We start from the raw sequence: 56,380 nt of genomic DNA, 5'->3' as shown, positions 1-56,380 counted from the left end.
AGTTTTGAAGCTGGATTTGGCACACAAAATTTCGCTTCTTTAGTGACTTTGCCACTTGGAGCGATAGTGCAAATTTTAGTAGAAAACAGTCCTGTTTTGATAAATTTTTCCATACATAAAGCAAGGCAAGATCAGACCAAAAAGTCTATGTCGATCTTTATGTCTAATCCAAACAATAGGGATTTATTCGGGTCAAAATAAATTTTTACAACAAATAAAACAGTAAACTTTATCCATGAGCCGATGCTAATTTTAATTTATGTCGGTTTAGCCCTTAAGTAAAAGTATAAATTTTATTAAAAATTTTCAAGTTCAAAATCTACAAAAACAACTACTTTTATCTATAATCAAGCTTTCAACAATTTTTAGATAAAATCTATGTTTAAATTTAATTTATAAAGTAAAATATGCAAAATTTATTAAACCAATTAAACGATTCACAACAAGAGGCTGCAAGACATATTGATGGAGCCATGCTTATCCTTGCTGGTGCTGGTAGCGGTAAAACAAAAACCATCACAACTCGCCTAGCCTATCTAATAGGCGAAGTTGGCATAGATCCGGCCAACACACTAACACTTACTTTTACAAACAAAGCTGCAAACGAAATGCGAAGTCGCGCACTTGCTATGCTTAGCGATGTAAATACAAATTTCACTCCCCTACTTTGCACATTTCACAAATTCGGTCTTTTGTTTTTAAAATTCTACATCTCAAAACTTGGACGCAAAAACAACTTTATCATCATCGACACCGATGACAAAAAGCGTATCATAAAAAGTTTTGAAAGCCAGATCGCAACCTCTATCCTCGCAAATGAAATTTCAAACTACAAAAACTCTCTTTTCAGTGTAGAAGATGTTTATAAAAACGCAAATTTTTTAAACAATGAAAACGGGAAAGACGGCTTTTATCAAAAGGTGGCCGTTATCTACGAACGCTACGAAGAGTATTTAAAAACAAATAACTTGGTTGACTTTGACGATCTACTCATGCTGACATATAAAATTTTAGACGAAAACGAGGACTTAGCTCGTGAAATTTCAAACAGATATAAATACATAATGGTCGATGAGTATCAAGATACAAACGACTTGCAATACAAACTTCTAAGAAAGCTTTGCGCAACACATGAAAATATCTGCGTCGTCGGCGATGATGATCAAAGCATATACGGCTGGCGCGGTGCAAAGGTCGAAAATATCCTAAATTTCAAAGACCAGTTTAAAGATGTAAAGATCATAAGACTAGAGCAAAACTATCGCTCAACTACGCCGATATTAAAAGCCGCAAACGAGCTTATCGACCACAACCGCAACAGGCTTGGTAAAAATTTAATCAGCGTCAGCGGGGACGGTGAAGAGATAAAACTCATGGAAAGCTTTGATGAAAACATAGAGTCAAACAAGATAGCAAAACAGATAAAAGAGCTACTTCTAAGCGGAGTTGCGGCAAAAGACATAGCCATACTTTACCGTATAAACGCCCTTTCTCGCTCACTTGAAGATGGCTTAAATAAAGAAAAAATTCCATATAAAATGGTCGGAGGTATTAAATTTTACGAACGTGCCGAGATCAAAGATATCATAAGTTATTTAAGACTTGTGATCAATCAAAATGATGACTTTTCGATAAAACGTATCATCAACCGTCCGAAACGAGGACTTGGTAAGATAAGTCTTGAAAAACTCGAGAAAATCGCATTTGACAATAAAATTTCACTCTTTGAAGCAATTCTTGCCATAGATGAAAAAGACGAAGTTTTTAGCAAAAAAATCAAATCCGCGCTAATGGAATTTACTCAAAACTTAAAAGAACTACAAGGCTTTGAGTCACTTTATGAACTTATTGATAATATAGAAACAAAATTTGGTATTAAAAAATACTACGAAAGCTTGCCTGACGGAAGTGAACGTGCAGCAAATATCGACGAATTTTACGCGATGTTAAAGGATCAAATCAAGCAAAATCCAAGCTTTGATCTTGATGAGTTTTTAAACGAACTAACCATAACTAGCGAGCAGGATAATATAAGCAGCGAAGCTATCTCGATAATGAGCGTGCATGCTAGTAAAGGTCTTGAGTTTGAACACCTTTTTGTTATAGGATTTGAGGAGGGATTTTTCCCGCTCATCGGAGATGGTAGCGACATAGAAGAAGAGCGCCGCTTGGCATACGTAGCCATAACTAGAGCCAAAAGAAATTTAACGCTAAGCTTTGCAAATTCACGCTTTTACAAAGGTCAGCGAACAAGACTTAACAAAAGTAGATTTCTAAGCGAAAGTGGGCTTGTACAAGGCTCTCTTGTTATAGAACAAAGCAACGAATACAAAAAAGGTGATCTTGTCAAACATAAAATTTTTGGTATCGGTCGCGTAACAGAAGTTAGCAAAGTCAAGAAAGAGCTTAAGCTTACGATAAATTTTGCCGGCAATGTCAAAGAGATCATGTCAAGCTTTGTTGAGCATGCCGTATGAACGCAATATTTGTCGCCGATAAACCAACCGGACTAAGCTCGAATCAATTTCTTAGCCGCTTAAAACGAAAATACAAGGTTAAAAAGGCTGGCTACTCCGGCACGCTTGATCCATTTGCAAGTGGCGCTTTAATCGTTGCATTTGGCTCGTATACGCGTTTGTTCAGGTTTTTAAATAAGTCTCCAAAAGTATATGAAGCAACAATGTGGATAGGGGCAAGTAGCAAAAGTCTGGATAATCAAAACATAACGCAGGTGCAAAAAATTTTACCTTTTGCGCCAAGCTCGCTTGAGATAGTGCGTCAAGATTTATTAGAAGAGGTTGAATTTATCCCCCCAAAATATAGCGCTAAAAACATAAACGGCGAGCGCGCGTATAATCTTGCAAAAAAAGGTATAGAATTCGAGCTAAAAAAACAGACGATGCAGGTTTTTAGCTGTGAAATTTTACACTACATGCATCCGTTTTTGACATTTAGAATTTCACTTAGCGAAGGTGGATATGTGCGCTCTTACGCGGAGCTTTTTGCAAAAAAACTAGGCTTTGATGCAACATTAACTGCGCTTAGACGGATTAGCGAAGGTAAATTTAAATTTGAAAACGAAAAATTTCTAAATCCAACTGAAATTTTAGACATAAAAGACAACGAATATCTAGGCGACATAAGCGACCTGTTTGACGGCAAAGAGCTTAATGTAGGCAAGCTAAAATTTAAAGAAAATGGGATATATTTACTAAATTATGATAAATTTTTTAGCATTATCGAAGTGCAAAACGATATGGTTAATTATTGTTTAAACAAGGTTGAAAAATGTTAATACTTTCAAGAAAAGAAAATGAAGAAATTTTGCTTGGCAACGACATTAAAATAACAGTTGTTAGCATCTCAAAAAGTGGTGTTAAAATCGGCATAGAAGCCCCAAAAAACATGATGATACTAAGAAGCGAGCTTTCAAATGAGATCAAAGCCAAAAATACAGAAGCAAGCAAACATGCAAGCGATGAAAATTTAACGGAACTATCAAAGAAAATCGAGAAATGAAAAGCTACGCAAAAATCAATATCTTCTTAAAGATCGTCGGTACTCGCGGCAATTATCATGAAATTTTATCGAGATTTGCGAGATTTGAAGATATTTTTGATGAGATAGAATTTCAAAAAGCGGATAAATTTGAGCTTACTAGCAATGTTGACATTAAAGACAACATTATTTTAAAGGCCAAAACCGAGCTTGAAAATGCGGGCTTTAAAGATGTGATCAATGAGTTTTTTACTGCCCATAAAATCGTTCTTAATAAAAATATCCCAACAGGCGCCGGTCTTGGTGGGGGAAGTTCAAATGCGGCGACATTCTTACTCATGACAAACGAGCAGTTAAATTTAAAAATCCCAATGAACAAACTAGCACAAATCGGCGCAAAGATCGGCTCTGATGTGCCGTTTTTTATCTATGGATACAAAAGTGCAAATGTTAGCGGGGTTGGCGAGATAGTTAAAGAATTTGACGATGATGTGCCTCAAACTAGGCTTATAACGCCTAATGTATTTTGCTCCACGCCTCAGGTTTATAAAAAATTTAGAAGTGATTTTATGCAAAATATCAATGTGAAACAGGCGAATGATTTTTTAAATTTGAGCTCATCAAAGCTTTTGCAAAATTTTAAAAACTACGAGCTAAACGATCTTTATGCGCCTTGTCTTGAACTTTATCCGCAGCTTAAAGAGCATGAGGATCAATTTTTAAGTGGAAGTGGAAGCTCGTTTTTTATGCTTAAATCACAGGATAGCAAATGATAAAAGACTTAGCAAAAAATAAAAAAGCGCTACATGATTTTAACATTTTAGAAACATTTGAAGCCGGTATAGTTTTACGTGGCAGTGAAGTAAAATCGCTTCGCGCAGGACGAGTAAATTTAAAAGATAGTTTCGTACGTATCATAAAAGGCGAGATGTTTTTGCTAAACGCTCACATCGGACATTTAGAAACAACACACGCAAGCTTTAGGCCAGATGAACGCGCTCCAAGAAAGCTTTTAATGCACAAAAAACAGATCGATAAACTATTTGGTAGCGTAACAAGAGATGGGCTAACTATGGTTGCGCTCTCGCTTTATCTAAACGATAAAAATATCGTTAAAGTTCGTGTAGCACTTGCAAAAGGTAAAAATTTACACGACAAACGTGAAACTTTAAAAAAACGTGAAGCCGATCTTGAAGCTCGTGCCGCGATGAAAAAATCTATTTAAAGGTAAAAAATGAAAAAAATTCTAACTGTTTTACTCTCAACGTTTTTATTCTTAGGTTGCAGTAGCGAAGAAAAAGAGACGAGTGTTTTAAATTTTAAAGAATACGCAAAAGGCGAAGAGATAAAATTAACAAGCGTTTCCGGCAAAGAACTAACCCTTGTAAGAACGCAAAATGGATTTAACATAAAAGGCGATGAAAACAAGATCATAATGTTTGATATATTTGGCACATTTTGTCCTCCTTGTCAAAAAGAAGCTCCAAATTTAATGGAATACCAACTAAAAAATGTTGAAAATTTTATACTTATCGGACTTACTTACTTTGAAAACGTAACAGACGAATATGTCCAAAAAGAATTTATAGAAAAATACAATGGATACTACTTTATCGCAAACAACCAAAAGATAAATGAGCGTTTGGTAGAGCACATCACTCGCGATATAGATTATAAACGCGAGATAAGCTTGCCGTTTAAGGTAGTAACAAAAGATGGTGCATATCAGCTTTTAACAGATGTAGATAGTGGAAATTTTGGAGTTAAATATTATCTTGGCGGTATAAAAATAGACAAAATGAAAAGTGACATCGAAAGAATTCAAAGCGCAAAATAGCCTACTTTGGAACAAATTTTGCTTGCAATAATAAAAATTTAGAAAGGAACAAAATGTTTGTACTTCAACATTCAAAGTCATCTGACCTAGTAGCCGAAGCTATGAGCGCAAGAGAGATGCGTCAAAGATTAATATCCGGCAATATAGCAAACATTGACACTCCTTTTTATAAAGCACGGGATATAAATTTCGAAACAACACTTAGACAAAAAGCGGATGAAATTTATAACAGATCAAACTCAACCAAGCTAAATCTAGCTCAAACCGACGACGCACATATACCTATGGTGGATTTTCCAAGAAACGATAGGGCACAAGTGTTTTTGCGCGACGGTCATATGGCTAGAAATGACGCAAATACGGTTGATCTTGATATAGAAACAACCGAGCTAAGCAAGAACTCCACTATGCTAAGCGCACTTGATAACGCCTATAGACGCCACGGATCGATCTTTAGAAACGTTATAGAGTCTAGCGGTAAACTATAAGGATAAATGATGTCTTACTTAAATGATTTTGATATAAGCGGATATGGACTTAGCGCGCAACGCTTTAGAATGAACGTTATAAGTTCAAACATAGCAAATGCTCAAACTACACGCACCGCAGAAGGCGGACCATATAGAAGACAAGAAGTTATTTTTAAAGCGATTGATTTTAATAAAATTTTAAACGAACAAATAAGAGATAACGACTCTTTGCTTGAGTATGAAAACCCTCTTGATGATCCAGCGTCTCCCAAAAATGCACATCCGTCGCTTATGAGCGTGGTTGTTGATAAAGTTGTTCGCGACGATAAGGACTTTATGTTAAAATACGATCCAAACCATCCTGATGCAAACGTAAATGGATATGTAGCTTTCCCTAATATCAATCCGGTTATAGAGATGAGTGATCTTTTGGAAGCCACAAGGGCGTATCAGGCAAACGTAGCTGCTTTTCAAAGCGCTAAAACTATCGCACAAAGCGCGATACAACTAATTTCAGGACAATCATCATGATAAATAATATAAACGGCATAAACGAAGCATCTTTAGCTCAAAACAATAAAAAAGTAAGCCAAACAAATCAAAATGAATTTGAAAACATATTAAACAACTCGCTAAAAGAGCTAAACGAAGTTCAAGTAAATGCCGACAAAGCCGTTGCAGACCTTGCCACAGGCGAAGTAAAAGACCTACACCAAGCAGCTATCGCGATAGGCAAAGCAGATATGAGTATGAAATTAATGCTTGAAATTCGCAACAAAGCAATCAGCGCATATAAAGAAATTTCAAGAACACAAATTTAATTTTTTATGAATTCCAAAAAGTCAAAAATAACTATACTTTTTTTATTTATCACATTAGGAATTCTTCTTTTTGTCGCGGTTATATTTTATAGAGCAACGATAGAGAGAAAACTTCCAAGACTTCAATCAAGCGAGATAAATACCGCACTGCGTGGAAGCATAATCACAAAAGACGGCTTCAGTGTTGCTTCAAGCCAAAAACTATACAAAGTCATGCTTGATACAAGAAACATCGATCCAGACAAAAAAGAGATGTTCATAAAACTTTATTCGCTTTACAGCGGAGAAGATCCAAACGCCGTAAGAAAGATCATAAACGGCACAAACGGGCAAGTTACTCTTTCTTACAAGATAGACGCAAAAGGGGCAGCATACTTAAAAGAATTGGCCAGAAAATTAAACAGGAAAAAAATTCTTATCTCCTATCAAGACAAAAACGGCAACGTTTCATTTCAAGGTATGAGCATAGTCGAAAGTGGCGAAAACCGCAGATACATGGCCGCTCATGCCATAGCACCGGCTCTTGGGTATACTAAAAAAACGGAAAAAGACAACATGACAAAGACAGTCGGTGTAAAGGGAGTAGAAAGATACTACGAAGACTACCTGGCTCCGATACAAGATGCTAAAATTCTTGGACCGCGAGACGTAGGAAGCAACATCATCTTAACAAGTGATTCAAATTTAGCTAACAGGATCGACGGATACAACGCCATATTGTCCATACCTTTAAAATTTCAAACAAAGCTTGAGCAAATCCTCGATGAAAGACGAAGCTTTTTAGACGCAAAAGAAATTGTTATCTGTATAATGAACAGCAAAACAGGTGAAATTTTATCTCTTGCCTCAAGCTCAAGATATGATCCCTCAAATATAAAACGCACCGACTATCCTGCCCTAAACTCAACCGCAACCGAATACGCATACGAAGTAGGTTCTGTTTTTAAACCGTTTATATTTGCATTATTACTTCAAGAAAATAAGATAAATCCGCTTGAAAACATAAACACTCACAATGGTCGCTATCAACTTGGAAAGCGTATCATAAGGGATACTCACCCAGAGCCTTTTATGAGCGCGGAAGACATTATAGTATATAGCTCAAACATCGGCATGATCGAGATAGTAAACCGCTTAAGCGGTACAGAAATTTATCAAGGTCTTTTAAATTTTGGCTTTTCTAGAAAAACCGGCATAGACATGCCTTACGAGCAAGTCGGTATGCTACCAAACACAACAAGACTAAACTCTCAAACATATAAAGCAACCGTTAGCTACGGATACGGACTTCAATCAACCTTTATGCAACTACTTAAGGCATACAACGTCTTTAACAACAAAGGAGTTGAAGTAACCCCTCATTTGGTTGAGTTTTTAGAAAAAAATGGCAAACATTTTACACTGCCAAAAGATGAACCAAAGCAAATCATCAGCCAAGAAGCTGCAAAAATAATGAAAAGAATTTTAATAAAAACCGTAGATAAGGGAACTGGCATAAAAGCCCAAACTCCAGGACTTGAGGTGGGTGGAAAAACAGGCACCGCGCACATTGCCGTAGGAAAAGGCGGATATAGTAATACCTACAACGGTTCGTTTTTCGGTTTTGCAAACGACTCTAAAGGCAACAGCTACACCATAGGCGTTCTAGCCAGAAATCCACAAAAACCATACTATTATTTTGGTGCACAAAGCGCGTTACCCGTATTTAAAAAGGCGATTGATTTGATGGTTGAAGAGGGCTACTTAGTGCCGGATGAAGCCATAATCGCACAAATAAATGCTAAAAAAGAGCAAGATAAAGATAAGAAAAAGACACAAGAGCGTAGGATTTTAGACTAGCCCTACGCCAAAGAAAGTTCTGCAAGAACGGAATTTAAATTTACAACAGAAGATTTAGTTCCTGCAAGTTGTTGCTGTTTTTCAAGTATACTCTGACTCGCAAGGGAGTTTTGTATTTGCTTGCGATACTCGCTTAGCATTTCCTCAAGTATCTTTAAAAGCTCACTGCGCTGATCATTGCTTTTATTTGGATCGTTTATGCCAAGCGTTTCTATTAACTCATTTCTTTTTTGAGCTATTTTTTGCTCGATTTTATCTTCATTTAGTTGTGTTATATATCCATATGCGCCAAGCTCGCTAAGGCGTTGCTTAAAGTCTTCTACTTCTTGCGAGAGATCGTTTTTACTTGTCTTGTTTTCAAGGGCTGAGTTTAAAATTTCATCAAATTTCAAACTCTTGTTTTTTTCATTTTTACCAGCTTCAAGTTGCGATAGAAAATCAACCAAAGAGTTGTTTTGAACTTTCATTTTTTACCTTTCTAAAAAGATAAATTTTACAAGCAAAAACTATTCCTTTATATTGTTTACTATAAACTCCGCAAAAGCGTCAGAGGCATTTGGACACTCGCACACCTCATAAAACTCAAAACCAAGCTCTTTTGCGATATGTCTATACTCAACATCAAGCTCAAAAATCGTCTCTGAATTATCCACGCAAAAAGACAGTGGATAGATCAAAGCTTTTTTATTTTTAAGCAAAGAAAGAACATCATTCAAAGACGGCTCAAGCCACTTAACAGGACCTAGACGAGACTGATATGCAAGCTTGACATCTTTAAAATTTAACCCATCTTTTTCTAATAAATTTGTTAAAATTTCAACATGATCTCTCACATGTGCTTCGTATCTATCGCCGTTGTTAATAATTTTTTGAGGTAAGGAGTGAGCTGAAAATATCATTGAAATTTCACCCATATCCATGCTTAATATTTTATCTTTTATGCTTTTTATGATTATTTGATTATACTCTTTACTTTCGTAAAAATACCTCACTTCTTGCACTTTTGCCTTTAAGCCAAGCTCATTATAAGCTTTATAAAAGTCGTTTAAACTTGAAGTTACGGTCGTGATAGAGTGATGAGGATAAAGAGGAAAAACAACTATCTCGTCTACGTTTTCATGTCTGCTTAAAACCTCTTTACAAAATGGTGGCGTATAGTTCATAGCATAGTCAAATACAAATTTATTGTTTTGATTTAGCTTGTCACAAAGCCTTTGAGTTATCTCACAAATAGGTGACTTTCCGCCTATTTGCTTATAATTTTCTTGAGCTGATTTGAGCCTCATTTTTGTTATCATAAAAGCCAAAAATTTACGCAAAAAAGGATTTTTAACCCCTAAAATACAAGGATCGTTAAACATATTTTTTAAGAAAATTTCAACTTCACAGCTCTTTCTTGGACCGCCCATGTTTAGAAGAAGTATCAGTTTTTTCATGCAAAAAGTTCTTTGATCTTGATTAGGTCATCAAGGTTTGAAAGCTCGCTGCTTTCACCACTCTGGCAAAGGTTGTAAAACTCGTCATACTGTGTTTTTATCTCGTTTTCGTCTTGATAAACCTTTAAATTTATCTGTCCGTATTCGTTTAATTGATGAAGTCTAACTCCGCTTAGATCCCCTATATAAACACCACTTTTAGCATTTACTTCCACCACAAAACGGTTTATACAGCTTGAGATAGAATTTGAAATGTTTATTAAAATTTGATTTTTAGTTTTAAGCTTCATGGCTACATTATCAGCAGACCTTGCGTTAGTTTTGTTTGCCTCGGAGTATGAAAATTCATAAATTTCACTATTGCTTAAAATTTTAGCAAGATCGATATCAAACATACAAAGCTCTCTAACGATATTTTTACCAGGCATTGATACACAGTGAGATATATTTATACTATAAATTTCCTCTTCTTTTGCAAGTGCGCGTTTTAGCGAGGTGATAACCGGATTAAACCTCAAGCTCATACCGCTACAGACATTTGCCTTGTTGGTGGTTGCGGCGTATTTTATCTCTTTTATCTCGCTTAAACTTTTAAATTTAGGCTCGGCGATTAGTATATTTTTACAGTATTTGGCGCATTTAAAAAAGCCAAAAACAAGCTCATCACTAGAAAGGCAAAGCACGATCGCTTGAGGTTTGGCCTCTTCTATGAAACTGTTAAAATCATCAAAAAATTTAGCCCTACAATGATCATCACGACAGCTAGCATCAAACACCCCGCAAACTTCAAATTTATCAGAACGCCTTAATATAGCATAGTGTTTTTTGGCAATACCAGAATACCCAACAATGCCGATTTTAAGCTTCATTATGCAGCCTTTCTTAAATTTTTATTCTAATTATATTTTTTATTCACTCAAACTTAGCTAAATTTTAAGATTTATTTTCATTATTATAAGTTTTTAAGCTTATATTTATAAATATCACTAAGCTTATGGCGCAAAAAATTTTATTTTACCAACTCTAAGACATTTTTTAGTAAATTTATAAATTTAAAAACGATTTTTAGATAAAATTAACGCTAAAAATTAAAATAATTTATAGGAAAAAATATGCAAAATTTTGATGTTAGACAGGCTTATTTAGACTATTTTAAAAGCAAGGGACACGAGGTTATAGAGTCGGCTCCGCTAGTGCCAAACGATGCGACACTGCTATTTACAAATGCAGGAATGGTGCCATTTAAAAGTATTTTTACCGGCGAAGTTCCACGCCCTACTCCTCCTATCCGCACAAGTTGCCAAACCTGTATAAGAGCGGGCGGCAAGCACAACGACTTAGACAACGTCGGCTACACGGCTCGTCACCATACATTTTTTGAGATGCTTGGAAACTTTAGCTTCGGCGAATACTTCAAAAAAGACGCGATCGCATACGCCTGGGAATTTGTTACGCAAGTATTAAAACTTCCAAAAGATCGTCTATATGTAACAGTTCATGAGAGCGATGACGAGGCTTACGGAATGTGGCAAGAACATATCGCAAAAGAGAGAATTTATAAATTCGGTGATAAAGATAACTTCTGGCAAATGGGCGATACGGGACCTTGCGGGCCTTGCTCTGAGATATTTTACGATCAAGGCGCGGAGCATTTTAACTCAGATGAGGACTATATGGGCGGTGACGGAGACCGCTTTTTGGAGATTTGGAACTTAGTATTTATGCAGTTTGAGCGAAGTGCGGACGGCAAGCTAACCACACTTCCAAAGCCCTCGATTGATACCGGAATGGGACTTGAGCGCGTAACCGCGATAAAAGAGGGTAAATTTAGCAACTACGATAGCTCACTTTTCATGCCTTATATAAACGAGGTCGCCAAACTTTGCGGTAAGCCTTACGAGTACGCCACAGGTGCGAGCTACCGCGTCATTAGTGATCATATCCGCTCGGTTACCTTTTTACTGGCTCAGGGCGTAAATTTTGATAAAGAGGGTCGCGGATACGTGCTTCGCAGGATTTTACGTCGTGCGGTGCGCCACGGCTACCTACTTGGTATCAAAAAGCCGTTTATGTATAAGCTTGTCGATAAGGTTTGCGAGCTAATGGGCGGACACTACGCGTATCTAAACGAGAAAAAAGAGGCGGTAAAAGAGCAAATCAAACTTGAAGAGGAGAGATTTTTCGCTACGATCGCTTCGGGACTTGAGCTGTTTAACGATGAGCTAACACGCACAAAAGATATATTTAGCGGCGAAGTTGCGTTTAAGCTATATGACACATTTGGCTTCCCACTAGATCTAACTGCCGATATGCTAAGAGATAAAAATCTAAAGGTCGATGAGGCGAAATTTGATGAGCTTATGAGCGAGCAAAAGGCACGCGCAAAGGCCGCTTGGAAAGGCAGTGGAGATAAGAGCGCAAAGGGCGACTTTAAAGAGCTTTTAGAGGAGTTTGGTGAGAATGAATTTATAGGTTACGAAGCGTTTGATAGCCAGAGTAAAATTTTAGCCATACTTGATGAGGACTTTAAGCGCACAAATAGCCTAAAAGCCGGCGAGAACGGCTGGGTAATGTTTGATAAGACTCCATTTTACGCGCAAAGCGGCGGTCAATGCGGCGATAGCGGCGAGATAACAGGCAAAGCGCAAATCCTTGATACGCAAAAATTTCACGGATTAAATTTATCGAGTGTTAAAGCAAATGTAGAGCTAAAAACAGGCGATGAGGTAAGCGTAAAAGTAAGTAGTGAGCGAAGCGAGATAGCACGCCACCACAGCGCTACCCACATCCTACACTCAGCACTTAGAAAGGTCCTAGGCACACATATCGCACAAGCTGGATCAAGCGTAGAGGCTGATAAACTACGCTTTGACTTCTCTCATCCTAAGGCACTCACAAGTGAGGAACTAGTGGGGATCGAGGCCTTCGTGCAAAACGCCATAGTAAAAGGCGAAGCGGCAAAAACCCAGATAATGGATATAGAAGATGCTAAAAGTAGCGGTGCGATCGCACTATTTGGCGAGAAGTACGCCGATAAAGTGCGCGTGCTAAGTTTTGGCGAGGTTAGCAAGGAGCTTTGCGGAGGAACTCATGTGCATAATTTAAATGAGATAGGAGCATTTTTTATAACCAAAGAGAGTGGCGTAAGTGCCGGTGTGCGCAGGATCGAGGCTGTTTGCTCAAAGGCAGCCCTAAATTTAGCTAAAAATTTACGCGCCGAGCTAGATGAGATCAAAACCGAGCTAAAGAGCATAGAACCGATGATCGCGATTAAAAAGCTAAAAACTGAGATAAAAAGCTTAAAGGACGAGCTTAAAAATGCAGGTAGCTCAAAAGCTATAAATTTAAGCGACATTAATGGCGTAAAAGTGTGCGTTGAAATTTTAGAAAGCGGCGATATAAAAACTGCGATAGATGAGATCAAAAACGCAAATGAACGCACTGCTGTGCTATTTATGCAAGTAAAAGACGATAAAGTCGCTATCGCGGCAGGTGTGAAAAACGCTAGCATAAAAGCAGGCGAATGGGTTAAAATGACGGCTCAAATTTTAGGCGGTAATGGCGGAGGCAAGGATGACTTCGCAACAGCAGGCGGTAAAGATACATCAAAAATTCAAGATGCCACAAAAGCAGCACTTGAATTTGCAAAGGAAAAACTCATCTAATGATCGAATACGACATAGCTTTTGCGCGTTTAGGGCAATTTTTGCCCTTTTTACATATAGCGTCTGCCGCCGTTTTTATAGGACTTCAGCTTGGCTTGCTGATATTTGGCAGATATCTTTTATCAAATAGATGCAAAAGCACAGACAAGGTGTTTTTAACTATAAGATTTTTAAGACAATTTGGTATTTTTTTGATAATATCACTATTTGTTATCGCAACAAGTAGCTTTTTATTTAGCAATCAAGATGCGTCATTAAGATCAGCAGACCCGATGGCTACGGCTATACTTGCGACAAAGTGGACACTATGGCTGTTTTTAACACTAAATCTTAGCTATATGTTTTATCACTACAAAAAGGCACTTGCTGCACTAAAAATTCGAGAAAAGATAACGCTTCATGAAAGCCTAGTCGTTATTATCATCTACTTTACTCCTTTAAATTTAATAGTATCATTCATAGCCGTTTATCTAGGCGTTGCTTATAAGGATTTTTAATGTTAACACTTGCTTCAAGTTCACAAACAAGAGCTAAAATTTTAACCGAGAACGGCATAAAATTTAAACAAATTTCATTTGATTTTAACGAGAACGATGTGAGCGATCAATGTGAGCCACATATCTATGTTCAAAATGTCGTAAAATCCAAAAAAGAGCAGTTTTTAAAACTATATCCGGATGTAAAAAATGTCATCTTTGCAGATAGCTGTGTAGCTTGTGACGGTAAAATTTTAGGCAAGGCAAAAAACAAGCAAGATGCTATTAATATGCTTAACCTGCAAAGCGGCAATATCGCTTCAGTTTTTACGGCAATGATATTTTTAGCAGAGGATTTTGAATTTATAAACGTTAGCGAAACTGCATATAAATTTGCAAATTTTAAAGAAGAAGACATAAAAGAGTATATCAAAAACGGTGAATACAAAGACAAAGCGGGAGCGATGATGGTAGAAGGTTTTAACAAAAAATATATCATAAAACAAATCGGTAATACAAGCACTGCAAGAGGGCTAAATGTCGAACTTTTAAAGGCATATTTATGAAATATATTTTATGGATATTTTTTGCAGGAGCTCTTGCTCTTGGTGGCGGCTTTGTATATATTTACTCACAGGTTCGCTTTGATGCATATAGTATAATCGACTACAAGCCAAAGCTTACAACTCAAATTTTTGATAGAAACAACGAACTTATAGCAAATATCTTTGAGGAAAATAGAGTCTATGTAAAATACGAAGAAATTCCCTCAAGAGTAGTTGAAGCGCTTGTTGCCATAGAAGATACTAGCTATTTTGAGCATGGAGGCATAAACTACGAAGCTATAGTAAGAGCTGTTATAAAAGATATAAAAGCAGGTAGATTTGTCGAAGGAGCGAGCACTCTTACCCAGCAGCTTGTTAAAAATTTAGCTTTAAGTAGCGAAAAAAAGATAATGCGAAAGATCAAAGAGATCGTCTTAGCCATTAAGCTTGAAACCGAACTAGACAAAGAGCAGATCATAGAACGATACTTAAATCACGTATATTTCGGTCACGGATATTACGGCATTAAAACAGCTGCAGATGGATACTTTAGAAAAGACTTAAAAGAGCTTAGCATAAAAGAGATAGCCATGCTAGTAGGCTTACCAAAAGCACCAAGCTCTTATGACCCTACAAAGCATTTAGACCTATCTTTAGGGCGCGCAAACAGAGTTCTTGAACGCATGTATACGATAGGTTGGCTAAACGAAGAAGAGTATCGCAAAGGCATACTCGAAGAGCCTGCTGTATTTGACGACACCTTAAGCAAAAATAAGGCTCCGTATGTAGTAGATGAGATCATAAAAGAAGTCTCAAAAAGAGTTGACGATATAAGAACCGGTGGATATAAAATTTATAGCACCGTAGATCTTAATGTGCAAAAAATGGCAAATGAAGCCCTAATATACGGATATAACGAAATTTTAAAGCGTGATAAAAAAGCAAATGCAAACATACTAAATGGCGCGATAGTCGTTACGCAGCCTCAGACCGGACATATTTTAGCACTTGTTGGTGGGGTTGATTACTCAAAAAGTAGTTACAACCGTGCAACCCAGAGTGCAAGACAACCTGGCTCAAGCTTTAAGCCTTTTATCTATCAAATCGCGCTTGATGAGGGATACTCGGTAGTATCACAACTAGCAGACATAGCGCGAAGCTTTGATATGGGCAACGGCAAAGAGTGGACGCCTAAAAACTACAGTGGCGGCTTTCAAGGCTACATTAGCTTAAAATCAGCCCTAACACAGTCAAGAAACCTAGCAACTATAAATTTGCTAAACGACCTAGGTCTTAGCTCTGTTAGAGCAAAGCTTTCAAACATAGGCTTTCAAAATATACCGGAAAATTTATCCATCGCACTTGGAAGCTTTGGTATATCGCCTGTAAATTTTGCTAAATTTTACTCAATGTTTCCAAACGAGGGAGAGATTGTCGAGCCGATACTTATAAAATATGTAGAAAATAGCTTTGGTGCGGTTGTAAATTACGAAGCAAAAAAAGAACAGGTTTTAAAGCCTGAACAAGCATTTTTAATGATAGATCTTCTTAAAAACGTCGTTAACAATGGAACCGGTCGTAATGCCAAAATAAATGGCATACAAGTAGCAGGCAAAACAGGCACAACAAACAATAACATAGACGCTTGGTTTTGCGGTTTTACGCCTGATGTTCAAGCCATAATCTGGTACGGCAATGACGACAATTCGCCAATGAAAAAGATAGAAGGCGGTGGTAGAACTGCGGCGCCGGTCTTTAAGAAATTTATGGAAACATACATAAAACAATACCCGACAGTAAGACGCGTATTTGAACAGCCTGAAGGCGTTTATAAAGGTATTTACAATGGAGTAGACGAGTTATACACAAACGACTCACCTTTACCTGAGATAATACCTGCAAACGAAATAATACAAGAGCAAGAAAATAACGGTTTAATGTTTTAAACCGCTTGCCTTTATCATTATGGTATTTTACTTTTATCATAGCGACAAATTTATACAAACCATCAAATCAAATTTTCAAATAAATACAGTCAACTAAAAAATTTAAATAAAAACAATAACTAAATCACAAAGAAAAAGTGGAATAATGGATGATATACTTTAAAGAAGAAAAATTTCAAAGGAAAAACCTTTGAAATTTATATTTTTATTTTCTAAGTTCGCGGATCTTAGCAGCTCTACCGCGTAAATTGCGTAGATAAAATAGTTTAGCACGTCTAACACGACCACGTCTTAATACAGTGATCTCTTCGATACTTTCGCTATAAATAGGGAAAATTCTCTCAACGCCTACACTGTTTGCGCCGATTTTTCTGATCATGAATGTCTCACCTACGCCACTTCCGCGTCTAGCTATACAGACACCTTCAAAATTTTGAACCCTAGTCTTATCGCCCTCTTTAATACGAATAGCTACACGAAGTGTATCACCCGCACGAAATTCAGGCACAGTTTTGCTTGCGATTTGAGCATTCTCAAATGCTTCAATATACTTATTTCTCATAGTTTGTCCTTAAATTATGGCTTAATTTTTTGGTATAAATCAGGGCGGAAGAACTTTGTTTTGCAGTGCGCCATCCTGTTTTTTAAAGATTGGATTTTACCATGATTTCCCTTTAAAAACTCTGAAACAACAAAACTACCTTTAAAGAGGTCAGGCTTAGCAAAGGATGGAGCTTCAAGCAAATTATCCTCAAAACTCTCCACTGCCAAACTCTCATTATTGCCAAGCACTCCATCTATATTTCTAGATATTGCATCACTCATACAAAGAGCGCCAAGCTCCCCACCAGTTAACACATAATCGCCTATGCTAAAAACTTCATCAGCCCACATTTCAATGATTCTCTCATCGATACCCTCATATCTGCCACAAACAAAACAGATATGATCTTTTTTGGCTAATCTTTTGGCATCATTTTGATTAAATTTCTTTGCAGCCGGAGTTAAAAAAATAATATGCACACTCTTATCATTTTTTTTTATCTCACTCAAAGCGTCATCAATCGGCTGTGCAAACATCAAAAGACCTGCGCCACCGCCTATCATATACTCATCAACTTTTAAATTTTTTTGTTTTGTATAATCACGAGGATTGACAAAAGAGAGATTGATCTTATTAGAAGATACTGCCCTTGCAAGGATTGAGTCTTTAAAGTATGGTTCTATTAACTGTGGAAATAAAGATACAAAGCTAAATTTCATGAATTTTCAAGAATTGCTTTTGCATTTTTAGTTGAAATTTCTTGTTTTTCTAGATCAACACTGGTAATAAATTCGTCTATATACGGTATATAAAAGCTTTTTGCAAAGCCTTGTTCAGCTAGGCTTGGGCTAGTTTTGATAAATAAAAGATTTGAGCTTGAAATTTCTTCAATATCATCAACTATGCCTAAAATTTCACCATTTTCCAGTATCTTAAGTCCGATAATGTCAAAATAAAAAAATTCATCTTTCTTAAGCTTGCAATCTTTTCTAGTTTGCTCGACAGTAGTATAAATGACGCGGTTAGTTAGCTCTTTTGCAGCTTCAATACTTTCAAAACCAACAAACAAAGCCTCACCGCGTGTTTTGTCATAATTTTTTATAATAAGCCAATTACCGTCTTTGTCAAAAAATTTAGCGTCTTTTTTAAACTGCTCAGGGAAGTCACTTTTATTGTGAAGCTTTACATAGCCCCTAAGTCCGACGGTTTTGCCTATTATAGCTACTTCGAGATTTTCACTCTTCAAAAGCTTTTACCGTTACCCTGTAGCTAGTGGAGTCTTTTGCCTTACATCCGATAATGACGGTTTTTATGGCATTTATCATCTTGCCATCTTTTCCTATCAACTTACCGGTATCAACCTTATCGGCATTTATAATAATCTCGGCAAAATTCTCGCCAAGCTCCACACGCTCAACTTTTATCTTTTCAGGAAAGTCGGCTATAAGCTTAGCATATTCGTATAAAAAATTTTCAACCATAAATTTATTTGCTTGTTATTTGTGCAACTCTATCGCTAAGTTTAGCGCCAACGCCTTTCCAGTATGCTAGTCTTTCAGCGTCAAATTTTACAACTTCAGGCTCTACCATTGGATTGTAGTAGCCGATACTCTCTATCCAGCCGCTATCACGTCTTTTTCTACTATCTGTTACAACTATACGATAAAATGGTCTTTTTTTGCGTCCCATTCTTGTTAGTCTTACTACGGTTGCCATTATATTTCTCCTTAAAATTTTTAAATAATGCTTAAATTTAGATAACAAATTATCCAAATTTAAACCCTATCTGGGTCTATTCATATTGGCTTGACTTAGCATATTTGCAAGCCCTTTAGCACTGCCTTTACCTGAAAATTTCTTTGCAAGCTTGGAGGCATTTTCAAACTGTTTTAAAAAACGATTAACCTCTACTTGAGATAGCCCAGAGCCGGCTGCTAGACGACGTTTTCTGCTATTGTTTAAAAGCTCGGGATTTTCACGCTCTTTTTGCGTCATTGAATTTATCATAGCTTTTATATGCAAAATTTCTTTTGAGTTATCAAGATCTATGTCTTTGATCTGATTTGCCATATTGCTAAGACCAGGTATCATACCTATTAGGGATTTCATAGAACCTAGTTTTTTTACGCTCTCCATTTGTTCTAAAAAGTCGTTAAAGTTAAATTGTCCCTTTTTTATCTTTTGATTTAAGCGCTTAGCTTCTTTTTCATCAATAATAGAACTTGTTTTTTCTACAAGAGTAGCAAGGTCGCCCTCGCCCATTATGCGACCGACTATACGGTCTGGTATGAAGCTTTCTAAATCGGCAACTTTCTCACCGGTACCAACAAATCTAAGTGGAATTCCTAACTGTTTTGCTATGCTGATAGCAACACCACCCTTGCTATCAGAGTCAAATTTTGAAAGTATTACACCGCTGATATTTAGCGCTTCATTAAAGCTGGCTGCAGAACGCACGCCATCTTGACCACTCATAGCGTCAGCTACATAGAAAATTTCATGTGGATTTATGGCACTCTTAACATCTTTTATTTGACCCATTAAAGCTTCATCTATAGCCAAACGACCTGCCGTATCAACTAAAAGCACATCATAAAGACCGCTTTTAGCTTTTACTAGTGCCTCTTTGGCAACTTTAACAGGGTCATTTTCATTTTCTATAAAAAATAGATCGATTTCATTAGCAACACAAAGCTGACGAAGTTGTTCAACTGCAGCCAAACGTTGTAAATCACATGCAGCAACAAGAACTTTCTTCTTGCGAAGCTTTAAATAATTTGCTAGTTTTATCGTAGTTGTGGTTTTTCCGGATCCTTGCAAGCCGGCCATCAACACGATGGTGGGAGCTGTTTGAGCATAAACAAAGCCTTGATTGCCAGGAGCTGTTAAAATTTCTGTCAGCTTTAATTTTATAGCATCTAAAAATTGCTTTTGACCAATACTAGTTTGTTTTATCTCGCTTTCGATCGCGCTTAATAAATCCTTGGTAACTTTATGATGAACATCAGCTTTTAAAAGAGCTTTTTTAAGCACATCAAATGCGTTTTTCAAAGCCTTTTCATCATCTACAAAACGTATCTTGCTGACGGCTAATCTAAACGACTCACTGATTTGTTCAAACACTATTTACCTTTCTAAATTTATATATTAAACGGCGCATTTTACTAAATTTTTTCTTTATCGCTCTTTAAATTTCAAATTTATTTGAAATTTCAAACCCTAACGCATTAAAATCTTTAGGAATATTAGCTTTAAAATTATAACCCAAAAGCCCGATATAATAGGCATGTAGATACATTCTAGCCGAACGATTTTTACCGTATTTTTCATCACCAACTATAGGTGCATTAACACTTGATAAATGAACCCTTATCTGATGAGTTCTTCCTGTTTTTATTTCGACTTTTACAAGTGACTTTTTGCCGACAACCATAAGTGGCGTTACTTTCGAGATGGCCTCTTTACCATCTTTTGAAATTTTAGAGTGAGCACCACCCTTTGTTTTAATGGTTAAAATCGGCTCATTTATATTAATTTCTTCACTCACTATGCCTTTAATTGCAGCAACATAGGTTTTAGCAACGCGCATATGCTTAAATTCTTCTATTGCTTTTTTGGCAAATTCTTCATCTTTAACAAGCAGTAAAACACCGCTTGTTTCTTTATCCAAACGATGAAGAAGCGGAAATTTATAAATTTCGCTTATCTTTTCACTCGTAATAAAAGCCGGTTTATTTATTGCGATCAAATTTTCATCTTCAAAAATCACGCTTGGCTTTGGTACTTCTTGAACATTAAAGCGTGTATTTGCCCCCATTAGCGCACGAGCTATGAGAATTTTCTGCCCTTTTGCATACACAAGACCATCGTCGATTAGTGCCTTTGCTTCGTTGTTTGAAATTCCCTCTTGCAAAGCCAAAAGCTTATATGCTTTTTCACTGCTCATAACTACTCCTAATATCATCTATAATCGCCGTAATATCGGCCTTGTTAATAATCCTTGCACGCTCTTTGTAAAGACTTAAAACATCATTTAGCTCATTTGTTTTGATAAATTTTACTCCACTTACAAGCCTAAATAGTGCTTTTTGGTTAAATACATGCTCGCCACTCACAAGAATAGGATTAAAATTTGCACACTCTATTGGGTTGTGTCCGCCAATACCAGAAACAAAACTTCCCCCAAGCACTACCACGTCGCTTATAGCATAAACATTTACGAGCTCACCGAGCGTATCAAGTAAAGTTATTTGTCTATTAAAATTTCCGTTTTGACTAAATTTATCAAACTCAAAGCCGTGCTTATGCGACCATTCTTTTACAAACTCGCCAACACTTGCAAATCTCTCAGGATGTCTTGGGGCTATAACAAGCTTGTCATTTTTGCTTAACTTCAAATTTTCAAGTAGCATTTTCTCTTCACCTTCATGCGTGCTTGCTAAAACTATAACCCTTTCTTTAGGCTTTTTATAAATTTTACCAGGTTGTGAGGCAAACGCTGATTTGACATTGCCAGCTACTTTTATATCTTTTGCTCCAAGACTCATAAGTCTTTCTTTATCTAGATCGCTTTGCGCATAAACTTGGTCTATGTATCTAAAAATAGTAGCATAAAAAAAACTAAATTTCTTATATCTAGCATAACTTCTATCTGAAATTCTGGCGTTTATCAAAATAACCCTTGAGCCATTTAGCTTAGCCACAAAAACAAGCATGAGCCAAAGTTCGGCTTCAAAAATAACTAAAATTTTACTTTTTTTAAGCCAAAATGGTAAAAATATCTCAAATGGTAAAAACCGTGAATTCTGGCTTATTTTTTTTGCTGCTTCAAAACCAGTATGCGTCACTACGCTTATCGCCTTATCCTCAAATTTTCTCATGATCGGCGTTAAAGCCTGAATCTCACCATAACTGCAAGCATGAAAATGAACTTTGGCGTCTTTAAATTTTGGGTTATTAAAAAGAAAAAACCGAGCCGGTATAGCGCTGCGGTATTTCTTTTTAAGGCTTAAAGGGAGTAAAAAAATAGCTCCGATCAACCACGAGATCAAAGCTAAGATATAATAAATCGCTACCACGAGGGGCTTAAATATTTTCTTTATATAAAATTCTACCGCAATGAGGGCAAGTGACGATATCTTCAGCACGAACTACAGCTGCAAAAGTTTTATCATTTATCTGCATAAAACAGCCGTAGCATGCTTGTTTTCTAACAGGAACAACAGCTGAATTATGAGCCCATTTGCGAATTTTCTCATAAAATGTAAGAATTTTTTGGTTCATCTCGCCTACAAGCTTAGTTTTTTGTGCATAAACTTCAGCTCTTTCTTTCTCAATAGCCTCAAGCTCTGACGAAATTTCCGCTTCTATCTGTGTGAGTTTAGCCTCTAGCTCGCTCTTTTTAGCTACTAACTCTTCCTTACTTGCATTTTTGCTATCAATTATCTTTTCAAGTCTAGCTATCTCTTCGTTTGCAGCTTCAAGTTGCTCTTTGGCGATCTCTTCTTCAAGATTAAGAGCTTTTACCTCTTTTTCGCTCTTGGCTAAACCACTTTTTTTTGCTACATCTTTGATCTTTGCTGCAAATTCGGCTATGTGTGCATTTGTTTGACTTTTTTGAACTTTGATATCGCTTACTTCATTGTCCAACTGCTCGATATTTGCGCTTATGGCATCACACTCTTCTTTTGTTACTCTGTAAGTTTTTTGAACGTTTTCGATACGAGGAGTAAAATCGTCGATCTCTTTATCAAATTTTGAAAGCTCAACTAGCTGTTGTAAATATTTATTCATTTTAGTGTTTCCTTAAAAATGTGTGAATGGGTTTTTCGAATTAGATATTATAATCAAAACTCCAAGATTTTGCAAATATTTTGCCAAAGGCTCCCCAAAATACTGCTCGCTCTCGTAGTGATTTATATCTATTAAATTTAGCAAATTTTCTCTAGCTTCTAGCGCTTGATGATATTTTATATCACCCGTTAAAAGCACATCGGCCTTTACATAAGGCATTAAATCAGCTCCGCTTCCAGTGCAAATAGCTATAGTTTTTATCTCATCTTTTGCATAGACAGTGCGAATTTGATTTAAATTTAGCCTGTCTTTTACCAAATCCACAAGCTCTTTAAAATTTAAATTTACATCACAGTAGATCAAAAATTCATCAGACCTTGAAATATCAAAACCTAAAATTTCAGTTACAAAATATCTGTTTAAAACAGCTTTATCAAAGTTTGTATGCATCGAGATTAAGCTTATATTTTTTTTAATCATTTCAGCGATAATGCCACTTGGATACTTGGCAAAATTCATCACTTTAAGTCCTTTAAATATAAGCGGATGATGAGTTATTAGAAGTGAATTTGGCTTCATTTTATCAACCAGCTCACTATCTATGTCAAGGCTTAGATAAATTTGCTCAAACTCACTCTCAAACGATCCGACAAGAAGTCCACTATTATCCCATTCCTCTTGTGTGTCAAACGGAGCTATCTTGTTTAAGTGTTCGTAAATTTCAAAAATTTTCACTGCTGCTCTTGAGACTTAAGATATGTTAAGGCGCAGGATTTGGCAAGCTCGCGGATTTTTAAGATATACTCTTGTCTTTGCGTAACAGAGATCGCACCTCTTGCATCAAGAACATTAAAAGTATGAGCCGCCATCATGCAATAATCATACGCAGGAAGCGAAATTTCAGCCTCCAAACAACGCTTGCATTCATTAAATGCGCTTTCAAATTGATTAAAAAGCATATTAACATCGGCTACTTCAAAGTTGTATTTACTCCATTCAAATTCGCCTTGTTTATGCACATCGCCATATGTTACCACACCGTTTTTATCATCCCATACGATATCATAAACGCTGTCTTTATCTTGCAAATACATGGCAAGTCTTTCAAGACCGTAAGTTATCTCTCCGCTTACTAAGTCACAAGTTATGCCACCAACTTGCTGAAAGTATGTAAACTGCGTTACTTCCATACCATCAAGCCAAACTTCCCAGCCTAGTCCCCAAGCACCAAGCGTCGGACTCTCCCAGTTATCTTCTACAAAGCGAATATCATGGTTTTTCAGGTCAAGTCCTAGCTTTTCAAGGCTTTTTAGATATAGCTCTTGGATGTTTTTTGGGCTTGGCTTGATAAGTACTTGAAACTGATAATACACACCTAGGCGATTTGGATTTTCACCGTATCTTCCGTCTGTCGGACGACGAGACGGTGCAACATAGGCAGTCGCCCACGGCTTTTTACCAAGGCTTCTTAAAAATGTCGCTTGATGATATGTTCCTGCACCTGCTGGCATATCGTAAGGTTGAACGATAACACAACCTTGCTCACGCCAATAATTTTGTAAATTTAGGATTATCTCTGAAAAAGTTATCATTTGTTTCCTTATTTTATTGATATGTAAATTTCTATTTTATCTTTTAAATGTTTTTCAAAATCGCTCTCATAGGCTCTTTGCAAATTCGAGCTTTTAAAAAAGCTCCAAATTTCATGCCAAAGCTCTATCGTAACACTCTCTCCTGTGCCATCCTTGCTAAACATAGCATATTTGCCATTTTTAACAAAAACCTTCCGGCTATCTTTGCGTTCTAAATTTTTAGCACCTACGATCAAAGAGCAAAAGCCGTTTATATCGCTTTCATACTCATGATAAACTGCATAAATTTCATCTAAATCACCAAAACCTAAACTTAAGAATTCTTTCCATAAACTAGCTATCTTGCCACAACCGCTCATTTCGCTAGAATTATCTGTTCTAGTTTTTAAGCCATAAATTTCAAAATCCTCTTTTAGATTAATTATTTGCACTAATTATCCTTGAAATTTTCGACTGCCTTGTTCCACATAAGTTTGTATTTACGTTTTAAAAACTCAACCTCATCTTGCGAAATTTTAAGTTGATCCGTTAGTGTTTCTATGGTCTTTCTATCTTCATCGTAAAGTTCTTGCATGGAAAACAGTGCTTCTTTTAAAAATTTATTCTCGTTTCTTAAAACTTCAAGCGTTTCGTCTTTTGCATCAAGAACTTTTTCATGTAAATTTAAAATCGTTCCGATAGTTTTTTCTACAAAACTCTCGCCCGCAATCGCGTTCATATTTACGCTTAAATTTGAACTTGTCGTAGGCACTACACTCATAGTTCCTTGCGAAGCTTCGATGTAAATTTCGCCGTCTTCTTCAATTTTTGTATTTAACACACCGCGCTCTATCATGCCTTCGATGACTTCACGCTCTAAATGCACAAGTTTGCAAAACTCATCTATCTTTAAAAAAGTCTGCATCCACCCTCCTTAAAGTATAACTTCAACCTTTGCCGAATCAGCCTTTAAAGCCTCCTCTTTCGCCTTTCTGTCTTCCTTAAGTTTTTTAGCTAAAACATCATCGCTTAACGCTAAAATTTGCATGGCAAGATAAGCAGAATTTATCGCTCCCGCCTTACCTATCGCGAGTGTTGCCACCGGCATTCCGCTTGGCATTTGCACTGTTGAGTAAAGAGCATCCACTCCACCCAAGGCAGAACCAGCCATAGGTATACCGATAACAGGTTTTGTGGTATTTGCTGCGATCGCGCCTGCCAAGTGAGCCGCCATTCCAGCTGCTGCTATGAAGACTTGTGCGCCTTTTACTTCGGCATTTTTTACGTATTCATGCGTTCTTTCCGGACTTCTGTGAGCAGAGCTAATAATGAGTTCGTATTTTACTTCAAATTTTTCAAGTAGTTTTGCTGCTTCACTTACTATCTCGTAGTCGCTCTTACTTCCCATTATAATAGAAACAAATTTCACTTAAATTCCTTTCTTAGAAAACTAAATTTAGGTAGTTTTATAGGTAGTTTTATCTCGTTTTCGTTACCGCTGTGGATCTCTTCGAAAATTTTACCTTTTTTACTCACAAGCTGTTTAAATTCCAGCCAAAACTTTCCATCGTTATCATAAACACTTCCAAGCTCGCTTTCGCCGACTTCTATAATACTATCAAGCGGAGATACTATCTCGTAAGCCTCATTAGCGACGATCTTAAATTTACACTTTATAAATTCCCCATCTTCGCTTATCGCATGAACTTGATGAGTGCCCTCTTCCAAGCTACTGGTGTGGTTTTGAGTATCAACTCGTTCGTAAGGACGACTTACTAGATATCCGTCCGTAAAGCCGCGGTTTTTAAGCGTATTTATCTCAAATTCATACTTTTCTCGCTCAAATTTACCACTTACCGCGTCATCTATCGCCATTCTGTAAGCGCGCGTAGCACATGCCGCATAATACTCACTCTTTGTCCTACCTTCTATTTTACAGCTGTCTATGACGCCTGATTTTACTATTTCATCGATATGAGAGATAAGGCTTAAGTCTTTTGCGTTCATAACATGCGTACCGCCTTCAGGATCTTCTTCTAATCGGAACAAAGTCCCGCTTTCTGGATTTTTAGCATAAAGTTCGTATTTAAAACGGCAATCATTCGCGCAACTTCCGCGATTTGACTGTCGTCCGCTTTGCACAGCACTAACCAAACATCTACCAGAATAAGCAAAACACATAGAGCCGTGAACAAAAATTTCTATTTCGAGATTAGGTAGCATTTCCTTTATCTTGATGACATCCTTTAAACTCATCTCGCGAGCCACAACTATGCGTGACGCACCCATTTCATGATAAATTCTAGCATCAAGATAGTTCATCACATTTGCCTGTGTACTTAAGTGTATGTCAATATCAGGAGCTATCTCCTTTGCAAGACTCATTACGCCTGGAGTTGAGATCAAAAAAGCATCAGGTTTCATGGCCGAAACGGTTTGCAAGTGGCGCTTTAACGGCTCGATCTGTCCATTAAAAGGAAATGCATTTATGGTAACATAAAATTTCTTTCCTTTTTCATGAGTGTATCTTATGCCTTCTTCAAAGCTTTCTAGGTTAAATTCTCTAGCCGAGCGTGTGCGTAAACTAAAACTAGCCACAGAGGCGTAGACGGCATCTGCGCCGTATTCAAGGGCTATTTTAAGTTTAGTTAAATTTCCTGCAGGGCTTAATAATTCGGGCTTTAACACTATTTATTACCCAAACTTTCGATAAGCGCTTCTATGTCATCGTTGCTTACTAAGTTTTCGGTCGTAGTATCACCCACGATGTGAACAGCCGAGCTAACGCGCTTATCATCATCTATCCTACCTTCAAACAAGCTACTCATATACTTACTAAGCGCTCTCATGACATTTATGACACGCTCGATTTTTTGACGATGGATATCTTGATACTGCATCATATCCATAGCCATCATTATCTCGTCTTGTCCCATTTGGATATCGCCGATAGTGTTTTCGACAGTTTCTTTCATGCTCTCGTTACGTTTAAGAGCTTCCAAAAATGCATCTACGCCCGGAAATTTCTCACTTAACGTAGTAAAAATTTCTATATTTTTATCAATATCTTTCTTAAGATCGCCACATGAACTCTCAGCATTCATGAAAAAACCGTTGATAACATCAAGTTTATCAAACATTTCAGTGGCTTTCTTCTCGCTGTCTTTCGTAACATCATCAAGCTGGTTTACCATTTTATGATCATCTGTAGGCGGTGGAGGTGGCCATGCGGTTTGCGGATTTACCCTGTAACCTTTTACAAATTCCTCGTCAATATCATTATCTTCCGACTCTTTTTCCTGCTTTACAGGGGCTGTTTCTTGTTTTGTTTCAACGGAAGAATCAACTTTATCTTGCGTATCAGGCTCGGCTGTCTCTTCGTCCATAATGTCGTCAAGACCGCCTGCCATAAGCGCATCAAGTTCTTCTTGGGTCATAAAAACTCCTATTGGTATGATTGTGCGATTATACAATCAATAGGCTTAAATTTATCTACTTTTAGATAAGATTATGCGGATTTTAAAAGGACGGACATGAAAGTTGATCTACACAACCACACAACTCTTTGTAATCACGCAACAGGCGAGATAGATGAGTATATTAAACAAGCTATCAAACTTAATTGCGAAATTTACGGCATTAGCGACCATGCCCCTATGAAATACGACGAAGCTTATAGAATGAACTTTGCGCAAATGAATTTATATGAAAGTATGGTTTTAAAAGCAAAAGAGGATTTTAAAGACAAAATCAAAATTTTACTTGGATACGAGGTTGATTTTTTAGATGGTTTTATAGATGAGCGCGTTTTGGCTCGTGATGTGGATTATTTTATCGGTTCTGTGCATTTTATAGGCGGTTGGGGATTTGACAACCCTGAATTTATAGGCGAATACTCAAACAAAAACATAGACGATATTTGGCGAGAGTACTTTGCTTGTATCGAGCAGTTGGCAAAATGTGGTAAATTTGATATAGTCGGACATTTTGACCTGATGAAATTATTTAATTTTATGCCAAAAACAGATATTAGAATTTTAGCTAAAGATGCCATAAAAGAGATAAAAAAAGCAAATTTAGCTCTTGAGATAAACTCTGCAGGTCTTAGAAAACCGGCAGCAGAGCAATATCCAAGTGTTGAGCTTTTAGAGCTTGTTTATGAAGCGCAAATACCAATAAGCTTTGGCTCTGACGCGCACGATCCTTTGCAGGTCGGAGCAGATAACGGCTTATGTGAAAATTTGGCTCGGAAAATGGGCTTTGATAAGTGTGTAAGTTACAAAAAAAGAGATAGGTATTTTGTTAAATTTTAAAATGGGTATAAATTTTATATAAAGTTAAACTTAAAAGTTAGATTTTGTGATATAATTCAAAAATACAATCCAAAAGGAGAATATATGGGAAAATTTGTAAATAGTGTCGATGAATTTTTCGACTTTTGCAAACAACACGAAGTTAGATTTATAGATTTTAGATACACCGATATGAACGGTGCTTGGCATAGCATAAGTTACAACGCAAAAGTTGTAGAAAAAGGAAATTTTGAAAACGGTATACCTTTTGACGCAAGTTCTACAGGCGGTTGGCAGCCTATCGACAAAAGCGATATGATACTGATGCCTGACGCTACTAGTGCATTTTTAGACCCTTTTACGGCAGATATCACGGCTGTTGTTTTTTGTGATGTTTATGACATATATAAAGGTCAAATGTATGAAAAATGCCCACGCTCTATAGCTAAAAAAGCAATGTCTTATGTAAAAGAAAGCGGCATGGGTGATGTAGCGTTTTTTGGTCCTGAGAACGAATTTTTTGTATTTGATAACGTTAAAATCATCGATAGCCCAAACTGTGCAATGTTTGAAGTTGATACAGAAGAAGGTATCTGGAATGACGGCAAAGACTTTAAAGATAGCTACAACACAGGTCACAGACCTCGCACAAAGGGAGGATATCTAGCAACGGGACCGGTTGATAGTATGGTAGATCTACGCGCTGAGATGGTAAATGTTTTAGAGCAAGTAGGTCTTGAGCCATTTGTAGTTCACCATGAAGTAGCACAAGGTCAAGGTGAGATCGGTGTAAAATTTGGAACACTTGTCGAAGCTGCCGATAATGTTCAAATTTATAAATACGTAGTTAAAATGGTAGCTCATCTAAACGGCAAAACCGCAACTTTCATGCCAAAACCTCTTTATGGAGATAATGGAAGCGGTATGCATGTGCACCAGTCTGTATGGAAAGATGGTAAGAATTTATTTTATGGAGAGGGCAACTACTCAAATTTAAGTGATTTTGCTCGCTGGTATATAGGTGGAATTTTAAAACACGCAAGAAGTGTTGCAGCCTTTACAAACCCAAGCACAAACAGCTATAAACGCCTAATCCCAGGCTTTGAAGCACCATCGATCTTGACTTATTCAAGCCAAAACCGCTCTGCTTCTATACGTATCCCTTACGGCTCAGGAGAAAAATCAGTCCGTGCCGAAATGCGCTTTCCTGATAGCACCGCTAACCCGTATTTGGCATTTTCAGCAATGCTTATGGCTGGTCTTGACGGCGTTAAAAACAAATACGAGCCGGTTGGACCGATGGATGAAAATTTATTTAAACTTACTCTTGATGAAATTCGCCAAAAGGGTATCGAACAACTTCCGCACACTCTTCGTGGCAGTTTAGAAGCACTTATTAGAGATAATGAATACCTAAAACCTGTAATGTCTGAAGTGTTTGTAGATGCGTTCCAGCATTATAAATTTGAAACACAAGTTTGGCCATACGAAGCTCGTCCAACAGCATACGAGTTTAAAACCTGCTACTCTTGCTAAAAATATAGGGGTGCTTAAGCCCCTTAAATTTTAATTACTTATCACTTTGTTGATCTATGCATCGGGTGTTGGTAATCGTTGCGCTCGCAACCAATAAAACTAAACACAACAGCACCTAAAACGATAGCTAAAAATAATTTTTTCATAAAATATCACCTTTTTGTTTTTAATTTGATTATATCAGAAATTTATCATTTTTTGAGTAAAATCAATCCAAAATTTTACCCAAGGATAGATCTTGCAAGCATTAGCACTTAAATACAGACCGAAAAATTTTGACGAACTCATAGGTCAAGAAGCAGTTAGTAAAAGTCTGACTCACGCTTTGCAAGAGGGTCGCATAAGTCACGCATATCTCTTTTCCGGACTTAGGGGAAGCGGTAAAACATCAAGTGCTAGGATATTTTCTAAGGCGCTTGTTTGCGAACAAGGTCCAACATCTCATCCATGCGAAATATGCTCTCACTGTCAAATGGCAAACGAAAGCAGACACATGGACATCATCGAAATGGACGCCGCAAGTCATAGAAAAATAGACGATATAAGAGAGCTAATCGAACAAACAAAATACGCCCCCGCGGCCGCAAGATATAAAATTTTTATCATTGACGAAGTTCATATGCTAACAAAAGAGGCATTTAATGCACTTTTAAAAACACTGGAAGAGCCGCCAAGCTATGTCAAATTTATACTTGCTACGACCGACCCGCTAAAGCTTCCTGCAACCGTGCTTTCGCGCACACAACATTTTAGATTTAAGCAAATTAGCAAACACAACATCATAAAGCATCTTGAATTTATTCTGAGCAAAGAGGGAATTTCTTATGAGAAAGAGGCATTAGAGATCCTTGCTAGAAGCGGATCAGGCTCACTTAGAGACACTCTTACTTTACTTGATCAAGCCATTATTTTTAGCACAAACCACATCACTCAAACAGCAGTCGCTTCCATGCTAGGACTACTTGATCCCATAAAAATAGAAGAGATCTTAGATGTCGTTATCTTAGGCGATAAGGATAAATTAAAAGAGCTGGTTTTGGAGCTTGAAATTTATGAACCGGAAATGATAATAGATGAGTTAATCATAAATTTAAAAGAGAAATTTCTAAATAACGATCCGAAATTTTCATTGTTGATTTACGAGAGATTTTTTAGAATTTTATCACAAACAAAGGGCATGTTAAGCGTTTCTAGCGACAATGGTTTCATACTGACAATAATGCTTTTTATGATGATAGAAGCGCTAAATTTAAAGACGATAGATGAAGCCATAGTTTCACTTCAAACATCTAAACAAACTAATCAAGCACAAAATTTAACGCAAAAGTCGACAACAGTAATAAATTCAAACACTCCAAATTTAGCACAAAATGACCCTTATGCTTTGTTCTTATCAAAAATTTATGACCGCGACTACGAACTTGGCGAGTGTTTTAAAAGATGTATCGAATTTCAAGACTTTAAGCAAAACACTATGTATTTAAGCTCGGGCGCAATGGGTGAAGATCAAACCAAAATGCGAAACAGCTCAAAAATCATAATGCAAATTCTTCGCGCCTGCTTTGGAAATAGTGCAAATATCAAGATCGTAGCAAAAGAACAAAAGCCCTTAAATGAGCCAAAAAACGAGAACTCAAGCCTATCTTACTTGGATGCAGAGCTTTCAAATTTAAATATAGATCAAAATTTATCACAAACACAACCTCATCCAAAACCCATCGAAGTAAAGCCTATTATCACTCCAAGTATAAATTTCAATGGGCAAAAAAGCCCTGAAGAGCTTGAGAGGCTAAAACAAGAGGGCGTAATAAAAGAGGCAAACAAGCTTTTTGGCGAACCGCAAATCATCAAAAGCTAAAAAAACAAAGCCAGATACACTCTTGTGATGTATAGCTGACTTGATGCTTTGTATGCGCTTTGATAAAAAGCGTATCGCCTCTATTTAGTGAAATTTTATCGCCGTTTTCATATCTAATCTTAGCTTCGCCATCAAGCAAACAAACCCACTCGTCCTCGTCATTATCTTGCCATTTTGTAGTTTGCCCGCTTGATAAAATTCGTTCAACTCGTATTTTTTCATTTTTAAAAAATTCGTCTACTATCTCAAATTTTGATGAGAAATTTAAATTTTTAAAGATGTTTTGCCTATCTTCACTCAGATGACCCATAGCTTTTTCCCTTGCGTTTTTTTATCGCTTCTTTCTTTCGCTTTTCAAGCTCATAGGCATCATTTAAAGCATCCTCTCCATCAAAGCTTGCCCCATCAAGAAATTTACGATAGTCCTCAAATTGATGATTTTTAATCCCCCAAATAACGCCAAAAAGCCCGCATGCCCCTATTAAAATAGAAATTCCAAGCATTATCGCTAAAACCAAATCATCCATTTTTTGCCTTAAAAGTTGATTTTATCCTTAGTGAATTTAATATCACGACTATCGAGCTAAGCGACATAGAAAGTGCGGCAAACAGCGGTATAACATATCCCATAACCGCCAAAGGCACGGTTAAAGCGTTATAACAAAGGCTAAAGGCTAAATTTTGCTTTATCGTCCTAAATGTTCTTTTTGCCAAGACCATGCTGTCGCCAAAGGCTGTTATATCGTCATTTAAAAGTGCGATATCGCTTCTTTCCAAGCTTATATCAGCACCACTGCCCATGCAAACTCCAACTTGGGCTTTACTCATAGCGAGACTGTCGTTTATACCATCTCCTACAAAAACAACTCTTTTGCCGTCTTCTACAAGCTTTGCTACGAATTTGGCCTTTTCATCAGGAAGCGCATTTGCCTTGTATTTAAGTTTAAGTTCGTCTGCTACCTTTTTGACGTTTTTTTCATTATCGCCGCTAAGCACGTAGGCGCTTATGCCTAATTTTTTTAGGCTTTGCACGCACTCTTTCACGCCACTTTTTAGCTCATCTTTTAATACAAATTTAGCTACAAGCTCGCCATCATAAGCCACAAAATACCCTGCATTATCATCTTGTAAGGTGAGCGAATTTTCACGCATAAACCTAGCACTTCCGCCAAGTAAATTTCTGCCCTCAAAATCCGCCATTACGCCCTTTGCTGTGATCTCTTTTACATTTGTTATATTAACGCTTTTTGCTTCTTTTAGATAGGTTGCTACAGCAATACTTACGGGATGTTTTGAAGCTAAAGCGATAGAAAGTATTAGCCCGTCATCTATATCTTTAAATTTAGCAAATTCACTAACTGTCAAATTTGCCTTCGTAAGAGTTCCTGTTTTATCAAAAACAACCGTATCACACTTTGCCAAGCTCTCTATAAATTTAGCCTCTTTAAATAAAACTCCTCTTCTAAGCCCTGTCCCAAGCGCGCTTAAAGTCGCCACCGGAGTTGCTAAAGCAAGAGCGCAAGGGCAAGCGATGACGATAACAGATATGGCGATGACGATAGCTTTTTCAAACCATGCCGTATAAAAATAATACCCAAACGTAAGCAATGCGATACTTAAGATCACAAGCGAAAATTTAGATGAAATTTCATTTGCGAGCTGCTCTATGCGTGGTTTTTTAATTGTTGCATTTTCAAGCATCGATATAATTTTATTTAAAAGCGAGTTTTCAAAACTGGCATTTGCCCTGTAATAAACTACTCCGTCAAGACATATCGAGCCGCTTTTTAACTCATCATTTACACCCAAAAACACAGGCAAACTCTCTCCGCTAAGGCTTGAAAGATCAAAGCTAGCCTCTCCGCTAGTCACGACACCGTCTATAAGTGCTTTGTCCCCTGCTTTTAGCACGATGGTTTCACCAACTTTAACATCCTTAATGTTTTTACTAGTCACAGCACCATCTTTTGCTACGCTAACTTCGCTTAAAGATAATAAATTTAGCCTATCAAGAGTATCGTTTGCCCGTTTTTTACTTAAAATTTCTAAAAATTTACCGATAAAAACAAAGGTGATTATCATCGCGACAGAGTCAAAATACACCTCTCCAACGCGCGAAAACATCGAATACACCGAATAGCTATACGCTAAAGTCGCTCCAGTAACCACAAGCAGATCCATGTTTGGCGTTCTTGTTTTTAAAGCTATTTTTGCCCCTGAAAAAAACGCCGATCCCGTATAAAACAGCACAGGAGTAGCAAGTATAAACTCGGCAAAATTTAAAATATCTCTAACATTTTTGTCGATACCCGTAAAATACCCGGCATACTGGGCTATGGCTATCCACATGATGTTCATCACGCAAAACACTCCGACAAGTAGCTTTATATAAAAATCACGCCTTTTTGCCGACATTCTAAGCTCTTCTTGCCCTGCATCATACGCATATGCTCTATATCCCACGGCACTTATGGCATTTAAAATTTCAGCCAAACCGACTTGCTCTTCATCCCAGATAACGACAGCTTTGTTATTTGTTGAATTTATACTAGCCTCAACGACACCCTTTGTAGAAAAAAATACCTTTTCGTTTAGCCAGATACAAGCCGAGCAGTGAATTCCCTCTATCACTAAACTTATCTTTTTAAAGCCGTTTTCATCTTTTACATACTCATCATATAAGCTTTGTATACTTTGAGTGGTGCTATTTTGGGTATTTTGCGGACTTAGGGTGTTTGTTCCAAGCCGAGAGTAAAACTCGTCAAATCCGCCATTGTGTAAAATTTCATAGACATTAGCGCAACCCGTGCAACAAAATTTTTCTCCATTTTGATTTACTATCGCACAATCATCGTCAAAGCTTAGCCTACAATGCGAGCATTTAAATTTTGGCATGAATTACATTTTTCTTTCATATTTAGATTAAATTATTATACGGAAATTTCTCTTAAATTATATAAATTTGTGCTATAAATATTAAGCTGTAATTTTGATTTTATTTGATAAAATTATGCAATCTCTAAGTTTAGAGACACTTTTACACTAGGCAAATTTTATGTATTTTATCGGTATCGACATAGGTTCAACCTCAACAAAAGTGGCTGTATTAGACGCGGATAAAAATGAATTTATCGATCTATTTTTACGTCCTACAGGCTTTAGTGCCGTAAATGTTGCGGATGAAATTTATGAAATTTTAAATCAAAAAGACTATATTCCAAATTTTATAACGGCAACAGGGTATGGCAGAGTAAGTGTGAAATACGCAAATTTCACAACAACTGAAATTTTATGTCACGGACTTGGAGCGGATTTTTTATACCCGTATGACTGCACGGTTATAGACGTAGGAGGGCAAGACACAAAGGCGATAAAAATGGTCTCTTCAAAGCCTGAAGACTTTATCATGAATGACAAATGCTCTGCGGGAACGGGTAAATTTTTAGAAGTTATGGCAAATCGCCTAGGGCTAGAACTAACCCAACTTTACAAAACCGCACAGCAAAATTTAAATATCAAAATCAGCTCAACTTGCACGGTTTTTTGCAGAGTCTGAGATAATCTCTCTCATATCAAACGGCGTTGAAAAAACACAAATAGCATATGCCATTATTGACTCTTCGACACAAAAAGTTGCTTCGCTCATAAAAAAACTTGAGAATGAAAGATACTTTTTAAGCGGAGGACTAAGTAACGTAGAACTGTTTAAAAATTTGCTCTCAAATCATCTTGGTAAAGAGATTTTCACTGATAAAAATGCAATATTTTGCGGTGCGATGGGAGCTGCTCTCATCGGCGCAAGAAGATCAAAGGAGAAAAAACAATGAGAATGGAATTTGACACTTTAAAAAAGCGTAATGCAATGGCTCTTCAAGACATCAAAGCTCAAGGCAAGAAGATCGTAGGGAATTTTTGCACCTACGCACCAAAGGAGATAATATATGCCGCAAGGGCAATACCTATAAGCCTTTGTGCTTACGATGAAAGTCCGATAGATGCGGCTCAAAAAGAGCTTCCTCGCAACCTTTGCCCTCTTATTAAGGCGAGTTACGGATATGCATTAACCAAAAAATGCCCCTACATGAACGCAAGCGATCTAGTTGTCGGTGAAACAACCTGTGATGGCAAAAAGAAGATGCATGAGCTGCTTGCAAATCACAAAGATGTCTATGTCATGGAACTTCCAAATATGACAAACAAAAAAAGTCTAAAGCTTTGGAGCAAAGAGATAGCGGAATTTAAAGAATTTATAGAGAATAAATTTAAAACCAAAATCACCGATGAAGCGCTGCTTGAAGCGATAAAAATTTATAACCAAGAGCGTGAGATAATGTGCGAACTTATGGATCTTAGTAAGGCGAACCCAAGCCCGATAAAATGCAGAGAGATACATCAAATTTTATTTGCAAGCGACTTTATCTACGATAAACAAGAAAAAATCTCCACGCTTCGCTCTTTCATAGATGCTATAAAAGAGAGCACGCCACCAAAAGAACACAAAAAACGTATCTTAATCACAGGCTGTCCAAGCGGTGGTATATATGAAAAGATAATCAAACAAATCGAAGATCTAGGTGCAGACGTGGTTGCATTTGAAAACTGCACGGGAACTAAAAACTATAAAAACTTAATCCAAACCGATGGCGACTTGATAGAAAATATCGCCAAACGCTATCTAAAAATCCCATGCTCGGTAATGTATCAAAACAACGACAGAGGCAAGATCATCAAATCCATGGTAAAAGAATACGAAGCAAATGGTGTCATAGACGTTGTTTTAAGCGGTTGTCACACATACGCGATAGAAACAAATAAAATCAAAATCGCAAGCAAAGAAGTCGGTGCAAACTACATGAGCTTAGAGACTGATTACTCAAAACAAGATGTAGAACAAATTCGCACACGACTTGAAGCTTTTATAGAACTATTATGATAAATTTAGAGCGAAATTTTCGCCCTTTTGCTTAAGCTCCTTTAAATACCGTTACGAGTAAAATTAGATAAAATTTTTAAGGAGTTTTTATGGAAATTTTTCAAACACAACTTTCTAAAACACGCAAAGCTCACTACTCCCCTGCAGTGCTGCACGGCGACATACTTTACGTTTCAGGACAACTAAGCATAGATCCGGTGACCATGAAACTACCAAATGGTGGAGTTAGAGAGCATACACAACAAGCGCTTAAAAACTTACAAGCCGTCTTAGACCTAGCAAACGCTAAAAAAGAAAATATCATCATGTGCAGGGTCTACACTCCAAATGTTGAATTTTGGGATGAGATAGATGACGAGTATGCGAAATTCTTTGGCGAGCACAAACCCGCTCGCGTAGTCGTGCCTACGTCGACCTTACATTTTGGTTGTTTGGTAGAGATAGAAGCTCAAGTGGCAATGAGATAAACCCAACACAAAGGAAAAACATGTCAAATTTTAAATGTTGCGAATGCGGTAAAACGGCATCTTTGCAAACCCTAAACTATACTTGCGAATGCGGTGGGCTTTACGATCTTGACTTTAAAGCTCCAAAATTTTCACTAGATCTGATCGACAAAAACGAATTTAGCCTCTTTCGCTACCGTAAATTTTTCCCTATCCAAAATGAAATTTGGCGCGAAGTAACTCTTGGCGAGGGCATGAGTGCGACCGTAAATTTTGATGACAAGCTTTATTTTAAACTTGATTATGCCATGCCTACACTATCTTTTAAAGATCGCGGAGCCGTTATGCTGATATGGCTTTGTAAAAGCATAGGTGTTAAAAAAGTCCTTCAAGATAGTAGCGGAAACGCCGGCAACTCAGTCGCCGCATACTGCGCTAGAGCCGGCATAGAGTGTGAAATTTTTGTTCCAAAAGGCACAAGCGAGAAGAAGATAAACATGATAAAAGCCTTTGGCGCAACGGCTACAGTTTTTGACGGGACAAGAGATGAAACAGCCGACGCATGCCGTAAAAAAGCGCTTGAAGAGGGAATTTACTACGCTAACCATGTTTATAATCCACTATTTTACCAAGGCACTAAAACTTACGTCTATGAAATTTTTGAACAACTAGGCAGGGTGCCTGATAACTTCTTTTTACCCGTTGGTAACGGAACACTACTAATAGGCTGTGAGATTGCGCTTACCGAACTTTTTGAAGCAGGACTTATACAAAAACTACCTAAAATTTTCATCGTTCAAAGTGAAAACTGCGCTCCGTTTTTTAAAGCCAAAGATAAGCCTCTAAACGTCATTCCAAAGCCTACCCAAGCCGAAGGTATAGCCATAGGAAAGCCCATGAGAGGTAAAGAAATTTTAGCAAGCACTTATCAAGGCGAACGCGAAGTTATAACGATACCTGAAAATGCGATCATCCCAACAAGACAAGATCTTGCTAAAAAAGGTTTTTATGTCGAGCATACGACAGCTGCCATTTATACCGCTTATGAGCAATACATCAAAACAAACCGCCTTCAAGGAGATAGCATCATCTCGCTTTGCGGAGCTGGTTTAAAAAGCGAGCATTAAATTTTTTATAAAAACAAACGGAAGAAATTTAAAGACAAAAACACTAAATTTCTTCCATATCAAAATCGAATTTTAGCTAAATTCCCTATCTATAACGATAAAAATTTCAAAGCCCTCAAAACGCTTAGCAACCCTCTCTTCTATCTTAGCCCTAAGTCCCGCTATATCCGGCTCTTTAAAATCAACCGTCACGTCAAATCTAATTCTTTTTTGCTTTAAATTTATAAAAAACGCATGGATATTTAAAACATTTTTTATATCCAAAAGTGCGTTTTTGATGCACTCTTTTGCACTATTTTGGCCTAAATTTACGCTATAAATTCCAAAAACAAGATACACACGATATTTATCGTAAATCTCAACTTGAAGCTCATTTAAACGCTGTGAAACAAGCGGTAGTTTTAAATGCTCGTCAACCTCAACATTTATAGACCCTACATAACGCTCAACACCATAGTTATGGAGTATCAAGTCATAAGCGCCTTGTACTATCTCGCACTCTAAAACCGCCTGATAGATCGTATCGCTAACCTCTTTTTCGACCCTAACGCCGATTATCTTGTCAAATGTCTCTTTTATCAAAATCACACCATTATAGATGATAAAAACCGATGCGACAACACCGGCGTAACCGTCTATAAAAATTTCATAAAAATACGAAAGAAGTGCCGAAATCAGTATGATACAAGATATCATCGCATCACCAAAAGCTTCCGCTCCAACTGCTTTTAGCGAGATTGATTTTGTGTTTTCGCCTACTTTTTTATAATGCTTTGCAATTAATACTTTTACAAAAATAGCAAATAGTAAAAACCAAAGCGCACCAGCTTCAAAGCTTGTCTTTTGAGGTTCTACTATAACCTCAACCGAGTTTTTAAAAAACTGCAAACCAAGCATTAAGACAACTACCGAAACGATAAGGCCGCCGATGTATTCGGTTCTACCGTATCCATAAGGGTGGTTTTCATCAGGCTTTTTTAGCGAAAGCTTTGAGCCAAATATCGTTATAACGCTTGAAAATGCATCACTTAAGTTATTTATCGCATCTGAAATGATAGCAACCGAATTTGAAGCAAGAGCGATTAAAATTTTTATACCAGCTAAAAAAACATTAACGACAATACCTAAAACAGCCGTTTTTATAATAATCTTTTCTCTAAGGCCGTCTTTAAAATTCATCATTTTCTACCCTTAAAACAAAATCCAAATTATATCAAAAAGTGTAAATTTTATTGACAAGAAAGCAAAAATTCTATAAAATGCCACTTTTCAAACACTACATTTGAAGACCCAAATTTCTACATTATTTATGCAAATTTAAAAGAGGATTAATGGAAAATAACGAAAAAGAGCAAGAAGCTCAGAGCCAAAAAGAAAACAAGGCTACAAAAAAACACACAAACTCACGCACACATACCCCGGTTGATGGACACAAGATAGAAGACCTAAGAGCGCTTGACTTAGAAAATTTAGTCCAGATAGCAAATGTCGTCGGTGTTGAAAACCCTCGAGAATTTCGCCGTCAAGATTTGATATTTGAAATTTTAAAAACACAGACAAAACAGGGCGGTTTTATACTATTTACAGGAATTTTAGAGGTTACAAACGAAGGTTACGGCTTCTTGCGTTCCGTTGACGCAAACTTAAGCGACAGTTCAAATGACGCTTATGTTTCAAATTCGCAAATTCGCAAATTCGCGCTACGCGTAGGTGATATCGTTACGGGACAAGTTAGAGAACCAAAAGATCAAGAGAAATACTACGCACTTTTAAAGATCGAAGCCATAAATTATATGCCTTTAGCCGAGGCAAAAGAACGTCCTCTTTTTGACAACCTAACACCGCTTTTTCCAACCGAAAAGATAAAACTAGAATACGATCCGATGCATCTAACAGGACGCGTGCTTGACCTATTTACTCCTATAGGCAAGGGTCAGCGTGGCCTTATCGTCGCTCCTCCAAGAAGCGGTAAAACAGAACTCATGAAAGAGCTTGCTCACGGCATAGCTAAAAACCACCCAGAGGCTCATTTGATGGTGCTTTTAGTCGATGAACGTCCTGAGGAGGTTACCGATATGCAACGCTGTGTTAAAGGCGAAGTATTTAGCTCGACTTTTGACCTACCGGCGCTTAATCACGTGCGTGTGGCCGAGCTTGTCATCGAAAAGGCAAAGCGTCTAGTCGAGATGGGAAAGGACGTTATCATCCTTCTTGACAGTATCACACGTCTAGCACGTGCTTATAACACCGTTACCCCACCAAGTGGCAAGGTGCTAACGGGTGGTGTGGATGCTAACGCACTTCACAAGCCAAAACGCTTCTTTGGCGCAGCTAGAAATATTGAGCACGGTGGCAGCCTTACTATCATTGCAACCGCACTTATCGACACAGGTTCGCGCATGGATGAAGTTATATTTGAAGAATTTAAAGGTACCGGCAACAGCGAGGTTGTACTTGATAGAAATATTTCCGATCGCAGAATTTATCCGGCAATTAGTGTGCTTAAATCAGGCACAAGAAAAGAAGAGCTTCTTCAAAAACCTGATGAGTTACAAAAAATTTGGGCTATTAGAACAGCTATTGCATCTATGGATGATGTCGAAGCGCTTAAATTTTTATACGCAAAAATGTTAAAAACAAAAAATAACAAAGAACTACTTGCGATTTTAAATGATTAAATTTTAATCGCCTTCAAAAGCGGCAAGCACAAACTTGCCGCGATTATTTTATACTGAAATTTCAATCCTCTCCAAAAAGCGATCTTAAATCTCTTGCAAATTCACTATTTTCAGAGCCGCTTGTCTTTGCAGAACCGCCTATCTCGTTAAGCTCTATCTCATATCCTGTAAGCATGCTTGCTAGTCGTATGTTTATGCCTGACTTGCCTATCGCCTTGCTTTTTTGTTCGCTAACTAAACTCACGATAGCTTTGTTTCCGTCTATTTTTACAGAACTTATAATAGCAGGACTCATGGCGCGAGTGATAAATATCACAGGCTCAGCCGAATACTCAACAACATCGATATTTTCATTTTTTAGCTCTTTGCTTACGGCATTTATCCTAACGCCTTTTGTTCCAACGGTCGCTCCGATAGGATCGATATTCGGAGAAACGCTAAGAAGCGCGATTTTAGCACGCTCTCCTGGAATTCTAGCGCTTGATTGGATGATTATACCGCCATCTTTTATCTCAGGCACCTCAGCCGCTAAAAGAGCTTCTAAAAATTTAGGCGAAGTTCTGCTTAGCTCTACTTTTATGCCAAGACTTTTATCGGTATAAACCTTTCGGATAACAGCTTTAACTACATCACCCACTTTAAATTTCTCCCCTTTTATACGGTATTTTCTAGGCAACACCGCTCGAAGCTCGTCTATCTCCACAAAAGTGTTTTCTTGCTCATCAACACGAACAACAGTTCCAAAAACAACATGCCCAACAAGTTCTTCGTATTTTTGAAAAATTTTCTCTTCAACAAGACGTTGTATATGAAATTCAAGCTCTTTATGTAATGTTTGAGCCGCCGTTCTGCCAAGGTTATCAAGACTCAACTCATAAGTAAGTTCATCGCCGATCTCTACACTCGAATCGATATTTTTCGCATCTTTTACGCTTATAAAGTGCTCGTTATCTTCGCTCAAACGCTCATCATCGTTTGAAAGTATTAAAATTTTCTGATAAAGTTTTAAAGTTTTATTTGCGTCGATAACAACATCGTATTCATAATGCTCTCCGTATACATGTCTAGCGGTATTGACAATGGCTCGTTTAACACGCTCTTTTACATCCTCTATATCAAGCCCTTTTTCATTTGCAATAGACTCTATGATGTCCGATATTCTCTCCATTTTTGCTCCATATTTTGTATTTTTAGGGGATTTAACTTTAGAAGTTTTGACATTATATAGTTTTCTTACTAATAAAAAGTTTAATGTGCTTTTTATTAGCGATTTGATATACTTACAAATTCAAAAATTACAAGCAAGGATAAAAAATGGAGCTAAAACTCGCTAGAACCGAGATTGATACAAAACCAAAAACGATCTCACTTGATAAAATCGAAGCTGCCGTAAACAAAGACGGACAAAAAATTTTTTATTTTGATAAAGAAAACAGTCACAAACAGCTGATCGAGCTAGTTGAATACTTTGAAGAAAAAGGACTAAGCGTCTATCATAGAAGCGTTAAATACGGTCTTGACGACAACGACTACATGTATGAAGTTCATATCTTATAATGAGTAAAAAGCTTTTCATACAAACGCTAGGCTGTGCGATGAATGTTCGCGATAGTGAGCATATTATCGCTGAGCTTAGCCAAAAAGACAATTACACTTTAACCGAAGATATGGGTGAGGCGGATTTGATCCTTATAAATACTTGTTCTGTTCGTGAAAAACCGGTACATAAACTTTTTAGCGAGGTCGGAGCATTTGAAAAGGCAAAAAAACCAGGTGCCAAAATAGGCGTTTGTGGCTGCACGGCAAGTCATTTGGGTAGTGAAATTTTTAAACGTGCGCCATATGTTGATTTTGTTTTAGGAGCTAGAAACGTCAGTAAAATTTCAACTGCCGTCAAAACTCCAAAATTTATTAGCACCGATATAAACTACGATGAGAGCGACTATGCCTTTGGTGAATTTCGCGGATCGCCGTTTAAATCATACATAAATATATCAATAGGCTGTGATAAAAAATGCACTTACTGTATAGTTCCGCACACGCGTGGCGATGAGATAAGCATACCTTTAAATTTAATACTTTTAGAAGCCCAAAAGGCAGCCGACAGAGGCGCAAAAGAGATATTTTTACTTGGTCAAAATGTAAATAATTACGGTAAACGTTTTTCAAGTGCACATGAAAAGATTGATTTTAGCGACTTGCTTGAACGACTAAGCGAGATTGATGGCATCGAGCGCATACGATTTACAAGCCCGCATCCACTTCACATGGATGATAAATTTTTAAATGTTTTTGCAAACAACCCAAAAATTTGCAAATCCATGCACATGCCGCTTCAAAGCGGAAACACAAAAGTGCTTTGTGAAATGAAGCGCGGATATACCAAAGAGTGGTTTTTGGACCGTGCCTTAAAACTTCGCGAACTTTGCCCTGATGTAAGCATTAGCACGGATATCATCGTGGCTTTTCCTGGCGAGACAGATACAGAATTTCAAGACACCATGGATGTGCTTGAAAAAGTTAGGTTTGAGCAAGTTTTTAGCTTTAAATACTCGCCTCGTCCGCTTACGAAAGCAGCTGAATTTACAAACCAAATTCCAGACGATATAGCCTCGCAACGCCTAACAAGACTTCAAAGTCGTCATAATGAAATTTTAGATGAAATAGTAGCAAAGCAAAACGGTAAAATTTTTGACGTTTATTTTGAAGAGCTTAGAGCAAACGGAGCCGTAGCAGGACGAAGCTTTAACAACTTTTTAGTTCAAGTCCAAGGGAGTGAAGAGCTGCTTGGCAAGACACTAAAAGTGCGCATAACTAATCCAAAAAGAATGGTGCTTTATGGCGAACTTGTGGAGTAGAGCCAAAAAAAGTATATTTATAAATTTTAGCGTATGGGCCATTTACCTGTTCATGCGCATTATCTTTTTAACCTGCAAAAAAACATATACCGACACAAGACTTCCAAAGCACGGTTGCGTTGTTGTGTTTTGGCATGGGCGACTAGCCATGATGAGCTTTGCGTATTTAAAATTTTGGACAAAAGATTTTAACAAACAAAAACACGGGAAAGTTATAATCAGCAACCACAAAGATGGCGAGATTATTGCAAGGATAATTAAATTTTTTGGTATCGATACCATACGAGGAAGCAGCTCAAAAGGCGGAGCAAAAGCACTTATTACCGCGTTAAAAGAGATAAAAAGCGGGGTTGATGTCATCATTACGCCAGATGGACCAAGAGGACCAAGACACAGCATCGCTGATGGCGCCGTAGTTATCGCACAAAAAACAAATTCTGAAATTTATGTCCTAAACTATGAAGCCGATAAATTCTGGCAACTTAAAAGCTGGGATAAAATGATAATACCAAAACCATTTTCAACTATAAATTTCAGCCTTTCCGCTCCTTTTAAAGTTGATGGCTTAGAACTAGATGACGCAAAAGAGCTTATACAAGAAAATTTATGGAAAGCTTCACAAAAAGACGGCGGCAAAAGCGTCGAGGAAAATAAAAGCGATTTTGTTGCAAATTTAAAAGTATGGTGGGTTAAAAACGCCAATAAAAACAGGTAAAACATGAAAAAATCACGCTCAACAGCTGCTATCTTGGCAATACTGATAATATTTTTTGCTTGGCTATTTTTCGAAACAAACACATCATATCAGCTAAGCTTTAAGGCTAAATTTTATTATGAGATAGGCAATTTTCAAAAGTCACTTGAGCTAAGCGAAGAGGCTATAAAACTTGATATCTACAACAAAATGGCAAACACCTTGCTTAACCAAAGTAAAATTTCTCTCGAATTTACAAACTACATAAACGACGGTAAAAAATACATAAAAATGATCGAAAACATCAGCCAAGGAGAGGTCAGCAACAGCGACAAGGAGCGTATAAAATTAATATGCGATATCATGATAGAGCAGTACGCCTTTTTAAAAAACAGCATACTTATCGACGACGCTTTAAAAGATGAAGCCAAAAAGACGAAAGAGAATTTTGAAAAGTTAAAAAAAGAGCTTTTTTAATCTTATTTAATAAGTTTTTAGATACCATTATATAAGTTATGATTTTAGGAGAAGTATGTCGTTTTCTATTCGCGGTATGTTTTCAAATTTATTTTTAAGCGTTCTTATTGAGGATTCAGAGTGCATATTTTACGGACGTGTCGTTAAAAATAAAGAGGTCATAAACACTATAAACGCAAAATTTACAGACATAAACCCCGAAGACATAGACCAAAAAGTTCTTGACTTCATACAAAGACAAGAGAAAAACTACTCTAATATATACATATCTTTATTTTTTAATAGCCCATACCAAGGGGCACTTCCTACCATCAAAGAGGAAGAATATAATAAATTTCATATAAATTCCGACGGACTTGTAAGCATAAAAATGCAAAATGAATGGAGCATTTATGCTGATATGCTGGCCGTTAGAAGAGCCAAAAACACATTTGGGAGGGATAGCGTTGATCTTATATATTCGCCTATCGCCCTACTTTTTCATGAGCTTTTAAAACGCCAAATCCCTGAAAAAACGACGCTTTGTGTGTATAACCATGAAAAATCCGTCACACTGTCTATATTTAAAGATAAAAAAATGAGACTTTCTACGTTTTCGATCATAAACGAAAACCAGCCAAGCGGTGATACAAATTTCACCGAGCAAAAGCTTGAGTTAGAAGACATTACGGATATTGACAACCTAATCGTTAAAGAAGAGAGCGAGGCAAGCTCGATAGATGATTTTCAAAGTCTTGACGATCTTTTAGGTGATGATAAATTTCAAGGTTTTGAAGACTTAGGATATGACCTAAATATGCCGGTTTCACAAGATGTAGAAAAGTCCGTTGCGTTATTTGGACGCGACATGAACACTTTTGAATATATCCTTTCAGCCATTAAAGAATTTTACAACAACCCGCTTTATGACGCTGATTTTATCGAGCAAATAATTGTATTTGACAACACAAAAACTAGCGCGACATTCCTGCAATACCTTGAGTCAGAACTACTGGTTGAGACATCGGTCTATCCTATAAATACTCTTGAGATCATGAACGAGCTTATGTATGAGGAGATAAAACTATGACTTTTAGCTTTATTACGCCTGAACCGAGACCGATTTTAAGCCTATTTAGCAAACTTTGGCTAACACTTATCGGCTCTGTTTTCTTCGTTCTTTTGCTAGTAAATTTACTTATCATATATAAAAACTACTCGCTTGCCACAAACACCAAAGACTTATTTGCCGAGCAAACAAGCTTAAGCGAAAAAATAGTCCATGCAGATGAGGTTTGGGCGACATTAACGACAAGAATTTCTGCTGCAACTGATATTTACACCTCGAACACTTTACTTAAAAAAAGCCTACATAATCTTTTCGATCTAGTTCCTGACAGCATTACACTTGAAGAGGTATTGATGCAAAAAAACTCACTAATAATACGAGGCACCACACCAACAAAAGACGTATTTAACCAGCTTTTGGCAACCCCGCTAAAATCAATATTTACCACTTCAAACACAAGCTTTTATCAAACCAAAAACGGCTGGTATGGATTTATTAGCACAAACAAAATAGATAACTCCGAGGGATACAATGAGTAAAAGACGCGACACAAGCCTTGAAAAGATAGACGTAGTCAAGCTTTTACTTTATATTTTGATATTTATAGTTATCTGCTTTGTGATGATATTTGCATTTATCGTGCCAAATATCAAAGAATTTAAAGAGCTAAGTAGAGAAAATCGCTCTCAAATGTCATCATATTCAAAGGTCAAGCAAACATACGACGGTAAAATCGCGGCACTTGAAAGCCTAAAGGAGAAAAACGAATTTATCATCTCCTCTTATGACGCAAAATTTGACAAACAGAAATTTATAAATTTCGCCTCTACTTTTTTTAACGAAGTAAGCTTGAGTGAAGCCGAAGAAACTAATCCCGATGAAAGCTTTTTCCTCTATCAACTAAATGTCACGACCTCAGTTAAAACACCGCAGAAATTTTATGATTTTTTAGATGCACTTAGCAAATACGAAAGCATAATTAGAGCCGAATTTCCGATCAATATGAAAGGCGATGGAGACAAGATCCACACTATCTTTAATATACGTGTTTATGGTCTAAAACCTTAACTCCACTAAATTTATGCCAGCACTAAATAAATAGCCTCGAATTTGCGCCGGCATACCAAGAATTCGGCACTTTTCCTTAAAATCCTTATCCATTTTAGTTTTTACAAACGGTGCAATCAAAACACTTTCGTCTTTGTATAAACCAACCGCTATACGTCCCGAGATAACACAGCCACCTTTTAGGCACCTTTTGCACTCTAAGCGCTGAGCCTCGCTCATCACAACACCTAAAGTTTTAGCTACCCTATCAATGCCGTTTAGTGCGTTTTCGTCGTATTTAACACTATAAAGATCTTGTGAAATTTTACTTATCTTAGGCTCAAATTTAGCGCGTTCGGCTTCTAAAATTTTAAAACTTCTAGCTACGCCCTCTTTGAAATTTGCCAAAAATTCTGTTGCAAATTTAGCCCGTATAAAATTTCGCTTAAATTTTTCATCGACATTACTCTCATCGACAAAGTAAGCTAATTTTCCCTCTTTTAGATACGCTAAAATTTCAGCCTTACTTATGCCAATGAGCGGTCTATAAATTTCACACCACTCCCTGCTTTCATGCTCATTCATACCTAACATCTGCAAAAGTCCGGCGCCTCGTGAAAGCTGCATCATAAACCACTCCAAGCGGTCATCAAGCTGATGGGCTAAGATTAAATTTTTATATCCGTGTTCAAGAAAAATTTTCTTAAAAAATTCATACCTTATTTCTCTTGCCTTGGCTTCAAAATTCCCGCCTTCAAGCTTAACGCTAAGAGTGAAGATCTTTTTTTTAAAGTTTTTTGCAAGAGCTTTTGCACTTCTTACTTCGTCTTTGCTTTGCGCTCTTACATTATAGTCTACAATAGCGATATCAAACTCAACTCCAGCATCATTTAGCAGATAAAAAAGTGCCGAACTATCGACACCATGAGAAAAAGCCAGTAAATTTTTACCGTTTTTTAAAGCATCGATACTCTCTTTTGATAAATTTATCATAGGATTAAGCTCTTTTTATAACCCTTGCAATTAATTTGTTATCAACAGAGTCAGTAACCTCACAAAGATACCTAGCACCAACTTCAAGCTCACGCTCATCACTTTCGTTAATTAAAATTTCGCCGTCTATATCTTTATCCCAGATATCCATTTTACCACCAAAAAACATCTCACCCTCGCTACTTTCACCTTCTATACTGGCGATTATCTCGCGTCCTATTTGTGATCTAAAGCTATCATCTAATGTTTTTTTAATAACCTTTTCTATCTTTGATAGTCGTTTTGAGATGATTTTAGTAGGAATTTGCTCCATATCAAATGCAGCAGTATCCTCCTCTCTTGAGTAGGCAAATGCTGAAATTCTATCAAATTTAAACTCTTCTAAAAATTTACAAAGTGAGTCAAAGTCCTCATCGCTCTCTCCTGGATGTCCCACGATAACGCCGGTTCTTAAAAATGAATTTGGAGCAGATCTCATGGCGCTTAAAATTTCATGCACCTTTGCTTCATTGCTTCCTCGTTTCATCACGCGTAGCATTTTATCACTAATATGCTGTATAGGCATATCAAAATAGTTATGAAATACAGGCGAAGCAACTATCCTATCGATCAACGCCATTGTTGTTGTGCTTGGATAAAGGTATAAAATTCTAGCGCTTTTAACCCCATTGATCTTCTCTACTTCATCAATAAGCGATATAAGTCCGTCACTAACGCCATTATCACGCATCCACGAGCTGCTATCTTGAGATAAAAAGCTAAAGTCATAGTAGCCCTTTTGGACTAGTCTTTTTACTTCATCTATGATATTTTCAAGACTTCTTGACTTAAGTTTGCCTTTAAAGGTGGGTATCGCACAAAAGCTACATTTTTGATTACAGCCTTCAGCGATTTTAATATACGCATGATAGTTTGAGCCAGTTATAATACGTTCTTCGTTGCTTTGTAGATACACGTCCGGGCTAAATAAATTTTGCTTTTTTAAGATTATTTCATCGATCTTGTCATAGTCACCCACGCCCGTAAAAAGATCTACCTCAGGTAGTTCACGCATAAGTTCTTCGCGGTATCTTTGCATCAAACAGCCGGTTACAACAAGCGTTGCGCCTTGTTTTTTAGCCTCTGCCATCTCAAGTATAGTGCGCACACTCTCCTCTTTTGCCGAAGCGATAAAACCGCATGTATTTACGATTATCACGTCTGCATCTGAAATTTCATTTGTTAGCTCGAAGTTGCGAAGACGACCAAGCATTATTTCAGAATCAACTAAATTTTTATTACAGCCAAGAGATATAAGATAAAGTTTGCTCATTTTAAACCCACAAATTATCTATCAAACGTGTTTTGCCGACATAGGCTGCAACAAGGATTATGGCATTACCAAGTTCTATCTTTGAAATTTCATTAAATTCTCTATCGACAACAGCAACATAATCAACCTGCAAGGGCTCAAGCGTATTTAGCATACAAGCCTTTATCTCGCTAACATTTAGTTCACCCTTTTTGATTAAATTTGAAGCATTCATTAGCGAGCGAGACAGCCTTAAAGCGTGGCATTTTTGCTCGTCGTTCAAGTAGACATTTCTACTTGAAAGCGCCAAACCGTCGCTTTCTCTTACGATCTCACAAGGTATTATCTGAGTGTTTATAAACATGGTTTTTACCATATTTTGCACTATTAAGACTTGTTGTGCATCTTTTTTACCCATATAAACACGCGTTGGACGGACTAGATTAAAGAGTTTTGTAAGCACTCTAAGAACTCCGTCAAAATGACCAGGACGAGTTTTACCCTCTAAGATATTTGCAAATTTTTCAGGTGCTTTTATCTTTGGTTCATTTTCAAAATACATCTCTCGCCCATTAGGTATAAAGATCGCATTAACGCCGGAAAGTTCGCACATTTTTATGTCTGACTCTTCCTTTTTGGGATAGCTTTCAAAGTCCTCTCCGGGCAAAAATTGAGTTGGATTAACAAATGTAGAAACGATACTGATACAGTTTTCGCTTACACATTTTTTTATCAAACTCAAATGCCCCTCATGCAAAGCACCCATCGTAGGCACAAAACCGATCTCACCGTTACAACTGGCTATAAATTCACGTAGCTCTTTTACGCTTCTTAAAATTTCCATTATATACTTCTTTTTTATGATTTTTAAGGCTGTATTTTAGCAAAATGCTCTTAAACTCATGATTAAATTTTGACTATAAGCTTTTTTTGGATAAAATCAGCCAAAAATTCAAGGAAATCATGTGGATAATTACGAATATACCGAGCTTTTAAAAACCCTACACACAAAAGTTCAAAACATCTCAGCTATCATAAAACCAGAAAATATTAAAGCCAGACTAAAAGAGATAGAAAATTTAGAACAAGATGAAAATTTCTGGCAAGATATCGCAAATGCTACTGCTATCGGCAAAGAAAAAACTAAAATTTCAAATACGCTTGAAAAATTTAACAGTGCAAAAAGTGCTGTTGATGACGCAAAAGATCTTTATGAGCTAGCAAACTCTGAAAGCGACGAAGAGACTGTAAACGCACTATTTGACGATGCTTCAAATTTAGAAGACAAGATAACCAATCTTGAAATTTCAATGCTTCTAAGCGGCGAAGATGATAATAAAAACGCCATCATCTCTATCCACCCTGGAGCAGGCGGCACAGAGAGCAACGACTGGGCATCGATGCTATACCGTATGTATCTACGCTTTTGCGAACGCGAGGGATTTAAGGTTGAAACTCTTGACTTTCAAGAGGGGGACGAAGCCGGCCTAAAAGATGTTAGCTTCATAGTAAAAGGAGAAAATGCCTTTGGTTATTTAAAGGCTGAAAACGGTATACACCGTCTTGTTAGAGTAAGTCCTTTTGATAGTGCCGGACGCCGCCATACAAGCTTTTCAAGCGTCATGGTAAGCCCAGAGATAGATGACGATATAGAGATTGAGATCGATGAAAAAGATCTTAAAATAGACACTTACCGTGCAAGTGGGGCCGGCGGTCAGCACGTAAACAAAACCGAAAGCGCCATACGTATAACACACGCGCCTACTGGCATAGTAGTGCAGTGCCAAAACGACAGAAGTCAACACAAAAACCGTGCAACCGCTATGAAAATGCTCAAATCACGCCTTTACGAGCTTGAGCTCATGAAACAACAAGAGGCAAACGCAAATGTGGAAAAAAGTGAAATCGGCTGGGGGCATCAGATACGATCATACGTACTTTTCCCTTACCAGCAAGTAAAAGACGTAAGAAGTGGAGAGGCATATAGTCAAACAGACGCCATACTTGACGGCGATATTAAAAAAATGATAGAAGGTGTGCTAATTAGCCAAAAGAGTTGAGATTAAAATTTCAACTCTTTAAATTTTTCGCATGCTTCATTTATGCCACCTGCACAAGCTCTATTTAGAAATATTTTAGCGTCATTTTGCTCGTTTGTTTTAAGATATAACAAGCCAAGATCATAATCTGCCAAAGCAGAGCCCAAATTTGACGCTTCATAGTAATACGCCTTTGCTTTTTTGAAATTTTGATTAACCCCAAGACCATACTCATACATATAACCAACACTTCTTAAAGCCTTGGTATTACCATATCTTCCCGCTGTTTTAAACCAAAACATAGCACGCAAAAGATCTTTACTCACATGAAGCCCATCTCTATAATAAACTCCGACTTGATACATTGCAAGGATATTTCCGGCTTTTGCCTTTTCTTCAAAACGCATAAATGCCTTTTTGTATTTACCATCTTCATGAAGCATTAATGCCTCTTTGAGCTCTAGAGCTTGCGGATCATCATAGCTAATGTCGGAATTTGATTTTTGATTAAACACGCAGCCTGATAAAAACAGTGTCAAAACGAACACAAATATAAGCTTTTTCACCACTTTTCCTTTAAATTTAGCAAATATTATCCTAAAAGTCTTATAATGTTTATAAATTTTTAACAAACAAGGAGATTATAATGGATTATAACGCGCTTTTAAGTCAGCTAGGTTACACTATCAACGAAACTACAGTAGCTCAAATGCAAAGAATTTTTAACAACATGGACGGCGTAAATATACAAAATATCGTATCTTTAAACGATCATTTAAAGCCACATCTTTGTTTTGTTGCAATGAGTGGTAGCGAAGATAGGCTTAAGATAAAAAACATAGCGACTATTGCAGAGATAAAAGAACGCGTTGAAGACATTATCGCTGATTGGGCGGAGAAATACAAAATAAAACTTGAAAAGATCAACGACACAACATACTACATCATCGGACGCGAATAACACTATATGCCACACAAGTTTTGTCTTATGGGCAAAACTTTTGGCGATCTAAGTGACAAATTTTACTCATCTAAGCTCAATCAAGGCGTTAAAATAATCTTTTTTGAGTGATTTTAAGGAGCAAATATGAAAAATTTTATACCATTTTTATTAGTAATACTTTTAACAGGATGTTCACAAATATCACAATTTTCCCCGCAAAAAGATGGCCAGATAATAGACCAAGAAAGTAAGTGGCAAGAAAGCGAAGATCAAAAAATAGTCAAAAACAAAGAGCAGATCTCTCAAAATGCCATAATGCTTCTTGTTCCAAAATGCAACGAAGGAGAAATGTCAGCTTGCAATGATACCGGAGCTAACTATGAATTTTTAAAACAATACGAAAATGCGGCGATATACTACGAAAAAGCCTGCAATGGCGGTGTTGAGCTTGGATGTGCGAATTTGGGCATACTTTACGAGCATGGTCTTGGAGTCAAAAAAGATCCTAAGCGCGCAGTAGAAATTTATAGAACAAGTTGCAACCAAGGAGGCGCTAGATCTTGCTATAACTTAGCAAATGCATACCGAAAAGGAGAGATCGTAGCACAGGATTATGCTCTTGCAATGAGCGCCTACGAAAATGCTTGCAAAAAAAACGATATCCCATCATGTGCAAACATAGGCGCTATGTATGAGCTAGGTCTTGGCGTAGAAAAAGACGAAAGAAGAGCGTATCAAATTTATAAAGTCGCTTGCTTTAGAGGTTTTAGCAAGGCTTGCCCTCAAATGAAACGCCTTGGCATAAAACTAGGCGAGATAAATGAATAAAAAGATCATAAATTTAGCTTTAATAATCGCTTGTGCATTTGCTTTTAGCGGTTGCTGGTCATGGCAAAAGATAATAAGCTTTGGCTATCTTCAAAGCGAAGAGGAAAAATTTGAAGAAAAAGCCAGGCAAGAGCAAGAAAAACTTATCGCGCAATGCGAAACCGGTCAAAGCATCGCATGTAACAACCTTGCTGTAAATTTTAGCAGGCTTTTAAATTTTAATGATGCTAAAATTTATTATGAAAAAGCTTGCAACAACGGGCTTGTCACAGCTTGTTCAAATTTAGGACAAATTTACGAGCAAGGGCTCGTAGATGAAAATATAGATGAGAAAAAAGCTATGCAACTATATGACTTTGCTTGCAAAAACAACGATGGAGTTGGATGCTATAACCAAGCCCTATTGCTCCATAAAAACAATCCTCAAGATAGCAAAAAAGTGCTTGAGCTGTTAGCAAAAAGTTGCAAATTTGAATACGCTCAAGCTTGTTTTTTATTAGCAAAACTAAGCAACAATGAGGCAAAAGCGAGAAAGCTATACGAGCGTGCTTGTAAATTTGGCAAATGCGAAGACAAGTAAGCTAAAACTTTTCTTCGCTTTACCGATATAGTTTTATGACTAAGTTAGAATTTTACTTTTGTATAATATAATTTTCTAATAAATTTTTGTAAAGGAAAAAAATGAAAAAATTACTTATTGTTTCAAGCGTTGCAGCCTTGTTTGCTTCTTCTATGTTTGCAGCTGACGGCGCAACTATCTATAAAAAATGTATCGCCTGTCATGGAGCAAAAGCAGAGAAAGTGTTTAACAACAAAGTTCCTGCACTAACATCACTAGATGCTGCTGCCATAGTTGCTTCTTTGCAAGACTACAAAGCCGGCAAAGCTAATAAATTTGGCATGGGTGCTATGATGAAACCTATCGCTACTCCACTTAGCGAAGATGATGCAAAAGCTGTTGCAGAGTATATTCAAACTCTAAAATAATCCAAAGAGGAGCATAGCTCCTCTCTTCTCTTTAAAAATTTATATTTTCTTTCGTTTTTTAATGTTTAATTTTTACTAGACATAAATTATTTTGTATTAAAATTTAAACGGCAAAATGAAACAGTTATTTTAAATAAGATATATTATAATTTGGATTATAAATTTTGAAGTGGTGACCCATACGAGACTCGAACTCGTGTTACCAACGTGAGAGGCTGGTGTCCTAACCGCTAGACGAATGGGCCAACAAATAACAATGGTGCCCCGTGTAGGGCTCGAACCTACGACCCCATCATTAAGAGTGATATGCTCTACCAACTGAGCTAACGAGGCTCTTCGGGTATGCTTACCTTACTTCGACTTTAAACTAAAGTCAGGATGGCGCAGCGGACGGGGCTCGAACCCGCGACCTCCGCCGTGACAGGGCGGCATTCTAACCAACTGAACTACCGCTGCACCTAAAGAATAATGGTGGTCGCTATAAGACTCGAACTTATGACATCCACCTTGTAAGGGTGGCGCTCTACCGGCTGAGCTAAGCGACCAAGTGGTGTCCTGTGTTGGATTCGAACCAACGGCCCCCTCATTAAAAGTGAGATGCTCTACCGGCTGAGCTAACAAGACATTTTAAAAAAATGAAGTGTGATTATACTAAAAACATTACTTTTTGTCAAGAGTTACAAAACCATTTCGTGCATTTATAGTAAATAAATATTTTATTTGTCATAAAGTTAATTTTATATAAAATTAATATCCAAAAATATTAAAGAAAGGCTGCATTGGACATGGGGCAAGTGTTTTTTACCTGGGGTAAGGAATTTGCAACAAATATAGAGATAGTTGATATAGAGCATAAGTATTTAGTTAATATTGTAAATAACTTGGGTAGCAAATTATAAAAACCAACCACTACTGACCAGGAAATAAAAAACATATTAGTAGAGCTTATAGAGTACTCGAAGTATCATTTTGCTCATGAAGAAAGCATAATGCAAAAATCAAACATCGACAAAAGACACGTTAAGCAACATTTAGCAGCACATAAAAATTTTATCAAAGAAATTTCACTACAAGAACAAAAGCTTGGCAAGAAATACAATAAAGAAAATGTTAAAAAATTACTTGATTTTCTTATACAATGGCTAACTTTTCATATACTTGGTATCGATAAAAATTTAGCAACCCAAATACACCTCATAGAGCTTGGCTGCGATCCAAAAGATGCCTATATACAATTAGATGATACAAATAAAGAGCAAGTAACAACGCTACTTCGTTCGTTTAATAACATTGTAAATGTTTTAATGAAATATAATGAAGAACTTTTAGTACTTAAAAAATCACTAGAAGAAAAGGTTGAAAGCAGAACAAAAGAGCTTGTCAACATGAATTTAATGCTTGAAAGCGTTGCAATGAAAGACCAATTAACGGGAATTGCAAATAGACATAAAGCAATGCTAACTCTAGACAAACTTATAAAAAAATTTCACAAAACAGGCGAGAAATTTTCTATCATAATGCTTGATATTGATAATTTTAAATTTATAAACGACACATATGGACACGACGCTGGAGATAGAGTTATGGTCGCCTTTGCCGATACCTTACAGCATAATATCAGAAACGACGACATAGCCTGCAGACTAGGCGGAGATGAGTTCTTAATCATCTGTCCAAAAACAGACAAAATAGGATGTTATCAGTTAGCCACAAAAATACATAAAGCAATCTTGCAAATACGCATCAATTTTCACAGTAGCTGTTGGTATGGCTCAACCAGTATAGGTATATCAACATATGATAACAAAGAACTTACAAAAGAAGGGTTGATAAAAATCGCCGACAATGGCGTATATCAAGCCAA

General features: G+C 37.1%; 65 protein-coding genes and 5 tRNA genes (1 of these 70 cut by a window edge). 37 read left to right on the top strand and 33 right to left on the bottom strand.

Annotated features, from left to right (window positions below):
- The 11 genes from CCAL9328_RS05385 to CCAL9328_RS05335 form a co-directional block, all read left to right on the top strand.
- On the top strand, positions 1-201 hold the final stretch of the coding sequence (locus CCAL9328_RS05385) for a hypothetical protein (RefSeq protein ID WP_170000196.1). Its footprint begins 240 nt before the window's first position; the window shows 201 of its 441 coding nt (coding positions 241-441); the start codon falls outside the window, past its left edge; the stop codon is at positions 199-201.
- Positions 202-407: 206 nt separating this feature from the next.
- Positions 408-2,477, top strand: a complete 2,070-nt coding sequence (locus tag CCAL9328_RS05380; protein ID WP_169971444.1) for an ATP-dependent helicase — start codon at positions 408-410, stop codon at positions 2,475-2,477.
- Complete coding sequence (truB, locus tag CCAL9328_RS05375) at positions 2,474-3,295, top strand: tRNA pseudouridine(55) synthase TruB (protein WP_170000195.1); 822 nt, start codon at positions 2,474-2,476, stop codon at positions 3,293-3,295. Before CCAL9328_RS05380 ends, truB begins: the two co-directional genes overlap by 4 nt.
- The gene (gene csrA, locus CCAL9328_RS05370) at positions 3,289-3,519 is read left to right on the top strand and encodes a carbon storage regulator CsrA (RefSeq protein ID WP_169937351.1); all 231 of its coding nucleotides are present in this window, start codon (positions 3,289-3,291) and stop codon (positions 3,517-3,519) included. The genes truB and csrA overlap by 7 nt, the downstream gene beginning before the upstream one ends.
- Entirely contained in the window at positions 3,516-4,271 is a 756-nt protein-coding gene (locus tag CCAL9328_RS05365; RefSeq protein WP_169971440.1) for a 4-(cytidine 5'-diphospho)-2-C-methyl-D-erythritol kinase, read from the top strand. Before csrA ends, CCAL9328_RS05365 begins: the two co-directional genes overlap by 4 nt.
- Entirely contained in the window at positions 4,268-4,723 is a 456-nt protein-coding gene (gene smpB / locus CCAL9328_RS05360) for an SsrA-binding protein SmpB (protein ID WP_170000194.1), read from the top strand. The genes CCAL9328_RS05365 and smpB overlap by 4 nt, the downstream gene beginning before the upstream one ends.
- Positions 4,724-4,732: 9 nt before the next feature.
- Positions 4,733-5,335, top strand: a complete 603-nt coding sequence (locus tag CCAL9328_RS05355; RefSeq protein ID WP_170000193.1) for a thioredoxin domain-containing protein — start codon at positions 4,733-4,735, stop codon at positions 5,333-5,335.
- A gap of 53 nt (positions 5,336-5,388) precedes the next feature.
- Positions 5,389-5,823, top strand: a complete 435-nt coding sequence (gene flgB / locus CCAL9328_RS05350; RefSeq protein ID WP_170000192.1) for a flagellar basal body rod protein FlgB — start codon at positions 5,389-5,391, stop codon at positions 5,821-5,823.
- Between the two features lie 9 nt (positions 5,824-5,832).
- Positions 5,833-6,336, top strand: a complete 504-nt coding sequence (flgC, locus tag CCAL9328_RS05345; RefSeq protein WP_170000191.1) for a flagellar basal body rod protein FlgC — start codon at positions 5,833-5,835, stop codon at positions 6,334-6,336.
- On the top strand, positions 6,333-6,626 hold the full coding sequence (gene fliE, locus CCAL9328_RS05340) for a flagellar hook-basal body complex protein FliE (protein ID WP_170000190.1): 294 nt from the start codon (positions 6,333-6,335) through the stop codon (positions 6,624-6,626). Before flgC ends, fliE begins: the two co-directional genes overlap by 4 nt.
- Positions 6,627-6,632: 6 nt before the next feature.
- Entirely contained in the window at positions 6,633-8,465 is a 1,833-nt protein-coding gene (locus tag CCAL9328_RS05335) for a peptidoglycan D,D-transpeptidase FtsI family protein (protein WP_170000189.1), read from the top strand.
- 2 nt (positions 8,466-8,467) lie between these two features.
- On the opposite strand, the gene CCAL9328_RS05330 is transcribed toward CCAL9328_RS05335, so the two are convergent.
- From CCAL9328_RS05330 to CCAL9328_RS05320, 3 genes are read right to left on the bottom strand one after another with little or no spacing between them, the layout of a single operon-like run.
- Positions 8,468-8,932, bottom strand: coding sequence for a response regulator (locus CCAL9328_RS05330; protein ID WP_170000188.1), 465 nt, complete (start codon positions 8,930-8,932; stop codon positions 8,468-8,470).
- Positions 8,933-8,971: 39 nt separating this feature from the next.
- Entirely contained in the window at positions 8,972-9,901 is a 930-nt protein-coding gene (gene hemH, locus CCAL9328_RS05325) for a ferrochelatase (protein ID WP_170000187.1), read from the bottom strand.
- Positions 9,898-10,770 carry a Gfo/Idh/MocA family oxidoreductase gene (locus tag CCAL9328_RS05320; protein WP_169937332.1) on the bottom strand — a complete coding sequence of 291 codons (873 nt, stop codon included), beginning with the start codon at positions 10,768-10,770 and terminating at the stop codon, positions 9,898-9,900. Before CCAL9328_RS05320 ends, hemH begins: the two co-directional genes overlap by 4 nt.
- 243 nt (positions 10,771-11,013) lie before the next feature.
- Between CCAL9328_RS05320 and alaS the strand changes: the two genes are divergently transcribed.
- From alaS to CCAL9328_RS05300, 4 genes are read left to right on the top strand one after another with little or no spacing between them, the layout of a single operon-like run.
- Positions 11,014-13,566: an alanine--tRNA ligase gene (gene alaS, locus CCAL9328_RS05315; protein WP_170000186.1), complete on the top strand. Its 2,553-nt coding sequence runs from the start codon at positions 11,014-11,016 to the stop codon at positions 13,564-13,566.
- Entirely contained in the window at positions 13,566-14,063 is a 498-nt protein-coding gene (locus CCAL9328_RS05310; RefSeq protein WP_169971436.1) for a 3-isopropylmalate dehydratase, read from the top strand. Before alaS ends, CCAL9328_RS05310 begins: the two co-directional genes overlap by 1 nt.
- Positions 14,063-14,608: a septum formation inhibitor Maf gene (gene maf / locus CCAL9328_RS05305; RefSeq protein ID WP_169971434.1), complete on the top strand. Its 546-nt coding sequence runs from the start codon at positions 14,063-14,065 to the stop codon at positions 14,606-14,608. Before CCAL9328_RS05310 ends, maf begins: the two co-directional genes overlap by 1 nt.
- A complete protein-coding gene (locus tag CCAL9328_RS05300) occupies positions 14,605-16,533 on the top strand; it encodes a transglycosylase domain-containing protein (protein WP_170000185.1) in 1,929 nt (642 codons plus the stop codon). Before maf ends, CCAL9328_RS05300 begins: the two co-directional genes overlap by 4 nt.
- A gap of 205 nt (positions 16,534-16,738) precedes the next feature.
- Here the strand turns inward: CCAL9328_RS05300 and rplS are convergent, their stop codons facing one another.
- From rplS to CCAL9328_RS05220, 16 genes are all read right to left on the bottom strand, one after another.
- Positions 16,739-17,095, bottom strand: a complete 357-nt coding sequence (gene rplS, locus CCAL9328_RS05295) for a 50S ribosomal protein L19 (RefSeq protein WP_169937324.1) — start codon at positions 17,093-17,095, stop codon at positions 16,739-16,741.
- 14 nt (positions 17,096-17,109) lie between these two features.
- Entirely contained in the window at positions 17,110-17,796 is a 687-nt protein-coding gene (gene trmD / locus CCAL9328_RS05290; protein WP_169937322.1) for a tRNA (guanosine(37)-N1)-methyltransferase TrmD, read from the bottom strand.
- Positions 17,793-18,323: a ribosome maturation factor RimM gene (gene rimM / locus CCAL9328_RS05285; protein ID WP_169937321.1), complete on the bottom strand. Its 531-nt coding sequence runs from the start codon at positions 18,321-18,323 to the stop codon at positions 17,793-17,795. Before rimM ends, trmD begins: the two co-directional genes overlap by 4 nt.
- Positions 18,313-18,558 (bottom strand): KH domain-containing protein, encoded by a 246-nt coding sequence (locus CCAL9328_RS05280; protein ID WP_169937319.1) that lies wholly within the window; start codon positions 18,556-18,558, stop codon positions 18,313-18,315. The genes rimM and CCAL9328_RS05280 overlap by 11 nt, the downstream gene beginning before the upstream one ends.
- A gap of 4 nt (positions 18,559-18,562) precedes the next feature.
- On the bottom strand, positions 18,563-18,793 hold the full coding sequence (rpsP, locus tag CCAL9328_RS05275) for a 30S ribosomal protein S16 (RefSeq protein ID WP_169971430.1): 231 nt from the start codon (positions 18,791-18,793) through the stop codon (positions 18,563-18,565).
- Positions 18,794-18,859: 66 nt separating this feature from the next.
- Complete coding sequence (gene ffh, locus CCAL9328_RS05270; RefSeq protein WP_169971428.1) at positions 18,860-20,200, bottom strand: signal recognition particle protein; 1,341 nt, start codon at positions 20,198-20,200, stop codon at positions 18,860-18,862.
- A 64-nt stretch (positions 20,201-20,264) separates the two neighbouring features.
- Positions 20,265-21,023 carry an RluA family pseudouridine synthase gene (locus CCAL9328_RS05265; RefSeq protein ID WP_169937313.1) on the bottom strand — a complete coding sequence of 253 codons (759 nt, stop codon included), beginning with the start codon at positions 21,021-21,023 and terminating at the stop codon, positions 20,265-20,267.
- Complete coding sequence (gene waaA, locus CCAL9328_RS05260) at positions 21,013-22,155, bottom strand: lipid IV(A) 3-deoxy-D-manno-octulosonic acid transferase (RefSeq protein ID WP_169937311.1); 1,143 nt, start codon at positions 22,153-22,155, stop codon at positions 21,013-21,015. Before waaA ends, CCAL9328_RS05265 begins: the two co-directional genes overlap by 11 nt.
- A 7-nt stretch (positions 22,156-22,162) precedes the next feature.
- Positions 22,163-22,870: a zinc ribbon domain-containing protein gene (locus CCAL9328_RS05255; protein ID WP_169937309.1), complete on the bottom strand. Its 708-nt coding sequence runs from the start codon at positions 22,868-22,870 to the stop codon at positions 22,163-22,165.
- 12 nt (positions 22,871-22,882) lie between these two features.
- Positions 22,883-23,605, bottom strand: coding sequence for a Nif3-like dinuclear metal center hexameric protein (locus CCAL9328_RS05250; protein ID WP_170000184.1), 723 nt, complete (start codon positions 23,603-23,605; stop codon positions 22,883-22,885).
- Positions 23,602-24,459: a glycine--tRNA ligase subunit alpha gene (gene glyQ / locus CCAL9328_RS05245; RefSeq protein WP_170000240.1), complete on the bottom strand. Its 858-nt coding sequence runs from the start codon at positions 24,457-24,459 to the stop codon at positions 23,602-23,604. Before glyQ ends, CCAL9328_RS05250 begins: the two co-directional genes overlap by 4 nt.
- An 11-nt stretch (positions 24,460-24,470) precedes the next feature.
- Positions 24,471-24,893 (bottom strand): effector binding domain-containing protein, encoded by a 423-nt coding sequence (locus tag CCAL9328_RS05240; RefSeq protein WP_169937306.1) that lies wholly within the window; start codon positions 24,891-24,893, stop codon positions 24,471-24,473.
- Entirely contained in the window at positions 24,893-25,366 is a 474-nt protein-coding gene (locus CCAL9328_RS05235; RefSeq protein ID WP_169937304.1) for a DUF3972 domain-containing protein, read from the bottom strand. The genes CCAL9328_RS05240 and CCAL9328_RS05235 overlap by 1 nt, the downstream gene beginning before the upstream one ends.
- A 9-nt stretch (positions 25,367-25,375) precedes the next feature.
- A complete protein-coding gene (purE, locus tag CCAL9328_RS05230; protein WP_169937302.1) occupies positions 25,376-25,870 on the bottom strand; it encodes a 5-(carboxyamino)imidazole ribonucleotide mutase in 495 nt (164 codons plus the stop codon).
- On the bottom strand, positions 25,867-27,129 hold the full coding sequence (locus CCAL9328_RS05225) for a U32 family peptidase (protein ID WP_170000183.1): 1,263 nt from the start codon (positions 27,127-27,129) through the stop codon (positions 25,867-25,869). The genes purE and CCAL9328_RS05225 overlap by 4 nt, the downstream gene beginning before the upstream one ends.
- Positions 27,129-27,878: a chemotaxis protein gene (locus CCAL9328_RS05220; RefSeq protein WP_169937298.1), complete on the bottom strand. Its 750-nt coding sequence runs from the start codon at positions 27,876-27,878 to the stop codon at positions 27,129-27,131. Before CCAL9328_RS05220 ends, CCAL9328_RS05225 begins: the two co-directional genes overlap by 1 nt.
- A gap of 96 nt (positions 27,879-27,974) precedes the next feature.
- Here CCAL9328_RS05220 and CCAL9328_RS05215 point away from each other — a divergent pair, with 96 nt between their 5' ends.
- From CCAL9328_RS05215 to CCAL9328_RS05205, 3 genes are all read left to right on the top strand, one after another.
- On the top strand, positions 27,975-28,754 hold the full coding sequence (locus CCAL9328_RS05215; protein ID WP_170000182.1) for a histidinol-phosphatase: 780 nt from the start codon (positions 27,975-27,977) through the stop codon (positions 28,752-28,754).
- Positions 28,755-28,838: 84 nt separating this feature from the next.
- Complete coding sequence (gene glnA / locus CCAL9328_RS05210; protein ID WP_169937294.1) at positions 28,839-30,269, top strand: type I glutamate--ammonia ligase; 1,431 nt, start codon at positions 28,839-28,841, stop codon at positions 30,267-30,269.
- Positions 30,270-30,507: 238 nt separating this feature from the next.
- A complete protein-coding gene (locus CCAL9328_RS05205; RefSeq protein ID WP_169937292.1) occupies positions 30,508-32,127 on the top strand; it encodes a DNA polymerase III subunit gamma/tau in 1,620 nt (539 codons plus the stop codon).
- On the opposite strand, the gene CCAL9328_RS05200 is transcribed toward CCAL9328_RS05205, so the two are convergent.
- From CCAL9328_RS05200 to CCAL9328_RS05190, 3 genes are read right to left on the bottom strand one after another with little or no spacing between them, the layout of a single operon-like run.
- The gene (locus tag CCAL9328_RS05200; protein ID WP_169937290.1) at positions 32,117-32,437 is read right to left on the bottom strand and encodes a cupin domain-containing protein; all 321 of its coding nucleotides are present in this window, start codon (positions 32,435-32,437) and stop codon (positions 32,117-32,119) included. The two genes, CCAL9328_RS05205 and CCAL9328_RS05200, sit on opposite strands and share 11 nt — an antisense overlap.
- Positions 32,421-32,654, bottom strand: a complete 234-nt coding sequence (gene ccoS, locus CCAL9328_RS05195; protein ID WP_169971416.1) for a cbb3-type cytochrome oxidase assembly protein CcoS — start codon at positions 32,652-32,654, stop codon at positions 32,421-32,423. The genes CCAL9328_RS05200 and ccoS overlap by 17 nt, the downstream gene beginning before the upstream one ends.
- Positions 32,647-35,022 (bottom strand): heavy metal translocating P-type ATPase, encoded by a 2,376-nt coding sequence (locus CCAL9328_RS05190; RefSeq protein ID WP_170000181.1) that lies wholly within the window; start codon positions 35,020-35,022, stop codon positions 32,647-32,649. Before CCAL9328_RS05190 ends, ccoS begins: the two co-directional genes overlap by 8 nt.
- Before the next feature lie 160 nt (positions 35,023-35,182).
- Between CCAL9328_RS05190 and CCAL9328_RS11030 the strand changes: the two genes are divergently transcribed.
- The 5 genes from CCAL9328_RS11030 to CCAL9328_RS05170 all read left to right on the top strand — a co-directional run bounded on the left by CCAL9328_RS11030 (position 35,183) and on the right by CCAL9328_RS05170 (position 38,633).
- On the top strand, positions 35,183-35,683 hold the full coding sequence (locus CCAL9328_RS11030) for an acyl-CoA dehydratase activase (protein ID WP_228026585.1): 501 nt from the start codon (positions 35,183-35,185) through the stop codon (positions 35,681-35,683).
- Entirely contained in the window at positions 35,640-35,954 is a 315-nt protein-coding gene (locus CCAL9328_RS11285; RefSeq protein ID WP_349304196.1) for a BadF/BadG/BcrA/BcrD ATPase family protein, read from the top strand. The genes CCAL9328_RS11030 and CCAL9328_RS11285 overlap by 44 nt, the downstream gene beginning before the upstream one ends.
- Positions 35,951-37,060, top strand: coding sequence for a double-cubane-cluster-containing anaerobic reductase (locus tag CCAL9328_RS05180; RefSeq protein ID WP_170000180.1), 1,110 nt, complete (start codon positions 35,951-35,953; stop codon positions 37,058-37,060). The genes CCAL9328_RS11285 and CCAL9328_RS05180 overlap by 4 nt, the downstream gene beginning before the upstream one ends.
- An 89-nt stretch (positions 37,061-37,149) precedes the next feature.
- The gene (locus CCAL9328_RS05175) at positions 37,150-37,527 is read left to right on the top strand and encodes a RidA family protein (protein WP_169937283.1); all 378 of its coding nucleotides are present in this window, start codon (positions 37,150-37,152) and stop codon (positions 37,525-37,527) included.
- A gap of 20 nt (positions 37,528-37,547) precedes the next feature.
- Complete coding sequence (locus CCAL9328_RS05170; RefSeq protein ID WP_170000179.1) at positions 37,548-38,633, top strand: threonine synthase; 1,086 nt, start codon at positions 37,548-37,550, stop codon at positions 38,631-38,633.
- A 72-nt stretch (positions 38,634-38,705) separates the two neighbouring features.
- Here the strand turns inward: CCAL9328_RS05170 and CCAL9328_RS05165 are convergent, their stop codons facing one another.
- Complete coding sequence (locus CCAL9328_RS05165) at positions 38,706-39,815, bottom strand: cation diffusion facilitator family transporter (RefSeq protein ID WP_170000178.1); 1,110 nt, start codon at positions 39,813-39,815, stop codon at positions 38,706-38,708.
- Positions 39,816-39,964: 149 nt separating this feature from the next.
- On the opposite strand from CCAL9328_RS05165, the gene rho reads away from it, so the two are divergent.
- Entirely contained in the window at positions 39,965-41,311 is a 1,347-nt protein-coding gene (gene rho / locus CCAL9328_RS05160; RefSeq protein ID WP_170000177.1) for a transcription termination factor Rho, read from the top strand.
- 61 nt (positions 41,312-41,372) lie between these two features.
- On the opposite strand, the gene nusA is transcribed toward rho, so the two are convergent.
- Positions 41,373-42,479, bottom strand: coding sequence for a transcription termination factor NusA (nusA, locus tag CCAL9328_RS05155; RefSeq protein WP_170000176.1), 1,107 nt, complete (start codon positions 42,477-42,479; stop codon positions 41,373-41,375).
- A 146-nt stretch (positions 42,480-42,625) separates the two neighbouring features.
- Here nusA and CCAL9328_RS05150 point away from each other — a divergent pair, with 146 nt between their 5' ends.
- Genes CCAL9328_RS05150 through CCAL9328_RS05120 form a run of 7 tightly spaced genes read left to right on the top strand, consistent with a single transcriptional unit; the run spans position 42,626 to position 47,456 of the window.
- Positions 42,626-42,868, top strand: coding sequence for an HP0268 family nuclease (locus CCAL9328_RS05150; RefSeq protein WP_169971404.1), 243 nt, complete (start codon positions 42,626-42,628; stop codon positions 42,866-42,868).
- On the top strand, positions 42,865-44,169 hold the full coding sequence (miaB, locus tag CCAL9328_RS05145) for a tRNA (N6-isopentenyl adenosine(37)-C2)-methylthiotransferase MiaB (RefSeq protein WP_169937453.1): 1,305 nt from the start codon (positions 42,865-42,867) through the stop codon (positions 44,167-44,169). Before CCAL9328_RS05150 ends, miaB begins: the two co-directional genes overlap by 4 nt.
- On the top strand, positions 44,150-44,884 hold the full coding sequence (locus tag CCAL9328_RS05140) for a lysophospholipid acyltransferase family protein (protein WP_170000175.1): 735 nt from the start codon (positions 44,150-44,152) through the stop codon (positions 44,882-44,884). The genes miaB and CCAL9328_RS05140 overlap by 20 nt, the downstream gene beginning before the upstream one ends.
- Before the next feature lie 3 nt (positions 44,885-44,887).
- The gene (locus CCAL9328_RS05135; protein ID WP_169937269.1) at positions 44,888-45,340 is read left to right on the top strand and encodes a hypothetical protein; all 453 of its coding nucleotides are present in this window, start codon (positions 44,888-44,890) and stop codon (positions 45,338-45,340) included.
- Positions 45,341-45,395: 55 nt separating this feature from the next.
- The gene (locus CCAL9328_RS05130) at positions 45,396-46,409 is read left to right on the top strand and encodes a DUF8341 domain-containing protein (RefSeq protein WP_169937267.1); all 1,014 of its coding nucleotides are present in this window, start codon (positions 45,396-45,398) and stop codon (positions 46,407-46,409) included.
- Complete coding sequence (locus CCAL9328_RS05125) at positions 46,406-46,927, top strand: hypothetical protein (protein WP_169937265.1); 522 nt, start codon at positions 46,406-46,408, stop codon at positions 46,925-46,927. Before CCAL9328_RS05130 ends, CCAL9328_RS05125 begins: the two co-directional genes overlap by 4 nt.
- Positions 46,920-47,456, top strand: coding sequence for a hypothetical protein (locus CCAL9328_RS05120; RefSeq protein WP_169937263.1), 537 nt, complete (start codon positions 46,920-46,922; stop codon positions 47,454-47,456). Before CCAL9328_RS05125 ends, CCAL9328_RS05120 begins: the two co-directional genes overlap by 8 nt.
- On the opposite strand, the gene tilS is transcribed toward CCAL9328_RS05120, so the two are convergent.
- From tilS to panC, 3 genes are read right to left on the bottom strand one after another with little or no spacing between them, the layout of a single operon-like run.
- Positions 47,445-48,428: a tRNA lysidine(34) synthetase TilS gene (tilS, locus tag CCAL9328_RS05115; RefSeq protein WP_169971400.1), complete on the bottom strand. Its 984-nt coding sequence runs from the start codon at positions 48,426-48,428 to the stop codon at positions 47,445-47,447. The genes CCAL9328_RS05120 and tilS overlap by 12 nt on opposite strands.
- A gap of 4 nt (positions 48,429-48,432) precedes the next feature.
- Positions 48,433-49,740, bottom strand: coding sequence for a 30S ribosomal protein S12 methylthiotransferase RimO (gene rimO, locus CCAL9328_RS05110; RefSeq protein WP_170000174.1), 1,308 nt, complete (start codon positions 49,738-49,740; stop codon positions 48,433-48,435).
- A 1-nt stretch (position 49,741) separates the two neighbouring features.
- Positions 49,742-50,563: a pantoate--beta-alanine ligase gene (gene panC / locus CCAL9328_RS05105; protein WP_169971396.1), complete on the bottom strand. Its 822-nt coding sequence runs from the start codon at positions 50,561-50,563 to the stop codon at positions 49,742-49,744.
- A 121-nt stretch (positions 50,564-50,684) separates the two neighbouring features.
- On the opposite strand from panC, the gene prfB reads away from it, so the two are divergent.
- Positions 50,685-51,779 carry a peptide chain release factor 2 gene (gene prfB / locus CCAL9328_RS05100; RefSeq protein ID WP_169937256.1) on the top strand — a complete coding sequence of 365 codons (1,095 nt, stop codon included), beginning with the start codon at positions 50,685-50,687 and terminating at the stop codon, positions 51,777-51,779.
- A gap of 2 nt (positions 51,780-51,781) precedes the next feature.
- Here the strand turns inward: prfB and CCAL9328_RS11280 are convergent, their stop codons facing one another.
- Positions 51,782-52,324 carry a lipoprotein gene (locus CCAL9328_RS11280; protein WP_170000173.1) on the bottom strand — a complete coding sequence of 181 codons (543 nt, stop codon included), beginning with the start codon at positions 52,322-52,324 and terminating at the stop codon, positions 51,782-51,784.
- An 80-nt stretch (positions 52,325-52,404) separates the two neighbouring features.
- On the opposite strand from CCAL9328_RS11280, the gene CCAL9328_RS05090 reads away from it, so the two are divergent.
- The 4 genes from CCAL9328_RS05090 (at position 52,405) to CCAL9328_RS05075 (ending at position 54,516) form a co-directional block, all read left to right on the top strand.
- Complete coding sequence (locus CCAL9328_RS05090; protein ID WP_169971391.1) at positions 52,405-52,719, top strand: type II secretion system protein; 315 nt, start codon at positions 52,405-52,407, stop codon at positions 52,717-52,719.
- A 126-nt stretch (positions 52,720-52,845) separates the two neighbouring features.
- The gene (locus CCAL9328_RS05085) at positions 52,846-53,529 is read left to right on the top strand and encodes a tetratricopeptide repeat protein (protein WP_170000172.1); all 684 of its coding nucleotides are present in this window, start codon (positions 52,846-52,848) and stop codon (positions 53,527-53,529) included.
- Positions 53,522-54,109 (top strand): tetratricopeptide repeat protein, encoded by a 588-nt coding sequence (locus CCAL9328_RS05080; protein WP_169971387.1) that lies wholly within the window; start codon positions 53,522-53,524, stop codon positions 54,107-54,109. The genes CCAL9328_RS05085 and CCAL9328_RS05080 overlap by 8 nt, the downstream gene beginning before the upstream one ends.
- A gap of 101 nt (positions 54,110-54,210) precedes the next feature.
- On the top strand, positions 54,211-54,516 hold the full coding sequence (locus CCAL9328_RS05075; RefSeq protein WP_169937247.1) for a c-type cytochrome: 306 nt from the start codon (positions 54,211-54,213) through the stop codon (positions 54,514-54,516).
- A gap of 170 nt (positions 54,517-54,686) precedes the next feature.
- Here the strand turns inward: CCAL9328_RS05075 and CCAL9328_RS05070 are convergent.
- The 5 genes from CCAL9328_RS05070 to CCAL9328_RS05050 all read right to left on the bottom strand — a co-directional run bounded on the left by CCAL9328_RS05070 (position 54,687) and on the right by CCAL9328_RS05050 (position 55,140).
- Positions 54,687-54,761, bottom strand: a tRNA-Glu gene (locus CCAL9328_RS05070).
- Positions 54,762-54,773: 12 nt separating this feature from the next.
- Positions 54,774-54,849 (bottom strand) — tRNA-Lys (locus CCAL9328_RS05065).
- 46 nt (positions 54,850-54,895) lie between these two features.
- Positions 54,896-54,972 (bottom strand) — tRNA-Asp (locus tag CCAL9328_RS05060).
- Positions 54,973-54,985: 13 nt separating this feature from the next.
- Positions 54,986-55,061: transfer RNA gene (locus CCAL9328_RS05055), tRNA-Val, on the bottom strand.
- Positions 55,062-55,064: 3 nt separating this feature from the next.
- Positions 55,065-55,140, bottom strand: a tRNA-Lys gene (locus tag CCAL9328_RS05050).
- Positions 55,141-55,439: 299 nt separating this feature from the next.
- On the opposite strand from CCAL9328_RS05050, the gene CCAL9328_RS11275 reads away from it, so the two are divergent.
- Positions 55,440-56,380 (top strand): diguanylate cyclase (locus tag CCAL9328_RS11275; protein WP_349304195.1); only part of this gene is annotated, 941 nt, incomplete at its 3' end.

This window comes from Campylobacter sp. RM9328 (genome assembly GCF_012978615.1).
Note: the sequence above shows the minus strand (reverse complement) of the source record. Positions and strands in the feature narration are given on the sequence as shown.

Coding starts and splice junctions, on each gene's coding strand:
- CCAL9328_RS05380 (WP_169971444.1), top strand. CDS start 408: ATGCAAAATTTATTAAACCAATTAAACGATTCACAACAAGAGGCTGCA.
- truB (WP_170000195.1), top strand. CDS start 2,474: ATGAACGCAATATTTGTCGCCGATAAACCAACCGGACTAAGCTCGAAT.
- csrA (WP_169937351.1), top strand. CDS start 3,289: ATGTTAATACTTTCAAGAAAAGAAAATGAAGAAATTTTGCTTGGCAAC.
- CCAL9328_RS05365 (WP_169971440.1), top strand. CDS start 3,516: ATGAAAAGCTACGCAAAAATCAATATCTTCTTAAAGATCGTCGGTACT.
- smpB (WP_170000194.1), top strand. CDS start 4,268: ATGATAAAAGACTTAGCAAAAAATAAAAAAGCGCTACATGATTTTAAC.
- CCAL9328_RS05355 (WP_170000193.1), top strand. CDS start 4,733: ATGAAAAAAATTCTAACTGTTTTACTCTCAACGTTTTTATTCTTAGGT.
- flgB (WP_170000192.1), top strand. CDS start 5,389: ATGTTTGTACTTCAACATTCAAAGTCATCTGACCTAGTAGCCGAAGCT.
- flgC (WP_170000191.1), top strand. CDS start 5,833: ATGTCTTACTTAAATGATTTTGATATAAGCGGATATGGACTTAGCGCG.
- fliE (WP_170000190.1), top strand. CDS start 6,333: ATGATAAATAATATAAACGGCATAAACGAAGCATCTTTAGCTCAAAAC.
- CCAL9328_RS05335 (WP_170000189.1), top strand. CDS start 6,633: ATGAATTCCAAAAAGTCAAAAATAACTATACTTTTTTTATTTATCACA.
- CCAL9328_RS05330 (WP_170000188.1), bottom strand. CDS start 8,932: ATGAAAGTTCAAAACAACTCTTTGGTTGATTTTCTATCGCAACTTGAA.
- hemH (WP_170000187.1), bottom strand. CDS start 9,901: ATGAAAAAACTGATACTTCTTCTAAACATGGGCGGTCCAAGAAAGAGC.
- CCAL9328_RS05320 (WP_169937332.1), bottom strand. CDS start 10,770: ATGAAGCTTAAAATCGGCATTGTTGGGTATTCTGGTATTGCCAAAAAA.
- alaS (WP_170000186.1), top strand. CDS start 11,014: ATGCAAAATTTTGATGTTAGACAGGCTTATTTAGACTATTTTAAAAGC.
- CCAL9328_RS05310 (WP_169971436.1), top strand. CDS start 13,566: ATGATCGAATACGACATAGCTTTTGCGCGTTTAGGGCAATTTTTGCCC.
- maf (WP_169971434.1), top strand. CDS start 14,063: ATGTTAACACTTGCTTCAAGTTCACAAACAAGAGCTAAAATTTTAACC.
- CCAL9328_RS05300 (WP_170000185.1), top strand. CDS start 14,605: ATGAAATATATTTTATGGATATTTTTTGCAGGAGCTCTTGCTCTTGGT.
- rplS (WP_169937324.1), bottom strand. CDS start 17,095: ATGAGAAATAAGTATATTGAAGCATTTGAGAATGCTCAAATCGCAAGC.
- trmD (WP_169937322.1), bottom strand. CDS start 17,796: ATGAAATTTAGCTTTGTATCTTTATTTCCACAGTTAATAGAACCATAC.
- CCAL9328_RS05280 (WP_169937319.1), bottom strand. CDS start 18,558: ATGGTTGAAAATTTTTTATACGAATATGCTAAGCTTATAGCCGACTTT.
- rpsP (WP_169971430.1), bottom strand. CDS start 18,793: ATGGCAACCGTAGTAAGACTAACAAGAATGGGACGCAAAAAAAGACCA.
- CCAL9328_RS05265 (WP_169937313.1), bottom strand. CDS start 21,023: ATGAGCAGTGAAAAAGCATATAAGCTTTTGGCTTTGCAAGAGGGAATT.
- CCAL9328_RS05255 (WP_169937309.1), bottom strand. CDS start 22,870: ATGAATAAATATTTACAACAGCTAGTTGAGCTTTCAAAATTTGATAAA.
- CCAL9328_RS05235 (WP_169937304.1), bottom strand. CDS start 25,366: ATGCAGACTTTTTTAAAGATAGATGAGTTTTGCAAACTTGTGCATTTA.
- CCAL9328_RS05220 (WP_169937298.1), bottom strand. CDS start 27,878: ATGACCCAAGAAGAACTTGATGCGCTTATGGCAGGCGGTCTTGACGAC.
- CCAL9328_RS05215 (WP_170000182.1), top strand. CDS start 27,975: ATGAAAGTTGATCTACACAACCACACAACTCTTTGTAATCACGCAACA.
- glnA (WP_169937294.1), top strand. CDS start 28,839: ATGGGAAAATTTGTAAATAGTGTCGATGAATTTTTCGACTTTTGCAAA.
- CCAL9328_RS05200 (WP_169937290.1), bottom strand. CDS start 32,437: ATGGGTCATCTGAGTGAAGATAGGCAAAACATCTTTAAAAATTTAAAT.
- ccoS (WP_169971416.1), bottom strand. CDS start 32,654: ATGGATGATTTGGTTTTAGCGATAATGCTTGGAATTTCTATTTTAATA.
- CCAL9328_RS05190 (WP_170000181.1), bottom strand. CDS start 35,022: ATGCCAAAATTTAAATGCTCGCATTGTAGGCTAAGCTTTGACGATGAT.
- CCAL9328_RS11030 (WP_228026585.1), top strand. CDS start 35,183: ATGTATTTTATCGGTATCGACATAGGTTCAACCTCAACAAAAGTGGCT.
- CCAL9328_RS05180 (WP_170000180.1), top strand. CDS start 35,951: ATGAGAATGGAATTTGACACTTTAAAAAAGCGTAATGCAATGGCTCTT.
- CCAL9328_RS05175 (WP_169937283.1), top strand. CDS start 37,150: ATGGAAATTTTTCAAACACAACTTTCTAAAACACGCAAAGCTCACTAC.
- CCAL9328_RS05170 (WP_170000179.1), top strand. CDS start 37,548: ATGTCAAATTTTAAATGTTGCGAATGCGGTAAAACGGCATCTTTGCAA.
- CCAL9328_RS05165 (WP_170000178.1), bottom strand. CDS start 39,815: ATGATGAATTTTAAAGACGGCCTTAGAGAAAAGATTATTATAAAAACG.
- rho (WP_170000177.1), top strand. CDS start 39,965: ATGGAAAATAACGAAAAAGAGCAAGAAGCTCAGAGCCAAAAAGAAAAC.
- nusA (WP_170000176.1), bottom strand. CDS start 42,479: ATGGAGAGAATATCGGACATCATAGAGTCTATTGCAAATGAAAAAGGG.
- CCAL9328_RS05150 (WP_169971404.1), top strand. CDS start 42,626: ATGGAGCTAAAACTCGCTAGAACCGAGATTGATACAAAACCAAAAACG.
- CCAL9328_RS05140 (WP_170000175.1), top strand. CDS start 44,150: ATGGCGAACTTGTGGAGTAGAGCCAAAAAAAGTATATTTATAAATTTT.
- CCAL9328_RS05135 (WP_169937269.1), top strand. CDS start 44,888: ATGAAAAAATCACGCTCAACAGCTGCTATCTTGGCAATACTGATAATA.
- CCAL9328_RS05130 (WP_169937267.1), top strand. CDS start 45,396: ATGTCGTTTTCTATTCGCGGTATGTTTTCAAATTTATTTTTAAGCGTT.
- CCAL9328_RS05125 (WP_169937265.1), top strand. CDS start 46,406: ATGACTTTTAGCTTTATTACGCCTGAACCGAGACCGATTTTAAGCCTA.
- CCAL9328_RS05120 (WP_169937263.1), top strand. CDS start 46,920: ATGAGTAAAAGACGCGACACAAGCCTTGAAAAGATAGACGTAGTCAAG.
- tilS (WP_169971400.1), bottom strand. CDS start 48,428: ATGATAAATTTATCAAAAGAGAGTATCGATGCTTTAAAAAACGGTAAA.
- rimO (WP_170000174.1), bottom strand. CDS start 49,740: ATGAGCAAACTTTATCTTATATCTCTTGGCTGTAATAAAAATTTAGTT.
- panC (WP_169971396.1), bottom strand. CDS start 50,563: ATGGAAATTTTAAGAAGCGTAAAAGAGCTACGTGAATTTATAGCCAGT.
- CCAL9328_RS05090 (WP_169971391.1), top strand. CDS start 52,405: ATGGATTATAACGCGCTTTTAAGTCAGCTAGGTTACACTATCAACGAA.
- CCAL9328_RS05085 (WP_170000172.1), top strand. CDS start 52,846: ATGAAAAATTTTATACCATTTTTATTAGTAATACTTTTAACAGGATGT.
- CCAL9328_RS05080 (WP_169971387.1), top strand. CDS start 53,522: ATGAATAAAAAGATCATAAATTTAGCTTTAATAATCGCTTGTGCATTT.
- CCAL9328_RS05075 (WP_169937247.1), top strand. CDS start 54,211: ATGAAAAAATTACTTATTGTTTCAAGCGTTGCAGCCTTGTTTGCTTCT.